General features: G+C 58.2%; 53 protein-coding genes (1 of these 53 only partly in view). 21 read left to right on the top strand and 32 right to left on the bottom strand.

The genetic code is table 11. From position 1 onward, the window contains the following. Nucleotides 1-264: 264 nt before the first annotated feature. Nucleotides 265-858 (bottom strand): nitroreductase family protein, encoded by a 594-nt coding sequence (locus QE432_RS09910; RefSeq protein WP_107677965.1) that lies wholly within the window; start codon nt 856-858, stop codon nt 265-267. Between the two features lie 430 nt (nt 859-1,288). On the opposite strand from QE432_RS09910, the gene QE432_RS09905 reads away from it, so the two are divergent. Then, on the top strand, nt 1,289-2,188 hold the full coding sequence (locus QE432_RS09905; RefSeq protein ID WP_112497094.1) for a LysR family transcriptional regulator: 900 nt from the start codon (nt 1,289-1,291) through the stop codon (nt 2,186-2,188). An 81-nt stretch (nt 2,189-2,269) separates the two neighbouring features. Here QE432_RS09905 and QE432_RS09900 read toward each other — a convergent pair whose 3' ends face one another. The 5 genes from QE432_RS09900 to QE432_RS09880 form a co-directional block, all read right to left on the bottom strand. Continuing rightward, complete coding sequence (locus QE432_RS09900; RefSeq protein ID WP_306624043.1) at nt 2,270-2,809, bottom strand: hypothetical protein; 540 nt, start codon at nt 2,807-2,809, stop codon at nt 2,270-2,272. 223 nt (nt 2,810-3,032) lie between these two features. Then, nucleotides 3,033-4,487, bottom strand: a complete 1,455-nt coding sequence (locus QE432_RS09895; protein ID WP_306624041.1) for an aldehyde dehydrogenase family protein — start codon at nt 4,485-4,487, stop codon at nt 3,033-3,035. Between the two features lie 120 nt (nt 4,488-4,607). Then, nucleotides 4,608-5,687, bottom strand: a complete 1,080-nt coding sequence (locus tag QE432_RS09890; protein WP_130738484.1) for an MBL fold metallo-hydrolase — start codon at nt 5,685-5,687, stop codon at nt 4,608-4,610. A gap of 52 nt (nt 5,688-5,739) precedes the next feature. Continuing rightward, the gene (locus QE432_RS09885) at nt 5,740-6,858 is read right to left on the bottom strand and encodes an NAD(P)-dependent alcohol dehydrogenase (RefSeq protein WP_130692426.1); all 1,119 of its coding nucleotides are present in this window, start codon (nt 6,856-6,858) and stop codon (nt 5,740-5,742) included. 262 nt (nt 6,859-7,120) lie between these two features. Beyond that, entirely contained in the window at nt 7,121-7,975 is an 855-nt protein-coding gene (locus QE432_RS09880; protein ID WP_306624039.1) for a pirin family protein, read from the bottom strand. A 197-nt stretch (nt 7,976-8,172) separates the two neighbouring features. On the opposite strand from QE432_RS09880, the gene QE432_RS09875 reads away from it, so the two are divergent. From QE432_RS09875 to QE432_RS09860, 4 genes are all read left to right on the top strand, one after another. After that, complete coding sequence (locus tag QE432_RS09875; RefSeq protein WP_306624037.1) at nt 8,173-9,852, top strand: MFS transporter; 1,680 nt, start codon at nt 8,173-8,175, stop codon at nt 9,850-9,852. Between the two features lie 122 nt (nt 9,853-9,974). Beyond that, nucleotides 9,975-11,075 carry a Gfo/Idh/MocA family protein gene (locus QE432_RS09870; RefSeq protein WP_306624035.1) on the top strand — a complete coding sequence of 367 codons (1,101 nt, stop codon included), beginning with the start codon at nt 9,975-9,977 and terminating at the stop codon, nt 11,073-11,075. 131 nt (nt 11,076-11,206) lie between these two features. After that, nucleotides 11,207-12,223 (top strand): aldo/keto reductase, encoded by a 1,017-nt coding sequence (locus QE432_RS09865; protein WP_306624033.1) that lies wholly within the window; start codon nt 11,207-11,209, stop codon nt 12,221-12,223. 30 nt (nt 12,224-12,253) lie between these two features. After that, complete coding sequence (locus QE432_RS09860) at nt 12,254-13,231, top strand: LysR family transcriptional regulator (protein ID WP_112497088.1); 978 nt, start codon at nt 12,254-12,256, stop codon at nt 13,229-13,231. A 58-nt stretch (nt 13,232-13,289) separates the two neighbouring features. Here the strand turns inward: QE432_RS09860 and QE432_RS09855 are convergent, their stop codons facing one another. The 4 genes from QE432_RS09855 to QE432_RS09840 all read right to left on the bottom strand — a co-directional run bounded on the left by QE432_RS09855 (nt 13,290) and on the right by QE432_RS09840 (nt 17,871). Further along, entirely contained in the window at nt 13,290-14,009 is a 720-nt protein-coding gene (locus tag QE432_RS09855) for a L,D-transpeptidase (protein ID WP_165418245.1), read from the bottom strand. 127 nt (nt 14,010-14,136) lie between these two features. Beyond that, complete coding sequence (locus tag QE432_RS09850) at nt 14,137-15,054, bottom strand: LysR family transcriptional regulator (RefSeq protein WP_306624030.1); 918 nt, start codon at nt 15,052-15,054, stop codon at nt 14,137-14,139. Nucleotides 15,055-15,207: 153 nt separating this feature from the next. Then, nucleotides 15,208-15,957, bottom strand: coding sequence for a MerR family transcriptional regulator (locus QE432_RS09845; protein WP_130692416.1), 750 nt, complete (start codon nt 15,955-15,957; stop codon nt 15,208-15,210). Between the two features lie 9 nt (nt 15,958-15,966). Then, complete coding sequence (locus tag QE432_RS09840) at nt 15,967-17,871, bottom strand: S9 family peptidase (RefSeq protein ID WP_130692414.1); 1,905 nt, start codon at nt 17,869-17,871, stop codon at nt 15,967-15,969. 881 nt (nt 17,872-18,752) lie between these two features. Here QE432_RS09840 and QE432_RS09835 point away from each other — a divergent pair. The 4 genes from QE432_RS09835 to QE432_RS09820 all read left to right on the top strand — a co-directional run bounded on the left by QE432_RS09835 (nt 18,753) and on the right by QE432_RS09820 (nt 22,736). Beyond that, nucleotides 18,753-19,427 carry a response regulator transcription factor gene (locus tag QE432_RS09835; RefSeq protein WP_112497083.1) on the top strand — a complete coding sequence of 225 codons (675 nt, stop codon included), beginning with the start codon at nt 18,753-18,755 and terminating at the stop codon, nt 19,425-19,427. Then, entirely contained in the window at nt 19,414-20,781 is a 1,368-nt protein-coding gene (locus tag QE432_RS09830) for a sensor histidine kinase (protein ID WP_306624027.1), read from the top strand. Before QE432_RS09835 ends, QE432_RS09830 begins: the two co-directional genes overlap by 14 nt. A gap of 229 nt (nt 20,782-21,010) precedes the next feature. Continuing rightward, nucleotides 21,011-22,168 (top strand): serine hydrolase, encoded by a 1,158-nt coding sequence (locus QE432_RS09825; RefSeq protein ID WP_130692412.1) that lies wholly within the window; start codon nt 21,011-21,013, stop codon nt 22,166-22,168. A gap of 91 nt (nt 22,169-22,259) precedes the next feature. Then, nucleotides 22,260-22,736 carry a BA14K family protein gene (locus QE432_RS09820; protein ID WP_130692410.1) on the top strand — a complete coding sequence of 159 codons (477 nt, stop codon included), beginning with the start codon at nt 22,260-22,262 and terminating at the stop codon, nt 22,734-22,736. 124 nt (nt 22,737-22,860) lie between these two features. On the opposite strand, the gene QE432_RS09815 is transcribed toward QE432_RS09820, so the two are convergent. Then, complete coding sequence (locus QE432_RS09815) at nt 22,861-23,190, bottom strand: antibiotic biosynthesis monooxygenase family protein (protein WP_115039452.1); 330 nt, start codon at nt 23,188-23,190, stop codon at nt 22,861-22,863. After that, on the bottom strand, nt 23,187-24,173 hold the full coding sequence (locus QE432_RS09810; protein ID WP_113244012.1) for a zinc-dependent alcohol dehydrogenase family protein: 987 nt from the start codon (nt 24,171-24,173) through the stop codon (nt 23,187-23,189). Before QE432_RS09810 ends, QE432_RS09815 begins: the two co-directional genes overlap by 4 nt. 153 nt (nt 24,174-24,326) lie before the next feature. Between QE432_RS09810 and QE432_RS09805 the strand changes: the two genes are divergently transcribed. Continuing rightward, nucleotides 24,327-25,253, top strand: a complete 927-nt coding sequence (locus tag QE432_RS09805; RefSeq protein ID WP_130692408.1) for a LysR family transcriptional regulator — start codon at nt 24,327-24,329, stop codon at nt 25,251-25,253. Between the two features lie 292 nt (nt 25,254-25,545). Here QE432_RS09805 and QE432_RS09800 read toward each other — a convergent pair whose 3' ends face one another. The 3 genes from QE432_RS09800 to QE432_RS09790 form a co-directional block, all read right to left on the bottom strand. Continuing rightward, nucleotides 25,546-26,733, bottom strand: coding sequence for an MFS transporter (locus QE432_RS09800; RefSeq protein WP_165422075.1), 1,188 nt, complete (start codon nt 26,731-26,733; stop codon nt 25,546-25,548). Between the two features lie 184 nt (nt 26,734-26,917). Beyond that, a complete protein-coding gene (locus QE432_RS09795) occupies nt 26,918-27,682 on the bottom strand; it encodes a 3-oxoacyl-ACP reductase family protein (RefSeq protein WP_306624024.1) in 765 nt (254 codons plus the stop codon). 165 nt (nt 27,683-27,847) lie between these two features. Further along, nucleotides 27,848-28,777 carry a LysR family transcriptional regulator gene (locus QE432_RS09790; protein WP_112497076.1) on the bottom strand — a complete coding sequence of 310 codons (930 nt, stop codon included), beginning with the start codon at nt 28,775-28,777 and terminating at the stop codon, nt 27,848-27,850. Between the two features lie 189 nt (nt 28,778-28,966). Here QE432_RS09790 and QE432_RS09785 point away from each other — a divergent pair, with 189 nt between their 5' ends. The 5 genes from QE432_RS09785 (at nt 28,967) to QE432_RS09765 (ending at nt 33,916) form a co-directional block, all read left to right on the top strand. Next, nucleotides 28,967-29,563, top strand: a complete 597-nt coding sequence (locus tag QE432_RS09785; RefSeq protein ID WP_112497115.1) for an NADPH-dependent F420 reductase — start codon at nt 28,967-28,969, stop codon at nt 29,561-29,563. A gap of 65 nt (nt 29,564-29,628) precedes the next feature. Then, nucleotides 29,629-30,582 (top strand): zinc-binding dehydrogenase, encoded by a 954-nt coding sequence (locus QE432_RS09780; RefSeq protein WP_306624022.1) that lies wholly within the window; start codon nt 29,629-29,631, stop codon nt 30,580-30,582. 96 nt (nt 30,583-30,678) lie between these two features. After that, the gene (locus QE432_RS09775) at nt 30,679-31,416 is read left to right on the top strand and encodes an SDR family NAD(P)-dependent oxidoreductase (RefSeq protein ID WP_093002189.1); all 738 of its coding nucleotides are present in this window, start codon (nt 30,679-30,681) and stop codon (nt 31,414-31,416) included. Between the two features lie 502 nt (nt 31,417-31,918). Next, nucleotides 31,919-32,641, top strand: coding sequence for an alpha/beta fold hydrolase (locus tag QE432_RS09770; protein WP_306624020.1), 723 nt, complete (start codon nt 31,919-31,921; stop codon nt 32,639-32,641). A 156-nt stretch (nt 32,642-32,797) separates the two neighbouring features. Continuing rightward, a complete protein-coding gene (locus QE432_RS09765) occupies nt 32,798-33,916 on the top strand; it encodes a Gfo/Idh/MocA family protein (protein ID WP_306624018.1) in 1,119 nt (372 codons plus the stop codon). Between the two features lie 396 nt (nt 33,917-34,312). Here the strand turns inward: QE432_RS09765 and QE432_RS09760 are convergent, their stop codons facing one another. From QE432_RS09760 to QE432_RS09680, 17 genes are all read right to left on the bottom strand, one after another. Then, a complete protein-coding gene (locus QE432_RS09760; RefSeq protein ID WP_130692402.1) occupies nt 34,313-36,259 on the bottom strand; it encodes a MacB family efflux pump subunit in 1,947 nt (648 codons plus the stop codon). Nucleotides 36,260-36,267: 8 nt separating this feature from the next. After that, a complete protein-coding gene (locus tag QE432_RS09755) occupies nt 36,268-37,461 on the bottom strand; it encodes an efflux RND transporter periplasmic adaptor subunit (RefSeq protein ID WP_130692400.1) in 1,194 nt (397 codons plus the stop codon). Between the two features lie 221 nt (nt 37,462-37,682). Further along, on the bottom strand, nt 37,683-38,810 hold the full coding sequence (locus QE432_RS09750; protein ID WP_306624016.1) for a sensor histidine kinase: 1,128 nt from the start codon (nt 38,808-38,810) through the stop codon (nt 37,683-37,685). Between the two features lie 249 nt (nt 38,811-39,059). After that, nucleotides 39,060-39,293: a winged helix-turn-helix domain-containing protein gene (locus QE432_RS09745; RefSeq protein ID WP_373465124.1), complete on the bottom strand. Its 234-nt coding sequence runs from the start codon at nt 39,291-39,293 to the stop codon at nt 39,060-39,062. Nucleotides 39,294-39,434: 141 nt separating this feature from the next. Next, nucleotides 39,435-39,560: a hypothetical protein gene (locus tag QE432_RS09740; RefSeq protein ID WP_281033672.1), complete on the bottom strand. Its 126-nt coding sequence runs from the start codon at nt 39,558-39,560 to the stop codon at nt 39,435-39,437. 117 nt (nt 39,561-39,677) lie between these two features. Continuing rightward, nucleotides 39,678-40,985 carry an IncP-type conjugal transfer protein TrbI gene (gene trbI, locus QE432_RS09735; RefSeq protein WP_112497060.1) on the bottom strand — a complete coding sequence of 436 codons (1,308 nt, stop codon included), beginning with the start codon at nt 40,983-40,985 and terminating at the stop codon, nt 39,678-39,680. Nucleotides 40,986-40,997: 12 nt separating this feature from the next. Then, nucleotides 40,998-41,477: a conjugal transfer protein TrbH gene (trbH, locus tag QE432_RS09730; protein WP_115039455.1), complete on the bottom strand. Its 480-nt coding sequence runs from the start codon at nt 41,475-41,477 to the stop codon at nt 40,998-41,000. Continuing rightward, complete coding sequence (gene trbG / locus QE432_RS09725) at nt 41,477-42,298, bottom strand: P-type conjugative transfer protein TrbG (protein ID WP_245495732.1); 822 nt, start codon at nt 42,296-42,298, stop codon at nt 41,477-41,479. Before trbG ends, trbH begins: the two co-directional genes overlap by 1 nt. Before the next feature lie 50 nt (nt 42,299-42,348). Further along, a complete protein-coding gene (locus QE432_RS09720; RefSeq protein WP_112497059.1) occupies nt 42,349-43,011 on the bottom strand; it encodes a conjugal transfer protein TrbF in 663 nt (220 codons plus the stop codon). Between the two features lie 14 nt (nt 43,012-43,025). Then, nucleotides 43,026-44,216: a P-type conjugative transfer protein TrbL gene (gene trbL, locus QE432_RS09715; protein ID WP_130692390.1), complete on the bottom strand. Its 1,191-nt coding sequence runs from the start codon at nt 44,214-44,216 to the stop codon at nt 43,026-43,028. Next, nucleotides 44,210-44,437 (bottom strand): entry exclusion protein TrbK, encoded by a 228-nt coding sequence (gene trbK / locus QE432_RS09710; RefSeq protein ID WP_306624014.1) that lies wholly within the window; start codon nt 44,435-44,437, stop codon nt 44,210-44,212. The genes trbL and trbK overlap by 7 nt, the downstream gene beginning before the upstream one ends. Beyond that, entirely contained in the window at nt 44,434-45,243 is an 810-nt protein-coding gene (trbJ, locus tag QE432_RS09705) for a P-type conjugative transfer protein TrbJ (RefSeq protein ID WP_306624012.1), read from the bottom strand. Before trbJ ends, trbK begins: the two co-directional genes overlap by 4 nt. Further along, the gene (locus QE432_RS09700; RefSeq protein WP_306624010.1) at nt 45,215-47,677 is read right to left on the bottom strand and encodes a conjugal transfer protein TrbE; all 2,463 of its coding nucleotides are present in this window, start codon (nt 47,675-47,677) and stop codon (nt 45,215-45,217) included. The genes trbJ and QE432_RS09700 overlap by 29 nt, the downstream gene beginning before the upstream one ends. 11 nt (nt 47,678-47,688) lie before the next feature. Then, entirely contained in the window at nt 47,689-47,988 is a 300-nt protein-coding gene (locus QE432_RS09695; protein ID WP_130692382.1) for a conjugal transfer protein TrbD, read from the bottom strand. Further along, on the bottom strand, nt 47,981-48,391 hold the full coding sequence (gene trbC / locus QE432_RS09690) for a conjugal transfer pilin TrbC (RefSeq protein WP_130692380.1): 411 nt from the start codon (nt 48,389-48,391) through the stop codon (nt 47,981-47,983). The genes QE432_RS09695 and trbC overlap by 8 nt, the downstream gene beginning before the upstream one ends. After that, the gene (gene trbB, locus QE432_RS09685) at nt 48,381-49,352 is read right to left on the bottom strand and encodes a P-type conjugative transfer ATPase TrbB (protein WP_112497052.1); all 972 of its coding nucleotides are present in this window, start codon (nt 49,350-49,352) and stop codon (nt 48,381-48,383) included. Before trbB ends, trbC begins: the two co-directional genes overlap by 11 nt. Next, a complete protein-coding gene (locus QE432_RS09680; RefSeq protein WP_130692376.1) occupies nt 49,349-49,984 on the bottom strand; it encodes an acyl-homoserine-lactone synthase in 636 nt (211 codons plus the stop codon). The genes trbB and QE432_RS09680 overlap by 4 nt, the downstream gene beginning before the upstream one ends. 376 nt (nt 49,985-50,360) lie before the next feature. Between QE432_RS09680 and repA the strand changes: the two genes are divergently transcribed. From repA to QE432_RS09650, 6 genes are all read left to right on the top strand, one after another. Beyond that, nucleotides 50,361-51,551 (top strand): plasmid partitioning protein RepA, encoded by a 1,191-nt coding sequence (gene repA, locus QE432_RS09675; protein WP_130692374.1) that lies wholly within the window; start codon nt 50,361-50,363, stop codon nt 51,549-51,551. A gap of 84 nt (nt 51,552-51,635) precedes the next feature. Continuing rightward, nucleotides 51,636-52,631 (top strand): plasmid partitioning protein RepB, encoded by a 996-nt coding sequence (repB, locus tag QE432_RS09670; RefSeq protein ID WP_130692372.1) that lies wholly within the window; start codon nt 51,636-51,638, stop codon nt 52,629-52,631. A 158-nt stretch (nt 52,632-52,789) separates the two neighbouring features. Beyond that, complete coding sequence (gene repC, locus QE432_RS09665; RefSeq protein ID WP_130692370.1) at nt 52,790-54,028, top strand: plasmid replication protein RepC; 1,239 nt, start codon at nt 52,790-52,792, stop codon at nt 54,026-54,028. Nucleotides 54,029-54,165: 137 nt separating this feature from the next. Beyond that, nucleotides 54,166-55,068 (top strand): hypothetical protein, encoded by a 903-nt coding sequence (locus QE432_RS09660; RefSeq protein WP_306624008.1) that lies wholly within the window; start codon nt 54,166-54,168, stop codon nt 55,066-55,068. Nucleotides 55,069-55,783: 715 nt separating this feature from the next. Then, nucleotides 55,784-56,746: a DUF4238 domain-containing protein gene (locus QE432_RS09655; protein WP_306624006.1), complete on the top strand. Its 963-nt coding sequence runs from the start codon at nt 55,784-55,786 to the stop codon at nt 56,744-56,746. 1 nt (nt 56,747) lies between these two features. Further along, a protein-coding gene (locus tag QE432_RS09650; protein ID WP_306624004.1) for a hypothetical protein crosses the window boundary here: on the top strand, nt 56,748-57,199 show its 5' portion. It continues 328 nt past the right edge of the window; only the first 452 of its 780 coding nucleotides appear in the window; the start codon lies at nt 56,748-56,750; its stop codon lies beyond the right edge, outside the window.

The raw sequence follows: 57,199 nt of genomic DNA, 5'->3' as shown, positions 1-57,199 counted from the left end.
CACTGAAGGGCATTTAATCTTAGGTGCAACCCGAGATTGCATAATCCTTTTTATGGAACTTCGCTGTGCAACGCGAAAACTCCAAAGTAAGAACCAATTCTGCCGAAGTAGCGCTAATGCATCTCAAAGAATGAAGTTGAACGGTGGTGCGCTGGCCATAGTGAACAGTTATTGGCTCTTGAGGGAATTTGAACCTTGGATCTACGCTTCAATTTACCTAACCTAATGAATACACTAAGAGGCATCCGTCCTTCTTCCGCAGGTCTAGCGAAAGAAGCTTCGAAAACGGTCATTATCGGAGATGACTGTCTTTGCGGGAAAAGGCGCCTCGTTGGAGCCGAACGGCATCTGCGCGCGTAATCTCCAGGTCTCAGGTATGTTCCAATGCCTTTTGATCTTTGCGTCAACCAGCGGGTTATAATGCTGCAGACTAGCTCCAATTCCGATGCCCGCGAGCGCGATCCAGACCGAAAGTTGAGCCATTCCAGAGGCTTGCTCTGACCAATCTGGGAAGTGATCAGCGTAAAGGGGCCACTGATCTTGTAAGATCCTGATCACATTCCGGTCCTCGAAGAAAAGAACAGCTCCTGCCCCAGCTGCGAAGCTGTCGATCTTTCTAAAGGAGTGCTTCTTAGCTTCTCCTTCGACGATATGACTTAACTCCGACTTCACAATATCCCAGAGTTTTTGATTTTCGTCGCGATGCAAGATCACAACCCGCGAACTCTGCGAATTAAACGCCGAGGGTGATAGGCGAACCGCCTCGCGAATAAGTGCATCGATCTCCTCGTCGGGAAGCGCGATGTTTTTGCCAAGTGAATACTGCGTCCGACGTTTTGCAAGAAGTTGCGCCACCATAATGCTGCTAGCGGATTTTTCGTTTGGCAGCTCCAATTTAATCTCCTAGTTTTCTGTCGAAACAAGCATGAGGCCTGGATCGCCGACGCAATAGCCCGTCTAGGTGAAACCCGTTGTTGCGGAATTACGAACGACGTCGGCACGCCCTTACTGCGTGAATAAAGTTCGGGCGGCTAATGCGGCAGAGTTCCGAGGCGGAGGGCCATCCTCCCTTCCCAAAGTCGACCATAATGCCGGATCAACCTCGTCTCCTATCGCGGCGCTTGAGGGTGATCTTCACCAGGACTGTAACTTGCGTGGTCCGTTAATTCAGCTCGGCCCTCTCATGTTGCTGAAGTTCATTAGTGCGACCGCAGAGCGAATTGGGAACTTGACAATATGTCATGCCCAGTGTTGCAGTAGCTGCAATTACTGGAGGGGGGTGTTGTTAATGGCGGAACCCGAGTCTGTTGAGATCTTGGATCTAATCTCTTTCATTCGGGTGGTTGAAACCGGTAGTATCGCGGGTGCGGCCAGCCGTTTGGGGATTGCCAAATCGATCGTCAGTCGCCGCATCAGTCGTCTAGAAAATTTTCTAGGTGCAACACTCCTCACACGTTCCCAAAAGGGAACAGCTCTCACAGATGTTGGCCGCGAGTATCATGTGCGAGCAGCTTCTGGGCTGGCCGAGTTAGAGTCCGCGCAGGAAATGGTTGTGAGGTCAACGACGGAAGCATCCGGTCAGGTCAGAGTTTCCGTTCCCGTAGCTTTCGGGGAGTTCTGTCTCGCTCCACTGCTGGCAGAGTTCGCCCTGCTCCATCCGCGGATTCACTTTGATGTACGCTTTGAAGATCGTCAGCCGGATCTTGTAGCCGAGGCGTATGACTTGGCGGTAAGGATCGGAAGCATCCCTGATTCCGTGCTAATTACGCGGAAGCTTGCAAAGGTCCGCTGGGCTGTCGTCGCCAGTCCTTCCTATCTGGAAGCAAGAGGGCGCCCCTCAAAGCCTGCTGAACTGGCGACGCATAACGCGATCCTCTACTCCTTTGATACGCTGGGCTGGCGTTTTCAAGGTCCGGATGGGTGGGAACAAGTCCGCGTGAATTCACAATTCCGCTCAGACAATGGCCAAATGATGCTTTCCGCTGCGCGCGCCGGGCTTGGTATCGTGGTGCTGCCCATCTTCATGGTTCAAGATGCGCTCGCTAACGGTGATCTCGAAGTCGTATGTCCGGGCTATAGTCACGCCGGAGCAGATTTGCACATATTGATGCCGCCAGCGCGTGCGGGCATTGCTCGAGTGCGCGCGCTGGTGAACTTTTTGTATGAAAAATTCGAACGTGAGATCTGATGCTATGGCTGCGCCCAATCAGAACCGCATCGCCAAATGTCAACCGGAGAAACGGGCCTACGCCAATGTCGCCGATGGCTTTCAAGTGGCTTTCCCGATAAGGCGGGCGAGCGAGACTTTAGCCAAATCGCCGAAATCCTGCCCGACTTGCGAAAGTGGATCGGTGACGCTGACACGCGGCTCAACGGAGGCCGCTATACGATCGCGCAGATCGGGGTCGGAAATGCTGGCATGTTCGACCAGTGCGCGGATGACAGTGTCGGTTGCGAACTTCTGAGCGCTTTGCGCAAGGGCAGATTTCTCGCGTCTCTCTATTTCGAGCTCCGCATGGCTCTCTGCCTTTCGGCGCCTCGACCGAATTCCGTGTTCTTTTTCCCAATAGCGGGCCGTGCCGCGCCCCAAATAGAGTATTTCCCAGGCGTGCTCTGGATCACCACCCTTGGCCGTGTCCGCATTCGCACCACAAAGGTGCAAAAACAGCTGACGCATGGCGGCATCCGCGAAGTAAGTTTGGGCGGTGGTTGGTGGTCCAAGTGGCTGAAATGCAGCCTCCGATTCCTTTGCCGCCTGGATGATGGCTGCATGTATCGCATCCATCATAGTTCTTTCCGCCTGCTTCAAAGCGTCGACCTTGTCTTGCAAATCATTATCCTCTCGGAAGTTGCTGTATTCAATCAGAGGAGATGCCGACCAATTTTGTCAGATGTCTGCATCGGTCAGCCAAACTGGATTGGTAACATTAAGTGGAGATTACGCCGGAAGACCGAATGCGAATTTCAATTGAAGCTCCAGCAATCGATGCGCTGGCTTAAAGGAAGCACACCTTCTGACCAACTGGCTCCTTTTATCGCAGCAAGCCCGGCTTGAGGGCGATGTGCTTGTACTCGATAAAGTCCTCGATGGCGGCAACACCGTTCAGCCGCCCGAGACCGGATTGCTTGAAGCCGCCCTCCTCGGTCCCGTCGTACACCTTGGCCCAGTCGTTGACGAATACGCTTCCCGCTTCAAGCGCCTGTGCGACCCGTAACGAGCGATCCAGGTCCCGCGTCCAGACCGAAGCGGACAGGCCATAGTCGTTATCGTTTGCTAGCACGACGGCTTCCCGCTCATCTGAGAACCGCTGGATTGTTATGACGGGACCGAACGTTTCCTGCTGCACGATCAGAAGGCTGTTGTCGAATACCTCAAGCATCGAAGGACGGAAAAAAGCACCTTTCGCCAAAGGGCCTTCTGGCACGGGACCGCCTCGAACGACCACAGTTGCACCCTTCGACAGCGCATCTTTCACTACGTTGTCGACACGGGCGACGTTCTCCTTGTCAATGAGTGGCCCCATATCGCTCGCCGGGTCCGATGCCGGCCCGACCTTGACAGCACGCAGCCTTTCGGCGAGGCGGTCGCGCACCAGTTCATAGATTGAACTCTGCACCAGTAGGCGTGAGCCGGTCATGCAGAACTGACCAGCAAAGATGGTGAGAGCCTTTTCGAGAACAGGCAGCATGGCTTCAATGTCGGCATCGTCAAACACGATCATTGGGGTCTTGCCGCCGAGTTCGAGCCCGAACCGCTTCATTCTCTTCGCACCGATAGCCCCGATGGTTCGCCCGGTCTGTGTGCTTCCAGTGAAGCTGATCGTCGGCACGTCGGGACTTTCAACCAGAAGCGCAGCGCCGTCTGAACCGCTTTCGACGAACATGTTCACGACGCCTTCCGGCAGGTCTGTCGCTTCCGCGAGGACCTCGGTTAGAACACTGGCGATCTGCGCCGTCTGACCAGGCATCTTGACGACGACCGTGCAGCCGGCGGCGAGCGCTGGAGCGAATGAACGAACCGACAATATGACGGGAGAATTCCAAGGGACGATGATCCCCGCCACTCCCATCGGCTGGCGCAGAATCACGGAGAGGCTGCCGGGCTTGGGCGATGTCGCTCGCCCTGCCTCCGTACGCACCATAGCAGCCCAGTATCGAAGCTTGCTCGGACTACCGTCGATCTCCAGCGCCGCCTCGCCGAGCAGTTTGCCATTTTCAAGGGAAAGGATGTCGATCAGGCGTTCGCGATTTCGCTCGATTGCCGATGCCATCTGATCGAGCACCCTTGCCCGAAGCTCAGCATCGTCGCGCCAAGCGGTTCCGCGGAATGCGCGTTTTGCGGCTTCGATAGCAGAGTGCGCGGCCGCTCCGCCATCGTCCGGATAATCTCCGATCGTCTCATATGTCGCCGGATCGATGGAGCGACCGCGTTTGGAAGACGAGACAAAGGTGCCGTCGATCCAGTTGCTTGCGGAGAACGTTGTCATTGGCTTGCCTTTCTGATGTTGCAAGGGCGCACGAGATCCGGCCCGCGCTCACCGGTGGCCTCCGGACACAACGGGGTAATGCCCACACGATTTCGAGGTGTGCCGGAGGACGATCCCGGTTCAGGTCAGGAACGGTGGCGGATTTTCGCCGCGCAGGCGGTAGTTCGGCCGAGGCCTTTCCAAACGGATCGACTCCAGCACGGTATAGGCGTGGTATTTCGTCTGGGTTGTCACGCCGGCGAGCCGCTCGGACCAGAGTTGGCCATTGCTGCTCTTCTTTTCCAGAACGTATTTCGTGGCAAAATTGGCCATCGAATTGATCCAGTTCTCGGTGCCTGAAAACACGTTGTCCCAGCCGGCGCCCTCCAGGATGCTGACGAGCGCATCCGAGCGACTGAAGCGATCCACGGCTGCCTGTGCTCCGTCGAGAACGTCCTGAAAATATTCGATCGAAGCCGCGACCGTTTCTGGCGTCCCGTACTTCATGTGATGGCCGGCGACGAGGAAATCGAAGTCATATTCTATCAGTTGCTTCTGGGCTTCGTACCAGCCGGTAATATTCTGCGATGCGTCGCAATGCATGAAGGTGGCGCTCCCGGGGCTGACGATATCGATGACGGTCAGTACCTTTTGCGCTGGCGCATAGATAAAGATGTTGCCGGGGCAGTGGTTCTCGCCTTTGTAGGACAGTTCGAGCGTCACCCCGCCGACGACAAGCAGATGATCCTTATCGAATGTCACGGTAGGCACTGGTCGGTTCGGATCGGGAAACCGCTCGAGCAGTTCCCTGGTGATTTCGTGTGCGACGATCTCGACATTCGGTCCGAAAACAGAGGCGGCGCCGATGTGATCGGTGTGCCAGTGGCTGTAGATCAAATGCGTTACCGGTTTGTCCGTGACGTCTTCGATCGCGGCCAGCATGTTTTCACCGATCGTCGGCGGTGCGTCGATGGCGACGACACCGTCGCTGGTCACGACGAAGGCCGCGTCATAGCCGCCGCTGGTGACCCAGTAGAAACCGCCGCGAAGCTCCTCGACATGGTAGCCGAGCCGCTGGAAGCGTTCGGAAGAGAAATACTCAGGATAGTATCCCTGCGGATCAGCGGGGTGTTCCCCGGCCTCCGGAAAGCCGTAATGGTCGATCCCGAAAAAGTTAGGCTCGTCGGTCGCTCTGATCAGCTTCTGGTGTCGGTCGCACATGTGATAAATTCTCCATGATGTTTGCGATATCGAAAGAAAAGTGGGTGGGTGGTTAAGCGGCTTGCGGGGGAAAGCGCAGGACGGCCTTGATCACGCGTCCTGCCGCGACATCGTCAAATGCCTCATTGATGTCGGCGAAGTCGTAGAAGGTGAGCAGCCTGTCGAATGGGAAACGACCGTTTCGATAGAGACCGACCAGTTCCGGAATCATCAGGCCGGAAATGGCATCGCCCTGGATAATCCCGATGAGGCTTTGCCCTAACGTGAGCCGGGATGCGTCGACAACCGCGCCCGAATGGTCGTTGAAGGCGACGAAACCGAACTGCCCCATCGGAGCAAGGGCACCTATGCCGGCGTCGAGGTTCTCCTTCCGGCCGCTCGTGTCGAGGACGTATTCGACGCCACGAGAGGTGATATCCCTGATCGCCGCGGCTACATCGGTTTGCCTACGCGGGTTGACGCAATGCGTCGCGCCGAGTTCGTAAGCGAGCTTCAGCCGTTCGGCATTGACATCGATGGCGATGATGATTGCAGCATCGGCGACCTTGGCAGCCATAATCGCAGCCAGTCCCACCGCCCCTACTCCGAAGATCGCGATCGAAGCGCCGACCGGCACTTCCAGCGCTTTCAAGACCGAGCCGGCTCCGGTCTGGAACCCGCAACCGAGCGGCCCGAGCAGTTCGAGCGGGACATCGTCCGGTACCTTGACGGCGTTGCGCTGATGAGCGAGCGCATAAGTGGAGAATGAGGACTGACCAAAGAAGTGCGCATGGAGCCTGTTCCCATCAGGCGCTCCAACGCCGATCGTTCCATCGAGCCTGGCGCCGGCGAAATTCGTTTCCCAGACGTGGTCGCAGTAGGCCGCATGGGAAGACATGCATGGCTTGCAGTGGCCGCAGGAGTGATAGGAAAGAACGACATGATCGCCGGGCTTGAGATGCGATACGGTCGATCCGACACGTTCAACGATGCCGGCGCCCTCATGACCCAAGATCGCGGGAAGCGGCGTCGGCATGAGCTGTTGCCTGACATGCGCATCGGTCGCGCAAATACCCGTAGCAACCATGCGAATGAGCACTTCGTCGGGGCGCGGTGCCTCAAGCTTCACTTCACGAAGAATGAAGGGCCCATTTTTTTCTTCCAGTACGGCTGCGGTCGCTGATTGGGTCATCTGTTCCTCCATGGGCTGATTTCGGATACTGGGACGAGTGATCCCGCTCACGGACCAGCGGCGGTCCATGTTCGGAAGGCTTGATCCGATCCGCTTGAGTTTTGGACGAGCGGTGGTGAAGCGGCTTGTTTTCTCAGCCCGTTTGCGGGCCTGCTGTTCGCGAACATATCCGTGCTGTCGAACGGCTAAAGACAGCAATGGCGGAACGTCGGGTTGCTGATAACGAAACCCTCTATGGTTTCATGGCAGCTGGACAGTCAGATCAGACATGTCGCATCGTACCGGCATTCGGGAATTTGCCTTGGCGGTATGCGGTATAGTAGCCGGCAAGCTCCTCTTTAGAGCCTGCGATAAATGGGCCTTGTGCCACGACATGGATGTTTTGCGGTTGGCCTGCATACAAAAGCACGCGCGCGCCATTCTCACCCGCCTTCAGCCTCATGGCGCTTTCACCGTCAGTTGCCAGCGGATTGGTCCAACCGACCTTATCCGTAGTGAGAGCCGTCGCTCCGGTGCCTGCCTCGATTTCGCCCGCGATGACCACGACGAAGCCATTATATGATGACAGCAGAACCTGCTCAAACTCGGCGCCTGCCTCAAGCCGAATTTCGACCAAGGTTACAGGCACGGCATTCTTTGTCGATGAGATGATCCCTGCCGAACGACCACTGTAAACGGTCGCTTCGAAGCCGTTGCCGCGATGTACCGGCATTTCGTCACGTCTCAGGATCTGCACCCTCGGCGCCATGTTGCGCTCCCGCTCGGGAAGAACCAGCCACAGCTGAAACAGACGCATCCCTGCCGAAACTTGGGCATCTTCCGAATGCACGATACCGCTTCCGGCAGTCATCCACTCCACGTCTCCTTCGACCAGGCGTCCGCCGGCATCCTCCATGGTGCCGCGAAGCATGAACGTGACGGTCTCCAGGCCGGCATGAGGGTGGGCCTCGCCGAATTGCCCCTCGCCGGTCACGTGATCGTCCGCCATCAAGAAGAATGGGTCGGTCGCGGAAAAATTTCCCGGTGCAACGACGAGGGCTGCTTTGTGCCTCTCGCCCGCAAAGCCGGGGCCGAGAGGCGGTGTGGTTGTAATCCTGTCGATGGACCTTTGAAACATCTTTGCTGTCCTCGTGAAGTTGAGAGGTGAAACCTGTCCGCTCTGTCAACGAATGTGCAGTGATTTTGAACGAGGCACCGCTCGCAACAAGTCACGATCTCCCGAACTCTATGTTGCCAAACCAGCAACGCCTCAGGCCACCGGAATTGCGCTACGCTGCTGCGGATTGATGCCGACTAACCAGCAACGAGAGCACGATGATGAGACTGACGCAGCGTGTTCGCAGCTTTTTCCGTGAGGAAGCATGGGACTTTCCCGAGCATGAAAGACCAGTGGTCCCGGGGTCGCCGGCGACACCAGAGCATGTCCTGACGCTGCGGATCGCCTACGCCCTCGTCGCAATTCTGGTCGGCCTGACCGGCGGACTGGGCAACGCACTGCTCATGGTCAACATTACGGAGCTACAAACGGGCTTGGCGTTGAGCTCCGTTCAGGCGGCCTGGCTGCCGACGGCATACGCCATGACCAATATTTCTGCCAATCTGCTGCTGATCAAGTTCCGCCAGCAATATGGTCTGCGTGTGTTCACGCAGGTTGCCCTTAGCGTGTATGCTCTCCTCTCTCTCACCTATCTCTTGACAGCAGATCACTGGCTCACACTCGCCATCAGGGCTGCAAGCGGCTTTGTTGCGGCGGCGTTAACGCCGTTGTCCTTGTTCTACGTGATGCAGGCCCTTCCGGGCCGTTGGCGCGTCAGGGGGCTGATACTTGGCCTTGGTATCTCGCAATGCGCGCACCCGCTCGCAAGCGTCATCTCGCCATGGCTGTCTGTCAGCTCGCATTGGCAGTCGATATTTCTGCTCGAAGCCGGTCTCGCATTTCTCTCTCTCGCCGCCGTCGGGATGTTCCGGCTGCCACCCGCCGAGCGAGAGCGAGTGTTCGAACCTTTGGATTTCCTCACCTTTCTGCTTTTGGGTGGTAGCCTCGCCCTGATTGCAGCAGTGTTGGGGCTCGGACGACTGGAAGGATGGTTCAAGGCGCCTTGGATCATTTGGTTTCTGTCGCTCGCGCTTCCGATGATCATCGCCGCGCTGATACTCGAGAACGGCCGGATCGCACCTCTTCTCAACCTGCGCTGGCTCGGGAGCGGTAATATCGTCCGCTTTGCTTTTGCAATTTTCATGGCCAGGATCGTCCTTGCCGAACAGAATGTTGCAACCAGGTTCTTGACGGCGCTAGGAGGCAGCGACGAACACCTTGGAGCACTTTCGATCGTCACCTTTGTCAGCGCTGTTGCCGGCGTGATCGTGAGCGCAATCACGGTGAATGTCGAAAAACTGGTGATGCCCATGATGCTGGCGGTCACCGCAATAGCTGCCGCGACACTTGCCGTCAGCTCCGCCACGAGTCTTGAGCATCTGCCTTGGTTTTATTTGTCCCAAGCGATGATCTCATTCGCGGCCATGTCCTTTCTCGGGCCGGCACTGGTGTTAGGCATCACGAGCGCGCTGCAGAAAGGTGGCCGAGAACTCTTGAGTTTTATCGTCCTGTTTGGGGTGATCAATTCGATTGGCGCCCTTACAGGCCAGGCTTTGTTCGGATCCTATATCGACGGCATCGCGACTGTTTCGCGAGATTGGGTCCTTGCCCATCAGAACGCCTTGCGCTTGGCAGCGGTGTTGGCTTTCTTAACGGCGGCCTATCTGGCTGTGCTCCTCGCAATTCGTATCCGCCATAAGCTGGCAGAAATCCGCCGGGAGAAACAGGTGTCCACTAGCGGTGCAGCCTCTTTCGATCCGGTCGGTCCGACCAAGCCGCAGTCAGGAATGCCGTGGCACCCGCCGACCCTTTCGTTTCAGGCACGGGTGGTCTTGAGCGCTATAGCTACAGCCGGGGCAATACTTCTTTTGGTCGCAGTGTCGCCGCAGGGGCGCTAGGCGATATCCATGGCGTGGATGTTCGCTCATACCACTTATCGATTTCGTCGCAGTGCCGGTCTCGATTAGATCTTGCTCAGGACGCAGGTAGCGTTCCGTAACGTGATTTTGGAGCATTGCAGATGTCGGATAAGAAATTTCGTGTGGGTATTATTGGAGCAGACACTCACGCAAGTTGGGCAGGCGCATCGCATGTGCCAGCTCTGGCGTCACAAGCTCACCTGACGCTGGCGGCAGTCGCGACCCGGCGCGAGGAAAGCGCCAAGGCGGCGGCCGAAGCATTCGGCGCAGAACTCTGGTTTGCCGATCCCTACGCGATGATTAGCGACGAAACCATTGACGTCATCACGGTCGCCGTGAAGGTGCCGGCGCACAAGAATCTTGTGATGGCCGCCTTGCAGGCGGGTAAAGCCGTCTATTGCGAAGCGCCTCTGGGCGCAACGCTGGCGGAAACAAACGAGATGGCCGCAGCAGTCGGGTCTTTGCATACCGCGATCGGCCTGCAAGGCCGGCATAATCCTTCCGTCCGACGTGCGGCGGAACTGGTCGCGTCAGGAAAGCTCGGTCGCCTGATGTCCGCCCGTGTCGGCGCAACCACATTCGGCTACGGTCCGCAATCTCCGAGCATGTACGACTATTTCAACAAGGCCGCTTCTGGCGCCAGCTTCATGACGATCACGGCAGGCCACGTGCTGGACGTCATCGAGGCTGTGCTCGGCAACATTGTGGAGGTCGATGCGCGCACGGAGTTGCTCTGGCCGGAGATCGAGATCGTCGATATAGGCGAGACTTCACAGCGAGAAATTCCGGATCATCTCGATCTAATCGCCAAGACGGCAAGCGGTGCGCCTGTATCCGTGCAGGTTCTGGCGGGCGTGCCTGCAGATGAGGCGAGTTTTGTATTCGAGATTCGTGGTTCGCAGGGCTGGCTGAAGCTGACCGGCAATCATCTGGCAGGCGTACAAGTCGGAGACATTTTACTTTCATCGAGCGTGGAATTCGCTGCGCCCGATAGGGCGGTCGCCAACGGTGTCGGTCCGACCGCGGCCGAATTCTGGTCAGGCGCCGCTATCAATGTCGGGGAGGTCTATGCGTCCCTGGCGCGCGATCTGACGAACGGTACATACACCACTCCCGGTTTCGACCATGCCCGCCATAATAGCCGTTTGATCGCGGCAGTCGAGCTTGCGGCAAGAACTGGCGAACGGCAGCACATCGTGTAAGGCGCCGCAGAAAGGCTCGGCATTCGCAACGAATGTCGAGCCGGCCGTGAACGCAATCAGTGCGGAAATACGCTCAACGAAAGCTACCGCCGCCCGCCAAACTCGAGAATATCAAAAAGAAGGACGACATCATGCAAGTGCGCAAGCTGGGTGAAAGCGGGTTGTTCGTGTCGGAATTGTGTTTCGGCGCCATGACATTCGGCGGAACTGACGGATTATGGGGAAAGGTGGGAAGACTTGGACAGGGAGATGCCGATGCACTGGTCAAGGCCGCTCTCGACGCCGGCATAAACCTGTTCGATACGGCAAACGTCTATGCGCACGGACGCAGCGAAGAAATACTGGGACGTTCGCTGAAGAGCCTTGGAGTGTCGCGCAGCGATGTCGTGATCGCCACCAAAGTCGCCTCCGCCATGGGTGACGGACCAAACCATCGCGGCGCTTCTCGGGGACACATAATCTCCGAATGCCGGGCAAGCCTCGGCCGGCTGGGTCTGGACCACATCGATCTATACCAGATCCACGCATTCGATTCCGCGACACCGATCGAGGAAACGCTGGAGGCGCTCGATACACTCGTCCGGGCCGGCGATGTTCGCTACATCGGTCTTTCGAACTGGGCCGCGTGGCAGGTCATGAAGGCGATCGGGATAACACGCGCCAGAGCCCTCGCACCTGTCACGTCGCTGCAGGCATACTATACGCTTGTCGGACGCGATCTGGAGCGGGAGATCGGCCCGCTGCTCTCATCGGAACGTGTTGGCCTCATGGTCTGGAGTCCGCTTGCCGGCGGCTATCTCACCGGAAAGTATTCTCCTGGTGGCAATGCTGCAGGCGGCCGACAGACAGAATTGGATTTTCCACCCATCAATCGCATCCGGGGAGAGCCCCTGATCGCGGTCCTGAAAGCTGTCGCGGAGAAACACGGCTCCAGCCCGGCGCAAATCGCGATCGCCTGGCTGCTGAAGCAAAGGGTCGTCTCGACCGTCATCATCGGTGCGAAGCGCGTCGAGCAATTGCAGGAAAACATTCGGTCCGTATCGATTGACCTGGACGATGACGATATGGCGAAGCTCGACGCGGTCAGTCGTCTGCCCGTCGAATATCCGGGCTGGTTGCTGAATGACGGAAACGGACACTCGCGGTGACACGGAAAAGATGCTTGAGATTGATGAAGGATGGGCTTAATGATCCATTCCATGAATTTACATGGGATCGATCTCAATCTTCTCGTTGCCTTTGACGCCCTCAATTCCGAGCGCAATGTCACACGCGCCGGAAGCCGTATTGGCCGTACCCAGCCTGCCATGAGCGCGGCTTTGTCGAGGTTGCGGTTTCTGCTGCGTGACGAATTGTTCGTTCGCGGGCCGACCGGCCTTCAACCCACACCGCGAGCGGTAGAACTCGCCGAACCTATTTCGCTTGCTCTGCGGGAAATTCAGCGGACCTTGCAATTCACGCAGGGTTTTGATCCCGGCAAATCGACCATGTCTTTTTCCATTGCCGTTTCGGCGCATGCAGGTTCAGTCATATTGCCGCGCCTCCTGTCATTGCTTGAGGAAAAAGCCCCCGGCATTGATATCAAGGTCAGGGATTATAGCAGCCGCGATGACGCGATTTCCCTGCTCGACAGCGGCGGCGTCGATCTGACGGTCGGAATTCCTCCGACGCCTACGAGCCGGATCCTGACCGCGCGTCTTTTCCAGGAACGGTTCGTCTGTATCTTGCGGAAGGATCATCCGATACTGGATCGCCGGTTCGATGCCGAGACATTCCTGTCTTTGACACATATCCTGGTCGCGCCCGACAATGACGGCCTCGATGTTGCCGATGCCGCACTGGCCTCGAAAAATTTCAAGAGGCGGTCCGCCGTGACCATTCCCCATATGCATGCGGCGCCGGCATTGATCGCATCGTCGGATATGGTTGCGACCGTGATAGAAAGCGTCGTGGCCCATTCAGGTTTTGCCGAACGCCTAGCTGTGTTCGACTTTCCTCTGCCCCTGAACCCGATCCCGTTCGTGTTGTCCTGGCATCGTCGCAATGACGGGCATCCGGCGCAGCAGTGGCTGAGAAACGGCATCCTGGCCGCGTTCCCCCATGTATGGCTTCCTTCGGAGAACATCTGCGCCGATCTTGCCCGACCGTATTACTAGTAGCGGGCAATCCATAGCGCGGCAAAGTAGCACCGGAAGCTGAAGCCGAGATTCGATATCATACGGCCATTGGCGCCTGATGCACGACGATCGGCGCATGGAAGGGAACGCGCTCATAAAGGTCCACGATGTCCTGGTTCATGAGGCGCACACAGCCCGATGACACAGCCTTGCCGATGGATTGCCATTCGGGATTGCCGTGGAGACGATAGAGCGTATCTTGCCTGTTCTGGAAAATGTAAAGAGCGCGAGCGCCGAGCGGGTTGAGTAGGCCGGGATCCATTCCTCCGTTGGCAACGGAGTATTTTTCCAGTTCGGGTTGCCGCGCGATCATCTCGCTTGGCGGCTTCCATCGCGGCCAATGCTGGCGCCAGTGGATATATCCCTTGCCCTCCCAGGAAAATCCATCTCGCCCGATACCGACCCCGTATCGTAACGCACTTCCATCGTTTTCCACCAGATAGAGAAATCGCTTTGGCGTGTCGACGACAACAGTCCCCGGCGCCTCGCCGGTAGGGTTGACAACGCGCTGCCTGAGATATTCCGGGTTCATTCGCTCAATAGGAACTGCGGGAACGAGATGTCCGCCATCTTCAAACGCCGCGTAACTTGAAGCGAGTTCCGGGCCGATCGGTGAAGGCATTGGATCGGTAATTGGCTGGGGCGAGTTCGACGCCGAACTTTCTTGCACTGTTGTGCATCCGCCGAGTATGGCCGGCGCCGCCAGAGAGCCGAGTACAAACTTACGGCGAGATATGAAACTGTTTCTATTCTGCATTATGGAAAGTGACCTTGGGGTTGCGCCTGGCAAACATTGCTTGAATCGCACAGTATTCTCCCTTCGACCGAATATTCCATATCTGCATGAGTGATAGCCCTCATAACCGTTGGCTATGCCCTGACGGCTACCGCTGCTCCGGGGAGATCCCTTCAATGGTTCTGAGGCGCGGCATGACGAAGTCTGTAAATGCTCTAACGACTGGTCGCATAAACTTCGTGGACGGGTAAGCAAGGAAAGCTTCGGTAGGTCGGAGCCAATAGTCGGGCAGCACCCTTACAAGTTCGCCGCTGGCCAACAAATCCGATACGAGGTTCTTCTGCACCAGTCCGACGCCCCGACCACGTAAAAGTGCTGCAATCATCACATGCGCATTGTTCGTTGTGAGTATCGGCCTGACAACAACGTCCTCAGCGCGCGCGCCAGGTCCAAGCAGGGAAATGGTATTACGCTGAGCGAGCATCTTTGGGGTACCAATGACCTCAAGTTCCGAAAGCCGTTGGGTGTCTTCAATCTTCCCCACCTGTTTCAGGTAACGAGGGGAGGCGACAAGAAATCGCTCCACCCACCCGATGCGGCGTGCGATAACCTCCTGGTCTTCGATTTTTCCGTAATGAAGCGACAAATCGAAGTTATCGTAGACCAAGTCGATGGTGCGCTCGTCGAGAGCCAGTTCGACGGAAATCCCGCAATACTCATCCTGAAACTCACCGACAATCCGTTCGAGATGGCCAACACCAATGCAAGATGGGGCGTGAATTCTCAGATTGCCTTCAATCTCACCTGTGTTGATGCGAACGCCCTCCAGCGCGGCGTCGATCGATGCGATCGCAACGCGGCTGGCCTCGTACAATTCGAGCCCATGCGCCGTCGGGCGAACGATTTTCGACGAGCGCTCCAGAAGCCTGGCTTGGACGTGCCGTTCCAGGTTCGAGATATGCTTTGTAACGGCCGGCTGCGTTACCCCGAGGTCCCGTGCCGCAGCCGTAATCGAACCCTTCTCGACGGTGCGGATAAAAGCTTTCAAAGCAACGTTGATATCCATGATATTGCTCTTGGTTATAATCTTCTCCGGCCATAACCAAGAGTTTAGAATATGGCGTGATGATGTTTGGGAACGGCAAACCGCCGAAATTTAGTGCGCCTGCCCACCGCAATCGGTCAATCATCTTGCGAGTTGACCAGCCCAAAACGGCGATCAGCGGCTGGATGCCAGCCCGGTTCTTATTTCCGTCAGTAATCGTTTCTGCTGATTGTTCGTACTATCGAGGGCATGAAGCCAGAGCAGCGCTGCTGCTTGCTGTTTCCCACTTCTGCTTAGAGCGTTTTCGAAGTCTCTCATCCATGACCCGAGATGTGCGATGTAATCGTCGGCAAGCGCTGAAATCTCGTTGTCGCTGCTACTTGGCCCCAAGGCATCGAAACGATGCCCCAGCTCTCTTACGGTAGCACCATGTTCGAGATCTGCCAGTTGGTCGTAGAGCCGGGCCAGTTCTGAGCGCTGCTCTTTATCCAAAAGGTGTGACAGGAGTACAAATTGCTCTCGACCGGCTCGTACGGCTATAGGCTCTCGTCCCGCGTCTAGGGCCACCAACGACGCGGCGAATTCCGGCGCCATGTCGGGCGGTCCTTTGCCGTCGCGCAACGCTGCCACAATTCGGCGTTGATGCTCGAGAAGTTCGATCTGCCGCGTCAGCCCGTCATGAAGAGCCTCTAAACTGCCTATGCTCATCCCGGTATGATCGTCGAGAAGCGTTGGGATTTGCGAGAGCGAAATACCGAGCGCGGTCAATCGAACGATACGCAGCAGCCGGATCAGATGCGGCAGGCCGTAAATGCGATATCCATTATTCGTCCTTGGCGGCTCCGGCAAAAGTCCGATCTGGTGGTAGTGCCGCAGCGTGCGGATACTCACGCCCGCCAGTCCTGCGATCTCCTTGCTGTGCATGAGCCCCCCTCAGTGCTCGCCCCTCAAATGCCTTGCCAGAAAGCGCTCGATCCTTTGGTAAAGCTCAATATTGCTATCCTCATTGATGAACCAGTGCCCTTCGCGCTCGTTCAGAAGATAATCAACCTCCACTCCATTGGCGCGTACCGTTTCCACCACCAGATCCGCCTGTGCCTGTGCGACACGTACGTCGTTCGCGCCGTGGACCACCAAAAGCGGTTTAGAGATGCAACTAAGCCGGCTTGCCGGTGAGCGCGCAAGCATGTCGCGGTTCTGCATCTCGATGTCTGGATCGCCCATGTAAGTAAGGTAGGTGTTGATCAGCGCAGGCCGCACGAATGGGACGGCCCCATCCACAAGCACGCGGAGATCGGACATGCCGGAATAGTCGATAGCGGCAGCGAAGCGCTCGGGCGTAAAGCTGGCGCCCACCAGCGCGGCATAACCGCCATAGGAACAACCGTAGATCGCCACCCGCGCCGGGTCAGCGATACCCTGCCCAATTAGCCAGTCGAGCCCGTCGATCAGGTCGTCATGCATACGGCCGGAGAACTCCCCGATCGCGGCTTGCATGAACGCTTTGCCGTAGCCGGTCGAGCCGCGAAAATTCACCTGCAGCACGGCATAGCCGCGGTTGGCGAGGAACTGCACTTCCGGATCATAAATGCAGGCATCGCGATACCACGGCCCGCCATGTACCAGAAGCACGGTCGGCAGCGCACACGGCTCATTCCTGGCATCGAACCCGACGGGCAGAGTGACATGGCACGGCAACGTCAATCCGTCGCGCGACGTCACATCGATGGGTCGTACGCTCGCCAGCCGCTCGGCTGAGAGCTCTGAAAATCGCTCGCCAAGCACATACGCTTCGCCGCTCTCATGTTCGTAAAACCATGTCGTGCCGGGATGTCGGTCATCCCAAAATTCGATCACCCATTTTCCCCCACCGACATCGCAGGAAATGTGTCCTATTTCCCCGGTTGACAGCCGCTGTAAACTATCTAGCACGGCGGCAAAATGCGGGTTCAGCGGCCGTATCTTCTGTCTTTTGCCAAGGTACCGTAGTCCCAGCAGCTCGCCTGTCACAGGATTGGTGATCAGGCTGGACGGAAAGCGCGGATCGGCCTCAGGTCGCGGCGTATCGAGGCTGCAATCGGGTTGGCTGTCGATTACCCTTTGCCTGCCCGTCGCAAGGTCGATGGCGGCAAGATAGGTGTGGTCGCTCCCCGTATTGCAGCCGACGAAGATGCTCTTTCCATCCGCCGCAACCATCAGCGGCATCGGCCCGATTGGCTGGTCACGCCCCTTAAGTCTGGCCAACGTGATGAAACCCCCATTCTCGTAGCGAGCCAGTTCGTGGTCACCGGCGTCGTCGATGATGAAGGCATGCATCGGACTGTTCGGTGTAACGGTCCAGCGTACGAAGCGATTAGGACTTTCTGCAGCGATCCTGATTTCACCGTTTTCGATATCGACCTCGTACAGGTCGATCAGGCCGGAACTTCTGAGGTTCATCTGCACGAAAGCCTTGCCCGGAAGCGCGGCGGAAAAGTCCAGGCCCATCACCCGCACGCCGGCAAAGGGCGTCAAGTCGACAGTTAGCGCCTTCCCGCAAACCGTTTCTGCCCCGTCCACCTCTACGCGATGAAGGTGCCAGTTCTCGTCGCCGCGGCTGTCCTGCACGAAGAGAATGTGGCGAGCATCGTGCGTCCAACTAAAGCCGTCGATATTGCGCGTGTCATCACCCGTCAGTCGCCGCGCCGCGCCTTGTCCGACAGGCCGCACCCAGATGTTCAACCGCCCACGCCAAGGCGCAAGATAGGCCACCAGCCGGCCATCGGGAGAAATCTGCGCCCGCGAAAATTCCGGCGTGCCGAAAAACGTTTCAATCGGGATGAGATCAGGTGCAGTCATGTCGAACCTCGCAACGTCGACGGACCGCGATGTCTCGCGGGCCGCCCACACTAAAACAATATCGACACGTGACCTAAACTATGACGTCACGTCGGAGTCAACGGTAAGAGCAAGCTTGGTCCGGCACTTACGTAATTTCTGCGTAACTGTGAAATCCCATAAACTGCCGGCGGGATCGCGCTTCGCTCTCGCAATCGAATGAATTTACCGAGAAAGAAGGTACATCAAATGAGCAAAGCCTCCCCGGGTCACGTTTTCATGCGACGCTTATCTGTCGGAACGGTGTTCGCAGGCCTCCTTATCCTGACCGGCTGCCAGACACCGGAACAGGAACGCTACGCCGACCTCGACACTTGCTCTGGAATGGGCGCACGATACGGATCATCATCTCATACCGGATGCATGCTACAGCAGCAGCAGCGCCGTGACGACGCGCAATTGCGGACCCTCGAGGCTGCCAGGCTAAGCCAGATCATGGCAGAAGATGCGCGCCGGCAGCATGAGCGCATGAAAAGAGAGAGGCGGCGGGATTAGTTTCGAGTTCGGTGGGAGGCTGAGCTGATCGAAACCAATCTCTGGAGCGGCTTTCGGCTGATGAAGACCAATTTCGAGACGTTTGGCCTCAAGCCTCTTACCAATGATGCGACCCCTCTATGGAAACCGCATTTAATCGAAGTATCGTCACGGCTCTCGGCGCCTATCTAACCGGTAGCACCATTTTCCACCTGTGGCGGGGAAAAAAGCGGTCTATCGGGCAAAGGTACGGGGCTGCAGCCGAGCACGTCCTGACACTTCACGCGCCTATCGTCCCACTCCTTTCTTGGGCGCGGTCTACCAAGCCTTTGAAATCATCTATCTCCTAAGGTACTTCATTTAGCGACATGAAAATCTTGCTGGTCGAAGACGATCCCGAAATGGCCGAAGCGCTTCGGACAGCGCTTTCGAGGCATGACTTCGTACTGGCAGCTGTGGCGGATCTCGCCATGGCGCGAGAAGCGATCGCCGTCGAACGATACGATGTTGTTCTCATCGACCGCCAGCTTCCTGACGGCGACGGCAGCACTTTGCTCGCCGAGATCCGGCAAACAAGCAATCCACCGCGCTCGATAATCATCTCTGCCATGGGATCCACGAAAGACAGGATAGCCGGGCTCAACGGAGGGGCCGACGACTATCTCCCCAAACCGTTCGAGGTCGATGAACTGATCGCCCGCCTTAACGCAGTGGCACGCCGAACGCCTGAAGCCAAGCCAGACATCATCACGGCCGGCAATATCCGTTATGATCGGGTGACACGAGACCTGTACGTCAACGGAATCCGGCAGGAGCTCGCTCGACGAGAGCTTTTGATCATCGAGTCGCTTCTCAAGAATCTCGGACGAACGGTGCTGCGGTCTTCATTGGAGGAAAGCGTTTACTCCTTCGACGACGAGATCCAGTCGAATTCGCTGGAAGCAAACATGTCGCGCCTGCGGCGGAAACTAGCGGATGCTGGTGCGGATATCGTCATCCGCAACATTCGCGGCGTCGGATATTTCCTCCATGAGCAAAAATAACATGTCGCACCATTCTCTCCGCTGGCGCTTCACTCTCGGCTTCATCACGCTTCAGCTCCTCACCATTATCGCCTCGTTCGGGCTCGTTCTATACATCGCGACGTTGAGTGCTCCCCGTGGCGCGGTCCCATCAACGTGGTACCCGCAAGAAATCGCAAAATCCGTCACAATTGACCAAAATGGCGTCGTGGCGGTCAGCCCCACGCAGGCGCTCCGAACTGTGATGGATGAGCGGCCTAAATCCTGGTTTGCGGTTCGTCTCGCAGATGGCACAACACTCACTCATGGGGTGATACCGAAGGACATCGGTGAGAATGCTGCTTTTCTTGACAATTTTCGCAGCGTCGAACTGCGCGGCTACGTCGATGCCCCCGATCGACAGGCCACGATTGATAAAGTTCAGACAGCAGCGGGTGAAGCGACGATTATGGCTGGGGGCGTTTCGATGTCCCTTTACCAGCTCGTTTTTGTCGTAGGTCAGATAACGATCGGCGTGCCCGCCCTCATACTTCTTTTAGTCACCCTCGTCGGTGCCCCTTGGGTGACAAAATGGTCGCTTCGCTCCCTCGGGACGCTCACCGACCGATTGAACAAAATCGATTTTGAAGCCCGAGGCGGTGTAGTAAACGAAACCGGACTGCCCAAAGAGCTGTTGCGGGTCGTCAGGGAGATCAATCTCGCCCTCAATCGGCTCGACGCCGGGTTCGAGAAAACAGAACGCTTTTTCGTCAACGCAGCTCACGAACTGCGCACGCCCCTTGCCATAGTTCAGGTCCGCTCAGACACCTTGCCGCAAAGCGAAGAGAAGCTTCACATTCAAAAGAGCATCAAACGGCTGACCGCCATCACAAACCAGCTCCTGGATATCGAACGATATCGACAGAACCCGCCGATTTCGAAGAAAATCGAATTAACACATCTCCTGTCAAAGGTCGTTGCCGACCTCGCGCCATTCGCGATTTCCAAAGGCTACGAAATCTCTTTCGAAACCGATGTTTCCAAAGTGTCCCTTGAAGGTGACGACGAAGCGTTGGACCGCGCCTTTTCAAATCTCGTGCGTAATGCCATTCAATATGGAGGCGGGCGCGGCGAGATCGTGGTCAAGGTGAAGGCCGATGGTTCCGTCCTTATCTCCGATCAAGGCATCGGCATAGCGGGGGACCTTCATTCACGCATTTTCGAGCCATTTTATCGCGTCAATCCTCATGGATCCGGAGCGGGTCTCGGCTTGAGTATGGTCAACGAGATCGTCGAAAAGCATGGCGGGTTTATCGAGCTCAAATCCTCGCCGGACCATGGGAGCGTATTTGCTATCCGCTGGCGAAACGCATTGCAGATTGCCGGGCGTGGTTAGGAATACTGGAACTGCGCAACACCATCGGACCGCGTGTAGGTCGCTTCGCTCGCCGCAAAGTAATTGCAGTCGCCGATGCGCCGTTACCGGTCTGCTCGCCACCTCAAGCCGTTTAGCGGGTGTAACGTTCCCGTAATTTTGAAAGTTCATGACTGCAGGAAAGGCGCTTTATCGAGTGGTAGAAGTATCTGTCTAAAGCGCTCCTTACAGTCTCGCGGGTGGAGTTTGAATGCGCATTTTTCTAAGTACAGTGGCTGTCCTGTTTGGGATCGTGCTGCCGGTTGTGCCAGCGGCATCCGAGGATGATATCCGCTCGACTGTCGACAGAATCGTGAAACCTGTGATGGCTGAACATCAGATTCCAGGCTTTTCAGTCGGTATCCTGCTCGCTGGCCAGCACCATGTTTTTCACTACGGGGTCTCGTCCCGAGAAACGGGTTCACCCGTGGACGGCGCGACACTGTTCGAGATTGGCTCTTTGTCCAAACCTTTCACCGGAACATTGCTTGCACGCCTCCAAGCTGAAAATTCAATTTCTCTCTCGACCCAGGTCAAAGAGCTTCTCCCGGAACTATCGCAAAGCCCACTCGGAGCGGCCTCGCTTCTCGATCTCCATACGTACGTGGCGGGAGGGCTTCCACTGCAGTTCCCTGCCGGGGTCAATGAGCAAAATTTTTTAAGCTTCTATAAGGCTTTCGAACCCACTGGCGAAATCGGCACCAGTCGCCTTTATTCGAATACGTCCATCGGACTGTCTGGCTATCTCGCGGCAAAAAGAGCCGGCGCTCCCTTTCCTTCACTTCTTGGTAAAAAGGTGATCCAGCCGCTGAACTTGTCGGATACCTTCCTTTCGGTTCCCAAAGATCGCTTGAGTTCATATGCACAGGGCTATACGAGCGCCGATGCACCGGTACGGGTCAATCCCGGCGTATTCGACGACGAGGCTTACGGCATCAAGACAACCGCGGCTGACCTTCTTAGCTTTGTTGAGGCGTCGGTAAATCCCGACCGATTCAAAGGCCCGTTGAAGACGGCATTGATCGCGGCCCGCTCGCCGGTTTACCAAGTTCATCGAATGTATCAGGGCTTGGGTTGGGAACTCTATCGCGCTCCGGCCAGGCGCGCTGATCTACTTCAGGGTGTCGATCCCGACTTCGTCCTGAAGGCCAACAAAATTGATCCTCCCAGTTTGCATGTGCCGGCGGAGATGGTTGCCACCGCATCAAAAACAGGCTCGACGGGCGGCTTCGGAGCTTATGCCCTCTTTCAGCCTGAGCGCGGTACCGGAATTGTAATCCTTGCGAATCGGTTCTGGCCAAACCCCGCTCGCATCGAAACTGCTCATTCCATACTCGAAAAACTCGACCCCGGGTTCTTTGACGATTGACCGCGCGGAGTTCGCGCATCGGGTGACCGCATCCTCGCCCGAGTATGCCTCCGTTTCGGACAAACACTCCTTCTCACTAAAGGATTAGAAGATGAAGAAGATAGCGATATTTGTGATCGCATTGATAATTGCATTCTCCGCTGCAATCCCCGGTCAGGCGGCCCCGGTTTTTGTCCCCTCGAACCCGGACACTCGGTACACCGTCCAGAACGTTCAGTGGAATGGCGACCGAAGGTGGCGGCCTAACAGACATAATTGGCATGGCCATTATGGTCATCACCGCCCAAGCTATCATCGCCCTTGGCGCCAGCACAACCGCCCTTGGCATCATCACCGGCGTCACAATAGTTCCAATGCCGCAGCGGTTCTCGGAGGTCTTGCAGCTGGCGCCATAATTGGTGGCGCTATCGCGCAGTCCCAGCAACCCCGCTACGAACTGCCTCAGCGCGACTTATACGGAGACAGGCATGTCAGCTGGTGTTTCGCGCGATACCGTTCTTACCGCGCGTTCGACAACACCTTCCAACCATTCAACGGGCCTCGCCAGCAATGCTTTTCACCCCACTGAAACGCGAAAAGTCAAAGGTGGGCTGGATCCCGGCAACGATATTCGCGCACAGCGATATCAAGCCAGAGATGTATAGGTTATCTGGCACACGCTCTGTATTTTGACATGGCAGAGGTCGCTAGTGTCAGGCAGCGACCTCGCCTTTGTCGTGCTCGTTTGCGGCTAGGGAGCCGCCCTCGAGATGATAGACCGTCGGTTCCTCCGAGAAATATGCCCGTATGCCTCTCATGAACTCCTCATGGTCTTCGCTCGCTTCGAAACCTGGAGTGTGATCCTCAAGCGAGCGCCATAGCACGATTAGGTTGAAGACCTTCGGCGTTTCGATCCCCTGAGCCAGAACGTGACCGCGGTAACCCTGCGCACGTGTGAGCAGAGGAACAACGCTCTCGAATGCCTGCCTGAACTCTCTGATCTTGTCCTCATAGACGGGCAGCACGGCGATCTCATAAATCATGGTTGCACCTTTGTGTCGGCCGACGGGCCAATGGCGATGGCGATCTTACCCCGCAAACCGTTATTGGGTTTCTCGAGCCGCGAATGGGCAAGCGGAAGGTCGGCGAGCGAATAGACGGCGCCTACGTGCGGCCGCAGCTGACCGCGTTCAACCAGTGTGCTCAGCTCGTCAAGCTTGCCTTGGTTCTGCCTCGTAAAGACGAAGTGGTAGCTCGCGTTCTTACCCCATGCCTCAATGAGGTTCTGCGGCTGTGCAATGTCCACGATCGAGACAACGCGACCAAGTTGCGCGAGCACCTTCGGGCTGCGGGACAATGTGTCGCCGCCGAGGGTGTCAAACACGACGTCTACCCCGAGGCCTTCGGTTTCCCGCATGATGGCGTCGACATAATCTTCTTTCCTGTAGTCAATAACGACATCTGCCCCGACACTTCGCGCAAACTCGAAGTTTTCTTCGCGCACGGTCGTGAAGACCTTCGCGCCGATGGCTTTCGCGACCTGGATGGCCACATGCCCTACCCCTCCCGCGCCACCATGGATCAGGATGCTTTCTCCCACCCTAAGGGCAGCACGCGAGACAAGAGCTTCCCAAGCTGTTCCGCCGACCAGGCTGAGGCTGGCGGCTTCCAGATGGCTGAGCGCGCTGGGCTTCCTTCCAATGATATTCTCGTTTGCAACGTGGTATTCGGCGTAACTTCCCGGACCATCGAATATTTGCGGCGTGTACCAAACTTCATCTCCAACCGAGAACATCGTCACGCCCGTTCCCACCGCTTCGATAACGCCGGACACGTCATGCCCCGTAATGGCCGGCAATGGCACGTAGTCACAATAGTCGCCGCGCCGAACCTGATAGTCCAAGGGGTTGACGGACGTGGCATGGACGCGAACCAGGACTTGTCCCGCCTGGGGACCTGGCTTCGGCACGTCGGAAAGTTCGAACGATTCCGGGCCACCGAAGCGAGTGAGGATGGCTGCTTTCATGGTCTTGGTCATGGTGATATCCCTTTGATGGTGGCTTTGACTGGCTCGCCATACATGGCGCCGTCTTGGTGGCTCCTATTTGATCTCTCACGATTGCTTTCGGTAGCACCTCCGTTTTAGGATCAGTTTCAACAAACATTTGAAAGTCATCTCATGGACGTGGACGATTTGAGTCTCTTCGTGCGTATCGCCCAACTGCACAGCATCAGTGCCGCAGCCCGCGACTTGGGTCTGACGCCTGCTGGCGCGAGCGCCAAACTCGCCGCTCTTGAGCGGAAACTCAGCGCCAGGCTTCTCCATCGCACCACGCGGCAAGCGACATTGACGGAGGACGGCCTCGCCTTCCTGCCACATGCGGAACATGTTGTGCTCGCGGCGGAAGCTGCCCGAGCGGCGCTTGGTAGAGGGCAGGCTGCGCCTCGCGGCACCTTGCGAGTAGCCGCCCCCTCCTCGTTCGCGCGAATGCATATTGTGCCGGGTCTGGCTGAATTCTGCAGGCAATATCCCGAACTGGCACTTGATTTGCGCATTTCGGACAGCATCGTTGATCTGGTCGAGGGTGCCTTCGATGTGGCGGTTCGTTATACCGAGCTCAGCGACTCATCCTTTGTCGCGCGGCGGCTTGCTCCGGACAATCGGGTGCTGGTCGCGTCGCCCAAATATCTCGAAAAACACGGCCGACCTAGTACGCCCGACGACCTAGCGGAACATACCTGCCTCGTCGTCGGCACGCTCGATCTCTGGACGTTTCGAGGGAAAGGTTCGGAGGTGATCGAGCGGCGTGTCACGCCGAGCCTTCGCATCAATGACGGCACTGCAGTGCGCGACGCGGCTTCTGCCGGGCTTGGCATCGCTCTTATGGCGACGTGGTGCGCGTCGAACGAGCTGCGATCTGGCGCACTCGTTCCAGTCGTTCCAGAATATCCGCTAATCTCAACACAGACACTTTGGGCGTTGTATCCCAGTTCTCGCGAACTGGCACCGAAAGTGAGAGTGTTCATCGACTGGCTTATCAATCGGTTCGGCAATCGCCCCTACTGGGATAAAGGGCTAGAAGACATCCTCGATCACCGGCGATGATACGTGATTACTGTCCGGTTCCGATGCGTGCGCGAACACGAGTTCTTAGCGGAGCAACGCCGTTGTTGCTTGAACGACATGATGTCACGATCTGATGGATCATTGACGAGTTAGAAAGACACCTTGGGACGTAAACAGTTCGATCTAACGGAAGCGAGGGACTGAGATCGGAGCAGGATGGCAACGAATTGCTGCAGGTGACTGAAGGTAACCGGCTTCTCCATGCACTCTCGCTTCAAGAGCCTTGTATATTTATCTGCCAATTGTTGACCCTTAGATCGACCCTCGTCACTCACTGCCTCTTGAACCCGAGGATGACCATCGCTCCAATAAGAGCCGCCGAGGCCGCGTAAAGTGTTACACCAGTAGAGCCGAAGCCGTCGATGATGAGGCCGCCAAGACCCGATCCTGTCGCAATCGCGACCTGGAAAATCGACGCCAGAAGTGCACCGGCACTTTCGGCGTGATCAGGTGCCGCGCGGGCATTCCAGATCGAGATCGCAACGGGGAAACTGCCGAAAGCAAATCCCCACAGAGCGGTCGCCGCGAACGCAACACCCGCAATGGCGCCGAGAAGGGTGAGCGCAAATGCGGCACTCGATATCAGGAATGCGGACAAGGCGACGGCCCAACCAGGATTACGCTCGGCGATGACGCCCCCTGCGAAATTTCCCAGGAAGCCGGCAAGGCCGAAAACCAGGAGAGCAAGTGAGACGGTTGAAATGTCGAGGCGCGTAACCTCTTCCAAAAATGGGCGGACGAAAGTGAAACCGGCGAAGTGGCCTGATACGACGAGGAATGCCGTTCCAAAACCGAGGGCTACCGAGCGACGGGACAGCGCCGCTTTGAAGGAGCTCAGGCCAGGCGCGGCGGTGGGGGGTAGCTTGGGAAGGGTTAGTATCTGGATCACCAGCGCAACCAAGCCAATGCCGGACCCGGCAAGGAAGGCGGCGCGCCATCCCCACAGTTCTCCAAGGAAAGTGCCAAGCGGTGCAGCAAAGACTGTGGCGAGGGAGATACCCATGATGATGATCGAAATAGCCCGCGGCACCTTGTCGGCAGGGACCAAACGCAAAGCAAGCGCGGCCATCATGGCCCAAAAACTACCGAGAGCGAAGCCCAGAATCGCGCGAGAGGCCAGGAGTATTGTGATGCTGGGGGCATAGGCCGAAAGGACGTTGGAGATGATGAGCATCGCCGTCAGGCCAAAAACAATCTTCTGGCGGTCCAGCTCGCCTGACACTAGAATGAGAAATGGCCCGGCGATCGCAGCCACCGCGGCTGTAGCCGTGATAGCCTGGCCAACCACACCCATTGAAACGCCCAGTTCGGTCGCTATCGGCGTCAGCAGACTGATTGGCAAAAATTCCGCGGTGACGAGACCAAATGCCCCAAAGGCAAGCGATACTACGGCTAGCCACGAAGCAGGTGACGCTGTAGGCAGATCATCGCGCTCATTTGAATATGCTGTCTCAGACAAAGGAATTTCTCCGGATTAAGGCGAGGGTTAGCCCAAGGTGGTTGTTTTCGGGGCGCGCCGGACTGCGATCCCTGCAGCGTCGCCTCGCGCGCTCCGTCATTGCCCATACTGAGTATTGGTAAATTGGTGAGGTGTTAAAACTGAAGGTCGTTGGAGCGCGGTTTGCCCGTTGCTCCGGGATATTTCAGGATGTGAAACCGCCATCAGCCCGGATGTCAGCACCCGTAACAAAGGAGGCGTCTGGACTTGCAAGGAATGCGACAACGCTCGCAATTTCCTGAGGCTTCCCATAGCGGCCGGCCGCGATACGCGAGATTTGCATAGCCGCAAACTCGCCATCGACAGGATTCATATCGGTGTCGGTTGGGCCCGGATGTACTGTGTTGACTGTGATGCCGCGTGGCCCGAGGTCATGTGCCAGGCTTCTGTTGAAGCCGGCAACTGCCCCCTTGGTGAGGCCGTATGCTGAGAGCCCAGGAACCCCGGCATATTTCGTAATTGAACTGCCGATCTGTATGATCCGGCCGCCATCCTTCATATGACGTACGGCTTCCTGCGTAGCAACGAAAACGCCTGTTACGTTGACGGCGAGCATTGCCTGATAGTCATCGAATGCGATTTGGTCGATCGGACCGGCGAAGGCGATCCCTGCATTATTTACAAGAATGTCGAGGCCGCCGAACCTATCGACCGTCTCGGCGACGGCGGCTCGTATTGCATCCGGATTAGCGGCATCAGCTGCGATAGCCAGGGCGCGACCCCCCGCTTTCTCTATGGCGACGGAGACTTCCTCAGCCTTCGCAGGTGATCCGCGATAGGTAAAGGCAACCTGAGCGCCGTCGGCTGCTAAACGCTGGACGATTGATGCGCCTATAGATCGTGATCCACCGGTAACAAGTGCGGTCTTGCCGCTCAGTGGAAGATATCGAGACGAGGTTAATTCAGTCATTTTTCACTCCTTTACGTGTCTGTGGAGTGATATATTTGCCCATTCCTATCCTAGTTTATTAGCGTAATATCGGTTGGATCATATTCAAGCATGTGTTGAATATGGGATATTTTATGCAGCCCAACTACCACTCTTTTCAAAGAAGCTAAGAAGGACGTGTGGACGTTAGCCGAGACTGCCTGCAAACCGGGCACTGAGGCGCTCGCGACGAAAATATTCAGTATAGAAATCGATGAAAGCGCGTGTTTTTAGCGGTTGGAGCACGCGGCCTGAGTAGTAGAGCGAGATAGATCCGGCATCGGCATACCACTTCGGAAGGATACGTTCGAGCGCGCCACTTTCCAGATGCGGCAGCACATCGGGTACGGCCAACAATGCAATGCCCAACCCCGCAATTGCCGCCTGCACCATGGGCGCGGCGTCGCTCATTACAATTGTCTCGTTGAGGAGCGCGCGCTCTTCGCGTCCTTGAGCGTCCCGCATCATCCATTGCCTGATCCGACCCGAATTCGAGGACCGCATCAAGATTCCGGCATGATCGGCCAGATCGGCGGGGCTAGCCGGCCGGCGACGTGCAGCAAAATAGCTGGGCGATGCGACCGCGATAACGTGTACGGGTGCGAGCGTCGTGGAAACGATGCCAGGATTGAGTTCGAAACCACCGCCGATCGCGGCGTCGAAACCCTCGGCGATAAGATCGACCTTGCGGCTGTCGAAATGCCAGTCAGGTCTGACGCCCGGATAACGGGCCAGAAAGTCGGGCAGTGCGGGGAGAACGTATCCCATCGCGAACGACAAACTCATGCTGAGCTTCAAAACGCCAACGGGCTCGCCCTTCGTTTGTGATGCCCCGTCGATTGCCCCCTGAAGGTGGTTCAGGCTGTCGCCGATGCTTACCAGAAACGACTCCCCCGCCTCGGTCAGGGTCAGCTTCCGCGTTGAGCGGTGAAACAGCCGTATACCGAGGTTCCGTTCCAGCATTGCAACATTCCGGCTGACTGCGGCCGGTGTGATTGAGAGACGCCGTGCAGCCCCAGAAAAGCTGCTCGCTTCTGCGCTTCGGACGAAGGCTTCGAGGTTTGCCAGTGTCTCCATAAACGTAACCTTCAAACGTTGATTGAAACTAAAACAAATCATTTATGACTTATGCTGCGTGTATTTGCCATCCATATTCCAGCCAACAGCAGAACCGGTTTTCTGCAAAGCCAACCGCATCAGGCCCAGCATGCAGCGGGAAAACCGACCGTCGCAGACAGAATTCTCACGAACCGTAAGGAGTGGGTCATGACCGTAGGAATTATCGGAGCCGGCAATATAGGGGGTGCATTTGCCACCGCGCTCGGAAAGGCGGGAATCGAAGCCGTGATCGCAAACAGCCGAGGACCGGAAAGCCTCACGATGCTTGTTTCGAAGCTAGGCAGCACGATCCGGGCTGGAAGCCTGCAAGAGGCCACGGCGCAAGACATCGTTCTCGTGGCGGTCCCGTGGTCAAAGATACCTGGAGCGCTCGCCGGTTTGAACTTCGACGGCAAGATCGTAATCGATGCCAACAACTCTATCGAAGCGCCGCTTTACAGACCAGCGGACCTCGGCGGCCGGACCTCTACGGATATTTTCACCGCCCTTGTACCAGGCGCGCGAGTCGTCAAGGCGTTCAACCACCTGACGCCAAGCCAACTTTCGGGCGACCCCCGCTCTGAAGGAGGCAGGCGCGTCCTGTTTTACTCGGGCAACGATATGAGGGCGAAGGCTGAGGTCGCCGCCATCATTGATCGCCTCGGCTTCTTCGGGATCGATCTCGGTGGGCTCGCGGCCGGCAGCCAGCTGGTTCAGTTCCCCGGCGGCCCGCTGCCCGCTCTCAACCTCGTCAAGTTCGATTGAACATCGCTGCGCTCCTTTCTTCTGCAATCGGAACGCCGCGACATCTGGAACACGGAGACAAGATCATGACAAGATTCGTTCAAATGCAGTCGTCCGGCGGACCGTCGGTCTTGCAAGTCATCGAGAAAGACCTGCGCGCGCCTCGTGCCGGCGAGGTCAAGCTCATTCAAGATGCGATCGGCCTTAACTTCGTCGATACGATGGTACGGAAAGGTCAGTATCCTATGGCGTTGCCGGCGGTCCCAGGTTTTGAAGCGGCCGGGACGATCACCGAGGTCGGATCCGGCGTCGAGGGGCTGTCGGTCGGCGATCGGGTCGCCTACTTCTTTTCGGAAGGCGCGTATGCCACCGAGAGGATCATTCCGAACGGGCCGCTCATCCGGCTGCCCGCCGATATCTCGAACGAGATCGCGGCGACCTTTTTGGCAAAGGGTGGGACGGCTTGGATGGGGATGCGTGGTCTCCACGATCTGAAATCCACCGACAGAGTGCTGGTACTTGGGGCATCGGGAAGCGTGGGCGCTATCCTGTCTCGCTGGGCGAAGTCGCTGGGTGCTACAGTGATTGGCGTCGCCGGATCGCCGGATAAGCTCGACAAGGTCGCGGCCGGTACTACTCATGCCTTCCACGCTGGCGAGCCAGATATCGCCGCTAAGATCCGTGCGATCGCACCTGACGGTGTCGACGTCGTTTATGATTTCGTCGGCCGGGCGACCTTCTCGTTGGGCGTGTCAAGTGTCCGAGATGGTGGTGTAATTGCCGCGATCGGAGCCGCGACGGGTCAGCCAGCACCGGCCGCCGATCTTGTGCGACGAGGCGTTGATGTCCGCAGCGGCGGCACCCCGCAATACGTCCGGGGACCGACAGTCGAGATCGCGACCTCTCAGCTCTGGGATGCGTTGCGCTCAGGCATCTTCAGTGATCTCGAAACCGTCCGCTATCCGTTCGACGAAATAGCCCGCGCGCATGACGACATGGACAACCGCCGCCTGAGCGGTCTGCCGGTCCTGATCGCGTAATCCGAAAATAATCGTACGGCGGCAGGCCGCACGGACGCCCGCCGCAAGGCGGCCGGGCGCAACAATTCCCCTGTCGATAACAAAAGGAATAAATCGATGAGTGAACTAGCAGGTAAACGTGCGCTTGTGACTGGTGCTTCCCGCGGCATTGGAGCCGCGATCGCAATCGCACTGGCCGAAAAAGGTGCCGACGTAGCGATCACGTATGAACGCGCCGCTGATCGGGCAGCGCAAGTTGTCGCAACGATCGAAGGCAAAGGGCGCAAAGCGTTGGCTATCCAAGCTGACAGCATGGACCCCAATGCGGTCAAGAGGTCGGTTGATGAGGCGGCGCAGGCGTTGGGCGGCCTCGACATCTTGGTGAACAATGCGGCTATCGCGATCTACAAGGATGTGGCGGATTTCACCGTCGCCGAGATCGACGCCCTCTTCGCCGTCAACGCTCGCTCCCCGATCCTGGCATCGCAGGCCGCGATGCCGTATCTCGGCCAAGGCGGCCGGATCGTCACAATCGGTTCCGCAGGCGCAGAACGCATTGTGGGACCATCGACGGTTTATTCAATGACTAAATCGGCACTCCAATCATTTACCCGCGGTCTGGCGCGAGAACTTGGCCCCCGTGACATTACTGTCAACCTCATTCAGCCGGGATCAACCAACACGGAAATGAACCCGGCCGAGGGCGAGTTCGGAGATTTCCAGCGTGCTCTGATTCCGCTCGGCCGGTACGGCGAGCCGGAGGATGTCGCGGCTGCAGTGGCATTCCTCGCATCTGGTGCGGCCCGGCAAATCACCGGAACCATCCTGACAGTTGACGGCGGCACGCTAACCTAAGACATGCCGACGGATCCATGGCTTGTAACGTAGGAGGTCTCAGAGTGGAGGCTAGCCCGGTATCATCAACTACTAGCTTTCCACTCTCACTCCACGAGGTGGCTTTGGAGCATTGGATCGAATGGTGTGGTCGTACCGCGTCTAAGTCGCGCGTCTTTCAGGAACGGACTGGCCATCGGCTGGGGTACACCCTGCTCGGAATCGTGTTCGGTGAAACACTCCGATTGCAGTTCTCAACGTGGCCAGCCGTCTGTGACCGCACTCACAGGCCGGACATTTTGACTACACCCTCTGAAAGCGATTTGCGCTGAAACCCTTGCCTACCGGCCGCCCCACATATGGGTCAGAACCAATTTGCCATGGTGGAACATGAACTTGCACGGGGAGTGAAACGCATGTTGGGTGGGTTGCGGAGATAGCAACGTAGGGTTCCTCAAATGGCGGCTTCTGCGACACCCGGGTATCGATATCATCCTAACATCGATAATTTGGAGATCCCGACATGCCCGCAGTACTCGTCCACGGCGTACCAGATACCCACCGACTCTGGGACACCGTCCGCTCTTATCTTCAACGCAAGGATATCGTTACGATCGATCTCCCCGGCTTTGGCAATCGGTTGCCGCCAGACTTCAGGTCAACAAAGGAAGAGTATCTCGACTGGCTTATCCACCGGATCGCTGAGATCGGCGAACCCGTAGATCTGGTCGGTCATGACTGGGGCTGCCTGTTGACAGCCCGTCTCACCTCGATCCGACCGGATCTGGTGCGGACCTGGACCGGCATCAGCGGGCCAATTGATCCGGAATATCCCTGGCACAATCTCGCCAAGATCTGGCAGACCCCAGGTGAGGGCGAGCAATGGATGGAGGAGCTCGACCTCGGTGAATTTGCGGCGAAACTCGTCGAGGCCCAGATGCCGAAAGATGCGGCGGATGAATCGGTTCGGCATCTCGATGCCACCATGCGGGCGAGCATTCTCGCACTTTACCGTTCCGCAATCGAGGTCGGGGCGGAGTGGAAACCGGGTCTGAGTAGCATAACTGCGCCAGCGCTGGTGATCTGGGGCCTGGACGATCCGTTCCTGCCGCACCGCTTCGCTGACGAGCTCGGCAATGCCACACACGCACGCGCTGTCGTGAAGCTACGCGCCTCGCATTGGCCGATGATAGAGCGTCCGGCCGATGTCGCGCGCGAACTCGAGGCCCATTGGGCTCACGTTTAACTCCCTGCGCTTGCATCACGTGCGCTCAAACCCACGCAGCCGCAACGCACGGCAATGCTTGGTCACTAAGCACCCGAGCATTTGTCCGAAAACGAAACCATGGTGAAGCAGCACGGCGAGCATTGCCCGGGCTGCACCAGACAGGAGCACGCCTACATGACAAACTCAGCAAACACCCGGATTGGCGTCGGCATCATCGGCGCCAGTGCCGATCGAGGCTGGGGCGGAATTGCCCACGTCCCCGCGCTGCGGGCGCTCGATGCATTCCAGATCCGCGCCGTCAGCACGACCCGTATGGAGAGTGCGAACGCGACCGCCAGCCTCCTGGGCGCCGATCTTGCCTTTGACACACATCAGGCGTTAGTCCTGCGGCCGGAGGTCGACTTGGTGGTGGTTGCGGTCAAGGTGCCTGATCACAAGCAGATCGTTACCGACGCGCTCGCCGCGGGCAAGATGGTCTACTGCGAATGGCCGCTCGCGCGAAACCTATCGGAAGCCGAAGCGCTGGAGGGGGTTGCCCGTGAACGGCGGCTGCGCACGGTCATTGGGTTGCAGGGCGGCCTGCACCCGCCGATCCGCTATCTCCGCGACCTCGTCCGGCAGGGCGTGATCGGCATGCCGCTCAGCACGAGCGTTCGGGCGCATCTGAACGACGAAATGTGGGTTGGCCGATATGACCCGCCATTCGAATACATGGCCCGCGCAGAGAATGGCGCCACGCTTCAAAGCATCATGCTCGGCCACGCACTCCAACCGCTCGCGCACGTACTCGGCTCGTTCGAGAGCCTGTCCGCCGTCGCGGCAAATCAGCGCGGCGACGGCGTCCGCCTCTCGGATGGCACGTCCCTCCTGAAGGACGCGCCGGACGAGATCATCGTCGCCGGCGTTCTCGAAGGCGGGATCGTCACCTCGCTGCACTACAGTGCCGGGCAGTCCGCCGGCTTGGTGTGGGAGATCCAGGGCACGGAAGGCAGTCTGCTCGTGGAGACGGCGTCGGGCTACATCCACTTCGGCGATGTGACCATCACGTTGCGCCGCGGCAGCGAGCCAGTCCAGCAGCTACGGGTCCCAACCGCATATGCGGCTCCGGACCTGCAACTCGAGGCGCCCGCGGCGGGTGTCGCCCGCCTCTACGCCCAGCTCGCCACCGACCTCCGCGACGGAACCGCAGATGCGCCGGACTTCGCGGTCGCACTCGATCGTCACCGGGTGCTCGAGGCGATCACAAAGGCCAGTGAAACGGGTCATCGCCAACGTCTGTCCTATCCCGCCTAGTCAACACCAATCTCTGAAACCCTGTAGGGGCCTGACCATGGTCCTCAACCGCCAGCAGAGGGTTCTCGCTGAAGGCGCGACCGCATGCCGGTTTGTCCGGCCTGCAAAAGGGGCGTGACCGGAGGCGGAGGCCGCTTGCGGGCTCCTTGAGCGTCAGCGAACAGCAACCGGCCGGCATCAGACGGTTCGCCCGAACACTTCGCAATCTCCAACGGACATCCACAACGGAAACGAATCGGAGGCAGCGGTTCGAGTGAGAAGTGTCGCTGGACGAGACTGTGAACACCGCCGATAATCAGGCCATGAACTCAGAAGCAGCCAGTTCTCCAGCTACTTGCGAGGCTGATTTCCAGTCGGAACTCCCTTCACTAGGCCATCACGCATGCTTTCCAGCCATTAATCACGCGCCAGGGCCTCGATCGGATCTAGCTTTGCAGCGTTGCGGGCGGGAAGGAAGCCGAATACGATTCCGATCAGGGTGGAGCAGGCGAAGGCCACAATGATGGAGCCAGAAGAGAAGATCATTTTAAAGTCGGGGCTCAGCCAATTGAAAAGAGCGCTGATCCCGAGGGCGAGCATCACTCCCATAACGCCACCGACAAGGCAGACCAGAATGGCCTCGATCAGGAACTGGGAGAGGATATCGCTGCGGCGAGCGCCAACGGCCACACGAACCCCGATCTCCTTGGTGCGCTCTGTCACGGACACCAGCATGATATTCATTACGCCGATACCGCCGACAATCAGCGAGATCACGGCGACGGACGAAATCAGCAAGGTCAGGGTCTGCGTGGTGGCCTCGATCGTCTCGCGAATGGTCGCCGAGTTGGTGAGGAAGAAGTCCTTCGCGCCATGCCGACGCTCGATGAGGCGCGAAACTGCGGCCTCGACATTGCCTGGATCGACATCGTCGCTGATACGGACGGTTATGCCGTCGACGTTCGGACGACCCAGCATGCGGCCCATGACGGTCGTGTAAGGCGCATAAACGGTCAACGTATCGACCGCCGGGCCGAAGGAGTTTTCCCGTTTCGTCACCCCCACCACCCTTGCCGGCATCGTGCCCAGAAGGATGACCTGTCCCACCGGATCAACGCGGTCTGGAAACAGGTCCCGCGCGGCGTTGGCATCGATCACCACATTCTGGCTGTAAGCGGTGACGTCCTGGGCGTCGAACAGTTGTCCATTCGCCAACTCAAGGCCCCGCACACGAAAGAAGTCCGCGCCAACTCCGGTGACTGACGCATTGACGGCCACGGCGGCGCGCTTGACGGTTACGCTAGTTGAGACGGTTGGCGTCACGCTGTCGACATAAGGCTGGTTCATCAGTGCTTCGGCGTCGGCGGGAACCAGGGTCCGGATTTTGCCCGCTTCCAGATCGCCAATGCCTTTCCCGGCCCGCACCTCGATCGTGTTGGTGCCGAGCGAACTGATACTGCTCAGGATTTGCTGCTGCGAGCCGGCTCCCAGTGCCGAGATAGCCGCCACCGAGGCGATACCGATTATGATGCCGAGCATGGTCAGAAGGGAGCGGATTTTGTGCGCCCATATTGCTGCACCCGCCATACGAAAGGCCTCAGTCATCCGGTCAATTGCACCACGCCAGCCAGCGCCCGGTGCGTGTTCGCGGACGGGACGGGCCGTCGTGGACTTGGATACATTTCGCTCGTCGGAAATGATAACGCCGTCGCTGATCTCTACAACCCGATCCGCGTGTTCGGCGATCTTCTTGTCGTGAGTGACGAGGATGATGGTGTGTCCTTCGGCGTGAAGCTCGCGCAGGATCTTCATGACTTCGGCGCCACTATGCGTATCCAGCGCTCCGGTCGGTTCGTCGGCCAGAATTATCTCGCCGCCATTCATCAGGGCGCGGGCGATCGACACCCGCTGCTGCTGGCCGCCCGAAAGCTTGCCCGGAATATTGCCCGTCCGCTCGGCGAGGCCCAGCCGGGTCAACAAGGAGAGCGCTCGCTTGTGCCGGTCGGATCGGCTGCGTCCGGCATAGATGGCCGGTACCTCGACGTTGCTGGCCGCGCTGAGATCGCCAAGCAGATGATAACGCTGGAAGATGAAACCAAAACGCTCACGGCGTAGCGCGGCCAGTTCGTCCACGGACATCTTCGAGGTCTCGCGTCCTTCGATCCAGTAGCTGCCGTCCGTCGGACGATCGAGGCAGCCAAGGATGTTCATCAGCGTCGACTTGCCGGAGCCAGAAGCACCGATGATGGCCATCATCTCGCCGGCCTCGATGTCGAGGTCGACGTCTTTCAGTACCCGCACCATCTCGTCGCCTGCGGGGAAAGCGCGGGATACCCCACGTACGCGGATCAGTGGTTCCGTCATAGCGCGCCCTACCGCTTCGCTGCGGCCAGTTGAGCCTGACCATCCGTGCGTTTATCCGTGGATGCTCCCAGGACGATGGTCTCGCCCGCCTGAAGACCACTAAGGATCTGGATGTCCGCGCCGTTGTCGATACCGACCTGTACCTGCCGGATCTGGACCTCGCCCACCGCGTCCAATATGCGGACACGCGCCGTATCGCCTGCCCGGGGCGCCCCTTCCACTGCGCTAAGCGGAACCAGCACGGCGCCGCTGACGCGGCTCAAGACGATGGACACCTGCGCCGTCATCGAAGGCCTCAGGACCCCGTCCGTGTTCGGCACGTCGATCAGCCCGGTGTAATAGACAGCCCCGTTGGTTGAGCCAACTCCGCTCGCGGCCGCGTTGCCCTCGTTGGCGATGGAGGCTGGGGCCGGTTCGACTTGCCGCAACTCTCCATCGAAACGGCGCTTCGGATCGCCAAGAATGCTGAACCAGACTGGCAAGCCACGGCTTACACGCACGACGTCAGCCTCGGAGATGTCTGCGCGCACCGTCATTGTGTCCAATCGCGCGATCATGACGATGGTCGGCGCGGTCTGCAGCGCATTCACGGTTTGACCCTCGTCAGTGACGATCGCCACCACGGTGCCGGCAATCGGGGCGGTGATACGGGTATAGCCCAGCTCTACACCCGCGGATTCGAGCGCGACCTGCGCTTGGGTGATCTGAGCCTCGAGTGCTTGGACCTCCGCCCGCGCATTGTCTCGCGTGGCGACCGCGGCGTCATACTGGGCACGCGGCGTCGAGCCAACTGCCAGCAGGTCACGCTCGCGTTCGAAATCCTTCTCGGCTTTCACCAGACCGGCCCTACGCGCGGCGTGAACGGCGCGGATGTTGGCCAAAGCCGCCTCGCGGTCCCTCAAGGTGTTGCGCCGTGTCTGGGAATCGATCTCGGCCACCAATTGGCCAGCCTCGACGATGTCACCGATCTTGACAGCCAGATGCTCAATACGACCCGAGGCCTGGGCGCCGACACGCACCAGCTCGAGCGGTTCGAGGACCCCTGTCGCCAACACGACCTCTTCAATGTCACCCGTTCTCGCCTGTGTGGTCACCAGTTCAGGCTTCGCTGGTGGACGCATAAACACGAGCCAGACAACCAGTAGTCCGACAAGGGTCACTGCCGCCACGATCAGACGCTTGCGGGTAATGTGTCGTGTCATCAGGTCTTGGTCCACGCTATTCAAATCTGCCGGCTTTCTCTGTCACGAGAGTTACCGCAAAATTACGTGTAGCTGTCGTCGCGCCTGGCCCAGTAGGCACGCGCTGGAAAATCAACCGATCGACAAGAGTGCTTGCAATGTGGATGACGTGCCAGAGATTGCCCGTCAGACGTCGGGCAATCGCGGCCGTGCCCAGCCAACATCGACGGATGAAGACGGCCCTATCGCTGCTGAAGAACGCGCCTCTCGCGCCAGCGCACGATAAAGGTGCTGCCCTTGCCTGGCGCGGAAGAAAGCTCGACGTAACCGCCATGGCGGGTCACGATCTCGTTGACCATACTGAGCCCCAGTCCCGCACCTGAGCCGTGAGGGTTGACCCGGAAGAAAGGCTCGAATATGCGCGAATGCTTATCGCTGGCAATTCCAAAACCCTGATCGGCGACGGTCACGCTGCCGTCAGCCTCAATACCGACCGATATCTGTCCTCTTCCACCTCCGTACTGGACTGCGTTCCGGACCAGATTGACGAACGCCCGCTCCAAAGCTTCGGCATCACCAGGGACGAACACGTCGTCCGCGTCGCTGTCGAACGAAATCTCGTAGCCTTCGGCGATCGCCAAGGGAGCAAGGTCGGCGACGACCTTCGACACAACGCTGTTGAGATCGACAGGTGCATTCTGCTGGGGCTTCTGCCGGTACTTCTCGGTGTCGAGAAGCTGGTTTGCGATCGCTGTCAGTCGCTTGATGGCCGTCTGCAGGTGGGTCTTGTCAGAACTTGGTGAAAGAGTATCTATCCTCACCTGCAGGACAGCGATCGGCGTTCGAAGTTCATGCGCCGCGTTGACGAAGAAGCGCTCCGTCGCCTCAAAGCCACTATCAAGACGGCGCAACGCCCTGTTGATATCGCGCACCAGGCGAAGCACCTCATTGGGCAAGCCACGCTCTTCCACCAAGGCGCCCCGTGTGTCGAGATCAATCCTGTCAAGACGCGTCGTCAGATCGCTGAAAGACCGCAAAGCCCAGCGTGTGACAAACGGGACGCCAATCAGGGAAATGGCGACGAGGATCAGCGCCGGCACGCCGACTGCAAGGTTCCCCAACAGCACAGTCACACCATATTGGGACATCGAAACGCCGCCAGCAAAAATTGTTGCCTCCCCGGCAGGGGTGTCGAAGCGCTGCATGCGGGCGACACTCAACGGATCATTCAGATCGCCATGGAGCTCGAGACTCTTGAACGTCCGCAAGAATGGCATGTTGTCGGCAATTTTCCGGGGAGGCGCGCCGTGTGCGAAAACAATATCTTTGCCCAGATCTGCTACGAACCACAGGTCAGGAGCGTCCTCCATAATCTCCTGAAGCTTGGCCGTCGGCGCCAGATGGGTCCGGCCATTCGGCTCAAGACGGACCGAGTTTGCGATTTCCTGAGACAGCCAGATGGATGTGATAGCGACATCAGGCTTGAGGCCGGAAAGGAGATAAAAAACCAGGCCCAGCGAGGTGATAACCGCGCAGAGCTGCAGGACAATAAAACCAAAAGTGAAACGCCAGCGAAGGGATGATCCGGCCGCCTTATTTGTGCTCATGATGATAGTAGCCTATTCCACGAATGTCTTTGATAGCAATCTCGGCCTCCGCTTCGCCAACTTTCGGCGCAGGCGGGACATTTTGAGTTCCAGTAAGTTCGACTGGATCTCGTCGTCAACGGAATAGACCTGACCCTCAAGGGACGAGCGCAACACGGTACGACCACAGTTTCGCAAAAAGTTTCGATGGAGAGCAGCTCCCCATAGTTGAGCGCACGCCAAACAAAATTGACATGGATAGAGCATGAGACGCGATCATTTCTGACGTTTCCCGCCGAAATTAAGGATGGCCCGGCCGCCCTTCCGATTCAAAGCTGCAAGGGCGTCCGTCAATCGTTGCTACGCACTAACGCGGAAAACGTATGGCCGCCGAAAATTACGTGAAAGTTACGCGGAATTGTCGGCCGTGACGCCGACCCATGAAGCTAGCGAGCCGGCCGAGTTGGCCGCGCGGTTGTCCATCAGCAACGGTGTTTCGAGAAGGAGGGAAGCGCCGTGCAGATCCATGTGCATGTCGGCCTCACACTTGACGAGCCGGTCTAGTTTGCATCGTCATCCAGTATCATTATGGTTGATATGCAATGGGGGCGGATGTAAAGGCGGGACATTGCCGATCTGATTGTCAGCGCTTCATCGATATTGGCTTGGAAAGACAATGTCCTGATCTATCAAGACATTGAATTTGTAGCCGGGCCGGATCTGTAACGTCGGTTGCACGTCCATATTCCGCTGGATTGTCCGGTCGGCCACTCGCCCAAAGGTCTCAGCGAAATTCCGCCTCGCAGCGTCGGAGGCCGTATCCTGGGTGGCAAGCGTCGAGCTCTGGGGCACCGCCATGTCGATGCCCGTCCCGATCAACGCGATCATGACGGCCGAGCCGAAGGTTTTGAGATAGTGGTTGTTCACCTTGTCATTGAAGCCACCGTACCCTTCAGCATCCGTGCCGGCCATGCCGCCGATTTGCAATGTCGACCCGTTTGGGAAGATGATGTCTGACCAGACGACGAGCACGCGGCTCTGGCCGAACGACACCTTGCTATCGTAACGGCCGAACAGTTTCGTGCCCTGGGGGATCAGCAGGCGATGGCCTGTTGCGCTGTCATAGACATTCTGGCTGACTTGGGCAGTGATACGCCCTGGCAGGTCGGAGTTGATGCCGGTGATCAATGTCGCCGGAATAACGGAGCCGCGTTTCAGTTCGTATAGGGACTGCTGGGGTACGACACGATTCGGCAGGTATCCGAGATCCTTGAGATCGGCATTGAAGAAGTCTTCCTTGGAGCTCTGTCCGTTGGGATCGACGTTCTGTCCGCCCAGACCGGCGCGCAAGGCCGCGGCGTAAAGATCGGACGCGTTTCCGTTCGTGGCAGCTGGGGTCGTCATCCGGGCCGCGGCGGTATCATCTTTTTCCGACCGTGTATCCAGCTTGCCGCGATCGATGGCAAGCGGCGCGTCATAGGCGGAGTCCCGCGCCTGTATCCGGGCCATCCGCTGGCGTTGCTGCTCGCGCAGAACCTGCTCCTGTTGCTCACGGGCGAGCCGCGCCCGCCAAATCTCTTCGGGCTCTAGTTCCGATCCGCGCCGTTGCTCCTCTATTTGTTCGGGCTGCGTGAACGGATTGGCCACCTTCTCTTCGGCCTGCTTCGTATCGACTGGCGTCGGCTGGAACGTCGTCTGCTGCTGCGGCTCGCCAATGATACCGTCGGTGACGCCCCGCTTGATCTGGTCGGCATAGGTTGACGCCGGATTGCCCGAACTGGTGTCCGGACCGTTATCCTTGCCGAAGTAAAGCCCGCGCGAGGCGAGCCCAAAGAAGATTATGCCAAGAAAGGCGACGAGCAGCACGATCACGACGATGACCGGCAGACGGTTCACCCGCTTGATGCCGGACGTGGCCTGACTGTTCGCGGCACCACCAAGCTTGAGAGACTGCACCATGATGTCTCCCCCTCACCCGCGCCGCATGAGCGAAAGGGCGCTTGCCGGTGTCGCACCCGATGTCGTCACTGTGTAGGCCCGGCCGAGTTCGATGCTGCTCGTCGAAAGGCGCGCGAGCACCTGGCCTTCGTAAGGCACGATGACGTAGGCGAGCGGAACGATCGCCGCACCGCCATCCGTCTTCTGATCGGTGACAACGGCATAGCCCCATCCCTTCAGGGCTGCTTGAAGCGCCTGTCCGAATGGAGAACCATCCTGTTTGAGCGCAACGGTTGCCTTCCCCTGTCCGATCTGTTCGGCAAGACGGCTGACCATATCTCCCGCAATGGCACCCGCCGCGGGTCCGGAGATTTCTGGAGGTGCCGCGCTGGAGGCGAGGACGTCGGCGTCCATCGACTGGCATCCGGAAACGAGGATGGCGAGGGCAGTCGTTGCGGCGAAGCACCGGATCGGGCCCAGACGGTTTCCTGTGCGACGGAGGAGCTTCAACATCACCGCCCTCCCCTGCTGATCTTCACCTTCTGCTGTTTCCAGCCGACGCCTGAGACAAGGACAGCACGATCAATATTGTAATCGACCACCATTATGTTGTTCTTCATGCGATAGTTGACGATGCGGTTCTGTCCGCCGGAGACGACGAATAGAACCGGGGCATCCTGACCGGAGATTGATCGCGGAAACTGGATGTAGGTTTTTTGCCCATCCGAATAGACCCGCGTCGGCCGCCAGCCAGCGCTGCCCGAGACGGAATAGGCAAAGCTCAATTGCTCGGCCGGAACGCCGGCGCCGGGAACCATGCTGGCTTCCAGCCGCGCGTTGACGTCTGCAAGCTTTGCCGAGACGTCCTCCGGATATTCGAAACCGACGCGCGCCATATACTGCGTGGCATGTGATTTCAGCTGGATGTGATAGGTCCGGCGGGAAGTGGTCACGACCATCGACGTGACCAGACCCGGTTCCGACGGCTTGACGATCAGGTGGATCGCCTGCCCACCGGCCGCACCAGATGTCGCAGGCTCCACCTTCCAGCGCACAGTGTCGCCGACGAGCACATCGCGAACGACCTCGCCACCCTGAAGCTCGATGTCGCAGACCTGCAGTGGCGAGCAGACGACTGAGGGCTGCACTTCGCCATAGAGGAAAATGACCTTTCCATCCGCTCCTTTCGTCACGAGGCCGAGGCTTCCGCGCCATTGTGTCGAAATCCCCATGCCTTTCGCCTCATTGGCGGTGACACCATCGGCGGCGAGCGAAGCAGACGGGAGAAGGGTTAAAGAGACAGCAACGGCGATAGCAATGATGCTGGCGCTCATCGTGACCCGCGATAGTTCGTGCGTTCTGTTCATGTTCGGGGCCATGCCTTTCAAAGCTGTGCAGTCCAGTCGAAGTCCCGGAGATAGAGACCGATGGGATTGAGGCGGATGACGCCCTCGTCCTGGGGCGGCGTCAAAGTCACGGTGGCGATCCCGCGGAAGCGGCGGGTGGCGGTCTCCTTGCCGCGGCGATCCCGCTCAAACTCGGTCCAGTCGATCTGGTAGCTCTGGTTTGATAGAGCGACGATGTTGTTGACCTCGATCGCCACCGTTGCGGTCTTCGCCTTCTCGAAGGGCGAATTCGAGCGAAACCAGGTGTTGACCTTTTCTGTGGCGGGATCAGAAGTGCGCAGCAGTCCGTAGGTGCGGTCGATATATTGCTTCTGCACAACCGCGTCGGGCGTCACTGAGCGGAAGTTCGACACGAAACTGCCGAGTGTCGCGCGCACCACACGCGGATCGGCATACTCGATCTGCTGCGGGAACCCGGCATTGACTGATGTGCCGAGCTTGTCGACTTCGACGATGTAAGGGATCAGCTTGACCTGCGTGCTCTGGTAGAGCGCGTAACCAAATCCGATAACGGCCATGGTCATTCCGGCTATACCGACGACGCGCCAAGCGGCGGCCGCTTTTACGTACGAGCCATAACGCTCGTTCCATTCGTTGCGAGCAGCAACATAGGGATTATCGGGAATATTCTGTCCGGCCATTCTGTAGCGTTCCGTCACTTACTGTCGTTGATCGGCGGTGGTGGAGGCGGTGTGCCTGGCCGGCCGGATGGTTGATCGAGTTTGGCGTTGGCAAGGCCGAGCATCGATCCGGCATAGGCGCCGGGCGAACCAATCGCCTTTTCCTTTGCTGCCGAGCCGACGGCACCAGCGGCTCCGCCAATCCCGGCCTGCATGCCGCGCAGGGCCGCACTGGCAAGAGACGCGCCCCCTGCCCTTGCGGCACTGGCGGCCCCGAATCCTCTGTTGGCAGCACCGATCGTCAGGAAGCCGGCGCCGAGTGCCGCGGATGCCGCTTGCCCGCCGTGACGAATGGCCTCCATGCCGCCGCCGACCGATGCGCCCTGGACCACGCCCTGCAGGATCGGCGGCACATACATGGCGATGACGAAGACAACGACCGAGATTCCGGCGATCGCTAGCGTGGTGATGAACTGTTCCGATGTCGCGGTTGGTACCTCTGCCAGACCGAGAAGGATGTCCGAGCCGATCTTGGCGATCATCACCAGCGCCATTAGCTTCATGCCGACGGAGAAGGCGTAGACTAGGTACTTGATCGCGAAATCCTTGGTATGGGAAGAGCCGCCGAGCCCAAGCATGATCATGCCGGCGAGCAAGCCGACATACATCTCGACCATGACGGCCACGAAGATCGCAGCGACGAGGCTGAACGACACCACGACCACGACCATGGCGAAGACGGCAGCGATCGCCAACGCGTTATCCTCCCAGAGACCGAACTTCGCCTGTTCTGACATCTTCGTCGCGACACGAATGCCGGCATCGAAGATGTTGGCGGGAGATGCCGAGCCGCCACCGGCGCCGATCTGATAGAGACTGTCGACCACGGCCTTGGCGAACTCCGGCCCCCTGTCGAGGATAAAGGCGAACAGGCCGATAAACATGATGCGCTTGACGAGTTCAGCAAACCAACTGTCGAGCGAGGCGGCGTTGATTGCCAGCCAGACCGCAGCGATCCCGACCTCGATGCCGGCTAGGATCCAAAATAACGAGCGGGCGGCATTCATCACCGTGGTCTCCCAGCCCTTGGCGGCGGTGACGACGGAATTTTCGAGTGTGGTCAGGACCTGGCCCTGTTGTGCCAACGCCGGCGTGGTCGCCAACAAGACGACTGCGGTCGCGATGAACATCCGTTCAAGCGTGCGGGAAGACGGGGCAACTACCATCGCGGCTTCATCTCCTGGCCTCCGCGAATGTCGCGGTTGGCGTCTCCACCGAAGAACTCTTCACGATGTCGGCGCCGGTCTTCATCGGAAGGAGAGCCTGTCGCGATGGCGCCAGATCCCAAAACTGACTCCGGTCGAAACAAGCTCGAGGTTATGGCGCTTGCACCCGCCGCGGAGACGACCGCTACAAGGGCGATAATGACGATTAGACGGGGACTCACCAGCGTGGCTCCATCGTTTGGCCGCCCCTGATATCGCGCTCGGTCCCACTGAAAAATTGTTCGCGCCGCGCTTGCGCCAGATCCTTTTGCGCCTGTTCGGACTGGTACCAGGTCCCCATCATCGTCATTTGCTGGGAGACCAGACCCCGCAGTTTCTGCATCTGCGCGACCTGCTGCGCGGCGATCTCGTGCCCGACCTGCAGCGCCTTCATCTGGCCGTCGGACGATTCCGACATTGACCTGAGCTGCGACATGGTGCTCTCCTCGCTGGAGAACTGATCGGCCGTGAGGTTGGCGGCCTTCAGGGTGCCGGCAATCGTGTCGCGATTGGTGTCGGACCAGTTTTGGTACGTGGTCGAGAAGCTCGCTCCATCCGGCAGGTTGCTCTTCATATCGGCAAAGCTTTGGAAGCGCTGCTTGAGCAAATCATCGACATTGCCCATGGAGAAGGCGACGCCCTGGCCCTGGTTGACGACATTCTGGAGATTCTTCAGGTCGTCTTCGACCTGGCCCCAGATATGGTTCGGAAGCTGCGCCGTGTTCTGCAGCATGTTGTTGTAGATGTTGAGCTGGTTCTGGATCTGTTCAGCGAGCTGCGAGATCTGAGTGATCTGGTTGTTCACCTGCTCGGCGGACTTGCCGACAAGGCTGATCAGTTCGGCATTATTGGCAAGCTGCGTCCATTCGGTTGCTTGCCCCGTGACACCCCCGGCTTGCGCAGGAAGAGAAAGAGCAGACGAGAGCACGAGAGCCGCACCAACCGCGGCGCGCGATGTCCTAGTGGATGGGAATGAGCGTGTCGGCATGGGCGATCCCCCTTTGCTGGAGCCAATGGAGAGGCCAGCTGGCCCCATGTTCAAGATGCAGAGCGCGGATGCGCTTGAGGTCTTCCTTTCCGGACGCTCCGACAAAAGAGAGCGCCACCGGCCCAAGCGCCATGTCGAACAGTCGGCGCCCCTCGGGCGAGACGACGTAGTAGTCACGCTTCGGGATCGCGGTCGCGACGATCTCGATCTGCCGCTCGTTGAAGCCGATGCGCTCGTAGAATTCGCGCGTGCCCGGCTCCCGCGCGGCGCCATTCGGCAGGCAGATCTTGGTCGGGCAGGATTCCTTCAGCACATCGATGATGCCGGACCGCTCGGCATCAGAGATCGACTGTGTGGCCAGCACCACAGCGCAATTGGCCTTGCGCAGTACCTTCAGCCATTCCCTGATCTTGTCGCGGAACACCGGGTGGCCGAGCATCAGCCAGGCCTCGTCAAGAATAATCAGGCTGGGCGCACCGGTCAGGCGCTTTTCGATGCGTCGGAAGAGATAGGTCAGAACGGGCACAAGGTTGCGCTCGCCCATATTCATCAGCTCCTCGATCTCGAAGCACTGGAAGGCGCCGAGCGCCAGCCCGTCTGCTTCAGCGTCGAGCAGCTGACCCATAGGCCCATCGACGGTGTAGTGATGCAGAGCGTCCTTGATCTCCCGCATCTGGACACCCGAGACGAAGTCCGAGAGCGAGCGGCCGCGGGACTCGGCCATCAGGCCGACCTGCCGTGAAATGGCATTGCGGTAGTCCGGAGTGATCGTCACGCCCTGCAGTGCCACCAGCATCTCGATCCACTCGGAGGCGAAAGCACGATCGCCATCGGTCGAGAGCTCGGCTAGCGGGCAGAACGAAAGTGCCCTCCCCTCCCCTGCTTCCTGAGCATCGCCACCGATCTGATAATGATCGCCGCCTAGCCCCAGCGTCAGCGGAAGCATCGAGCCACCCTTGTCGAAGGCGAAGATCTGCGCACCCGCGTAGCGTCGGAACTGGGCTGCGATCAGTGAGAGCAGCGTTGATTTGCCGGAGCCGGTCGGGCCGAAGATCAGCGTGTGGCCGACATCGTCGACATGCAGGTTCAGCCTGAACGGCGTCGATCCGCTGGCAACCTGCATCAGCGGGGGCGCTCCGACCGGATAGAATGGGCAGGGTGCTATCGGGCTTCCGGACCAGATCGAATTGAGCGGGATGAGGTCGGCGAGATTGCGCGTGTTGATCAGCGGTTCGCGGATATTGGCATAGGACACGCCCGGCAGGCTGCCGAGAAAGGCATCGGTCGCGTTTATTGTCTCGATCCGTGCGCCAAAACCTTCCGCCTGGATCAGCCGGCGGACCGCCTCACACTTTTCTTGAAGACGGATTTGATCCTCATCGAAGAGGATGATGACCGGCGTATAGTAGCCATACGCCACGAGCTGCGACGACGCCTCTGCGATCGCGTCCTCGGTCTCGGCCACCATGAGCATGGCATCCTGGTCGAGCGACCGCGACTGCGTCTGAAACAGTTGGTCGAAGAAGGGCCGCACCTTTTGTTGCCATTTCTTGCGTGTGCGCTCGAGCCTTGCGCGGGCTTCCTCGGCGTCAAGGAATAGGAAGCGGGACGACCAGCGATACGTCAGCGGCATTAGGTCGAGACTGTTGAGGATTCCCGGCCAGCTTTCCGCGGGCAGGCCATCGATCGCTACCACACCGAGAAACCGGTTCTCGACCAGTGGCGTCAGACCGTGCTGCAACTCCGCCGTGACCAGCCAGTCGAGGTACATGGGGATCTCTGGGAGACGCACCGGGTGGTTCTCGCCGGTGATGCAGAAGCGGATGAACTGGAAGAGCTCGTCGTAGCGGGCGACGCGATGACCGCCGCGCTCTGGCGTTTCGCGAGTCATCATCCGTCTGATCGATACGACGTTGGCGAGATATTGCTCGACCTCGCGGATCGACGTCAGAAAACTTGTCCGCGCCTTGTCGGCATAGGTGGCGGATCGGCTGCCGACGTCGGAATAGACATAGCGCGTCAGTCCGGACCGCCGCGGTTCCGGTGGGCGCCAGGTCAGTATCAGGGCATGACGGCTTTCGTAATGCCCCCTCTCCTTCTGGAAATGCGCCCGCCGTTCCGCATCGATGGCGCGGGTGACCGGATCGGGGAAATGGCTGGCTTCCTCCGTTGGATAATCCCCCGTCGGCACCCTGACAGCCTCAACCTGGATCATCCAGCCCGAGCCGAGGCGCGACAGGATGGCATTGATCTGGCGTGAAACCTCGTTGCGCTCGACGTCGGTCGAACTTTCGCTGTCCGGTCCGGCAAAATACCAGCCGGCCATCAGCGAGCCGTCCTTCAGGAGAATGACGCCATTGTCGACCAGCCCGGCATAGGGAACGAGATCGGCAAAGGACGGTCCGGAATGGCGGAAGGATTTGAGAGCAACCATGCCGTAGGCCCTCAATACCTGCGCCACGGCGACGACGTCGCGCGGTAGAAGGTCTTGTAGGAGATATGCCGGATATAGACCCTTCGCATCAGCGGATCAGCCTTGGCCATCGCTCGAAGGGCTGCGACCGTTACCACCCAGATTGCGATGCCGAACAGCGCCGCATACCAGGTCAGGACGACGAAGATCAGGATGACGGCGGCGAGCGCCGTCACAAGCACAAGCTCGCGATCGGCGCCCATCAACAGGCTTGGGCGCGACAGCGCCCGATGCACGCGCGACCGTATGAGGTTGGAGCCGGCTTCAGCCACGAGTCCCCTCCCCTGCCACAGACATCATCGGCACTTGGAGAGAGATGACAGGAGCAACACCGGCCTCGGCATGATGCTCGCCGATCGACGCGCCGGTTGCGCCAAACAGGGCGACGATCTGGGTGGCGCCGAGCAGAACGCCGCCGACCAGGGCCACGTAGCAAAGGCGCCGGGCAAAATCATTGAGTTCGCCGCCGAAGATCAGCATGGCGCCGGCGATCGCAACCGCAGCCAGCGCAATGAAGCCAGCAACGGGACCGGTGATCGACTGCTGGATCTGCTGCAGTGGCGATTCCCACGGAAGGCCACCGCCACCTGAGCCCGCGAATGCGGGCTCCGAAAGGCTGAAGGAGACGGCAGCAAACACGCTCCATGCGAGAATGGAATAGGTCTTACGCGACATGGCTGTCCTCGTCGATCTGAGCATAGTGTTCTGTCTGGTAGTGGCTGTTGCGGTATCCCTCGATGTGGATCACCTCGCGGACCCGCCTCCCCTTTCCCGTCCGCTCTATGGAGACGACGAGATCGACCGCCTCACCGATCACCTCCTGCATGGGCTGCTGGCTGGCTTCCGCCGTCAGTTGCTCGAGCCGACGAAGCGCCGACATGGCGGTGTTGGAATGGATGGTGGTGACCCCGCCGGGATGGCCAGTGTTCCAGGCCTTCAGAAGGGTGAGCGCTGCTCCGTCGCGGACCTCACCGACGATGATACGATCAGGCCTGAGGCGCATCGTGCTCTTCAGGAGGCGGGCCATATCGATCGTATCGCTGGTATGCAGGCCCACTGCGTTTTCGGCTGCGCACTGGATTTCGGCGGTATCCTCGAGGATGACCATGCGATCGTCGGGTGCGCTCAAGACGATCTCGGCGATGATTGCGTTAGCGAGCGTGGTTTTTCCGGAGCCAGTGCCCCCGGAAATGACGATGTTCATGCGAGCGTCAATCGCGCTACGAATGGCAGACGCTTGCGCCTCCGTCATCACCTTCGAGGACACGTAATCACTGAGCGGTATGAGACGCGAGGCGCGGCGTCGGATCGTGAAGGCGGGTCCGGATACGATTGGCGGAAGCAGACCCTCGAAGCGATGGCCACCGATCGGCAGTTCGCCGGAGATGATCGGGCGCTCGTCATCTGCCTCCGACTGCAGTGCGTGGGCCACACTGCCGATCACGACTTCCGCAGCCGCTGGCGCCATGACCCCGGCTTCGGCTACACCGTGACCGAGGCGTTCAATGAACAGTCGGCCGTCAGGGTTGAGCATGATCTCGACGACTGTCGCATCGTCGAGCGCTACGCAGAGCTGGTCGCCAAGTGCGTCCTGGAGTTTGCGGACAAGTCTTGTGTGGGAGCGAAGCTGGGTCACGCTGCGCTCCTCTCCGAATGATCTTCAGTACGAGAGAGAGCGGACCGATAGCTCGATGGACGAACCTGTTCGAAGCTCTCCTGATCCGCTGGAAGTGTGCCGGCAATGGCGACAGTGTTGCCAATTGCCACCGGTTCACCCAACCGCGCCATTGGCCAGCCTGCCCGGTTCAGGATGCGCTCGAAGCGAAGATCGGTGGCGGTAACGATCCTGTCGTAGCCATTCGCCATCGACCATTCGATGATCCCAGCGAACAGGGCGAGGGTTGCCAGGTGGAGCTGACCCCCTCCCCTACCTGCGGGCAAAGTCGTATCAACGCAGAAGCGCGAACTCTCGATCATCGCGGCGTTTGCATTGAGCGAACCATCCCTCAAGAGTTGCGGAAATGTCAGCTCCAGCATGGTCGGGCCCACTGCGGGAAGGAGGCGCGCGCATCCGACCACCTTGTTGCTGGAGGTGGCGAGGATGTAGGTTGGATTAAGTTCGTCGTACTGATCCCGCTCGCCACCATCCATGACGGTGACGTCCCATTCGAGCCGCCCGCCAAATACGTCGGCGCGCAGCCTGTACATCTGCTTGAGAAGAGTCTGATGCTCGACATATCGGTCGGGCGAGATGGTGAGAACCTGCATCCTTATCTCCGCGTGAACTTCGTCAGCGGGAAGAAGATCATCTCAATCAAAGGTTGGCGATCTGCAGATCTGCAGGCGGCGGTTCTGGTGAGTCGGGGGTAGCCGAGTTGTGAATCAAACTACGGCGGGGTGTGCGAAATGCGCTGGTTCCTGCAGATCTGCAGTTTCCACCGACTATACGCCACCACTGGAATCTGACTAACTAGCGGAAAGATATCGCAGATTCAGCGAGCGGACTGGATTCCCGCAAAATCCGTTAACTTGTTGTTAACCTTAAATGTCTTGCGGCGCGATGGGAATCGGGAGATAGTTTCGCAAATGATGGCCTTCAAGCCATTTTTTCGAAAGTGACGACCTCCGGGAAATAGATCGCAAAATGAGCAATTCGCTGCCGAACAGATTTGATATCGAGATCGCCCAGCAGGGGTCGAAGATCTCAAGCGCGTTGCATATGTTGCGCAGCCAGCAGTACCCGCCTGATGCTCGCAAGGGCCTCCGCAAGTTTCAACTTGCGGAAGTTGCGGACTTTATCGGCGTGACCCAGACTCACCTCAGACAACTCCATTCTGACGGAAAAGGGCCAGAGATCGAGTCGGCCGGTGGACGCCGTTACTACACGGCGGACCAGATGCTTGAGCTTCGCGATTATTTAGAGGCGAACAAGAAGTCCGACAAGAGGTACTATGTCCCAAGGAGGCGCGAAGGCGAACCGATGCAAATAGTCTCGGTCGTAAACTTCAAGGGCGGAAGCGGGAAGACTACCACCGCCGCGCACCTTGCGCAGTATCTCGCTCTCACCGGCCATCGCGTTTTGGCGGTCGACCTTGACCCGCAGGCATCCCTGACGTCCCTTTTCGGGATCCAGCCGGAGCTTGATGAGACAGCCTCTCTCTATGAGGCTCTTCGATTTGACGACGAGCGCAAGCCGATCGCCGATGTCATCCAGGCGACTAACATTCCGGGACTCGACGTCGTGCCAGCGAACCTGGTTCTTCAGGAATACGAATACGATGTGCCGCTCGCAATCTCTTCCAAGAAGGGTGAGGACGGCCGACTGTTCTACATGCGGATCGCCAGTGCTTTGAAGCAGGTTGATGACAAATATGACATGGTCGTCATCGATTGCCCTCCTCAGCTCGGTTACCTGACGATTACCGCACTCATGGCATCAACCGGGATCCTCATTACCATTCACCCTCAGATGCTGGACATCATGTCGATGAGCCAGTTTTTGATGATGCTCGGAGGGATTATGGGACCGGTCGCCGAGGCAGGCGCCGAAATGCGTGTTCAATGGTTCCGCTACCTCATCACACGATTTGAACCCACGGACATCCCGCAGGCTCAGATGGTCGGGTTCATGCAGTCAATGTTTGCACAGCAAATGCTGAGAAACCACGTGCTTAAGTCGACCGCGATTTCCGATGCGTCGATCAAGAAGCAGACTTTGTATGAAGTCGAGCGGGGTGAATTTGTCCGGGCGACCTACGACCGGGCCATGGAGAGCCTGAATTCGGCCAATGCGGAGATCGTTGAGCTCATCCACGGTGCCTGGGGGCGAAAATGAGACACTTGTCAGCCGTTTTTTTCGGTTTTTTACCACGTAAGTTCAACGGCTTATTGGCGGTGACACTAGATCCGGAGGGCATTCATGTCTCGTGAAAATCCTTTCGCCAAGCTGGATATGGCGTCGATCGCGGCAAACCAGACGCCGACCAAGCCCGGCTACGGCATGACGGGGGCCGCCAAGACGGTGGTCCGCTCCATCGAGGACATGGCCGAGAACACCAAGAAGCTTATGGAAGGCGAGGTTATCGTCGATCTTGATCCGCGACTGATCGATGTCTCCTTCGTGGCCGACCGCCTTTCGGACGACGGCCAGGAATTCCAGGAGTTGCTCCAGGCGATCAAGGAAGCAGGACAGACGACGCCTATCCTTGTTCGCCCGAGTTCGACAGACGCCAAGCGATACATGGTCGTGTTCGGGCATCGTCGCCTCAGGGTAGCTCGTGAGCTTGGAGTTCCGGTCAAGGCAATCGTCAAGAATCTCGATGACGCGACTTCAGCGATTGTGCAGGGGCAGGAAAACGCGGCCCGTTCGAACCTGTCGTTCATAGAGCGTGCCTACTTCGCACAAAATTTGATTGCGTCCGGAATGACGAAGGACGTCGTCCGGTCGTCGCTTGCCATAGATGAAGCGATGCTCTCCAAGATGTTGTCAGTTGTCGAGACAGTGCCGGCACCAGTTATCACGGCATTGGGCGCATCCAAGAAAATCGGGCGCGACCGGTGGCTCAGCCTTCGTCAGCTCGTCCTTGCCCCTGCCCTGTCAAAGGTGGGCGTGGAGTATTCGGAATCCGCCGAACTCCAGAGGCTTCCTGAAAACGAACGATTCGATGCGCTCCACGACTACCTGAAGCGATACAAGGCCAGATCAGCCGCGAAGAAGCCGAAGGCTGACGTCCCGGTCCGGGACTGGATCTCGACCGATCGCGCACTGAACGTGGTGATGAATTCGAAGGCAAAGAAGGTTGCCATCGAGCTTACGAATGTTGAAGCAAGGCCTTTCAGCGAATGGCTGTCTTCACACTTGGGTCGTTTGTACGAGGAGTACAAAGGATCGAAAACTGAAACAAACGGAGACTGAACCGCAAAAGAAAAAGGCCCCCGAACGGCGAACCGTGGAAGCCTCTCTCGTCATCTCTAGCAGGATCGAGAATCGCATTTCCCGGAATCACAGTCAAGAGTCTTGGCGCCGATTTGGTGAGCGGATTTCTTTTGCCTGAAGAAAGGTGAGAGAAAAAGATGCAAACGGGACATGTGACGACGCCCTTCGGGCGGCGGCCGATGTCGCTTGCCCTGGTCAAAGGCCAGATGGCGATCGAGGATCCGCGGCCAGGCACGCAGATTGAAAAGTGGAGGGTGTTTCGCGACGTCTGCGAGACGCGCGAGCGCCTTGGGCTCCAGGATCGAGCGTTGGCCGTTCTCGACGCTCTCTTAACGTTCTACCCGCATGGGGAGCTCGACGCGAGCCGTGGGCTTGTCGTTTTCCCATCCAACGCGCAGCTATCCGTGCGCGCTCATGGGATCACGGAGAGCACACTCCGGCGCCAGCTTGCGGCGCTCGTCGAAGCAGGGCTGATCCTGCGCCGCGATAGCCCGAATGGAAAGCGATACGCGCATCGCAATCGCGACGGTGAGGTAGAGCAGGCATACGGCTTCGATCTGACACCTCTTTTGGCTCGCGCCAAGGAACTCGCGCAGATAGCGCAGGACGTGGCTGCGGAACGCCTGCGGTTCCGTCGGGCAAAGGAAGCCCTTACGATCTGCCGGCGCGACGTGCGCAAACTCATCTCGGCTGCAGTGGAGGAGGGTGCCTCTGGCAACTGGGTGCAGGTGGAAGCGGCTTATGTCAGTATCATCGGAACCCTTCCCCGCCACCCGGACAGGGTGCAGCTTGAACTGGCTCTCGACGAAATGCAGTTGTTGCGGGAAGAGGTCCTCAACATCCTGGAAGTACAGTTGAAATCAGTGAACATGCATGGCAATGCCGACCAGGATGACCGGCACATACAGAATTCAAATACTGAATCCATCAATGAACTTGAACCTCGCTCTGAAAGGGAGCAGGGCGAAAGCTTGGCGGATGAACCTCAACCCACGAGTAAGCCGGAAAGACCGAAGGCGGTTGCTGAGCCGAAGAAGGCCTTCCCGATCGGAATGGTTCGTCGTGCCTGCCCGCAGATTGACGACTATGGTCCGGGCGGGCGTGTTGAGAATTGGCGCGAGCTGATGAAGGCGGCTGTTGTTGTGCGTTCCATGCTGGGTGTAAGTCCGTCAGCCTATGAAGAGGCCTGCAGCGCGATGGGTCCAGAAAATGCTGCGGTGGCGATGGCGTGTATTCTCGAACGGTCGAGCTTCATCACGTCTGCCGGCGGTTACCTGCGGAATCTGACCAGGCGAGCCGAGCGCGGCGAGTTTTCGCTCGGCCCGATGTTGATGGCTCTTATGAAAGCGAATGGTGGCGAACGAAGGATCGCTTGATGCCCGAGTTCCCTTGTCAGCCGTTTTTTTTCGTGGTTTTCTCAAATGATACAGTGAGTTAACAGTTTTGAACGCAGGATTTCCGTGGGAATTATAATAATAAACGTGAAAGGCCTGTTACTTTGGAAAGGTTACCAGTGGAACGTTCTTCACCTGCTCCGGTGACAATGGAGGATGAGAAGTGGGCCCGAGCTGCGGGTGCGATTGAGGCCGCAATGGGTAAGGCCGTGGCGCAGGGCCGCCGCAGGCGCGCGAAGGTGGAGCGAGACAAGGCCAAAGCGCGCGCTGGTGCTGCCGATTATGAGCCTGGTATCGTGACCTTTATAGACGTTCTCGGCTTCCGTGCGATGCTGACCGATCGATCTGCCGGTGAAATTCACGATATCATCCTTTCGCTGCGAGAATTCACCACGCCCGACGTCAAGCAATTTCGTCGCATGAAGGAAGTGCGTCTCTCTAGTAGAGCATTCGCTGAGTCGGTTTCAGATGCTGTCGTGCGCGTTCGAGTATTCAACACGCAGTATTCTGACGGAGCGTTTTTTCAAGAACTGCTCGATCTGCTTCATATCCAGATCCAATGCATAAATCACGGAGTACTCGTCAGAGCTGGGCTGGCAATCGGGAGTGTTCATGTCGGCCTGAACGGTAGTGGCCCTGTTTTCGGCCCTGCAATGGTCCGCGCATACGACATTGAGAGTGGAGAAGCGATCTATCCTCGCATCGTCGTAGACGAGGCGGCTTACGAACAATTTCTCTCCGACGCTCGTCTTCACAACGAGAACCACGATCTGGAGGAGGAAACCGAGTATGTGAACCGCCTTTTGCGTATAGGGGAGGACGGGACACGCTTTATCGATTATCTCGGTGCGAGCGAGGACGAGTATGATGCGTTTGAGGACTACATTGCGTTCTTGGACCGACATGCTGCGTTAATTCGGCTAAACCTTGCAGAGGTCCGCAAGCCTACGATCAGAAGGAAGTATCTATGGCTGGCGAGCTACCACCAACGATATCGTCTCACAAATCCGTTTGCGATTTGAAGCTGGCGAGCTGTCCGCAGTGAACTTCCTTGCTTTGGTAGGGAGAGAGGCGGCTGATGTCCTCGGCGAACTCATTGTGAATTCCTAGCGGGTCAATCGCAGGCACGCTAAGCCGTGCCGTGCATCTGGCTGAGGTTGAAAGCTAGCCTAGCAGAGTATCGCTCTGGGCAATGCTACCGCGTAAGCTATCGAAGACCGCGTTGAACCCTGTGCCAATGGCGGTGACCTTTGGATCGCGATGTAATTTCAGAAAGTGTCGTTTGGCATTTAACCGTAAGAATGCGCCCGTTCCGGCAGGTGATGGCACTTAATGTGAGATTCTGGCTTCGATTTTAGACACTTAACGCTGTCCGGCCCGGACAAGCCAGAATCTCAAATTAAATGCCCAGTCTCAATTTGAGTGCCGCGCTATCTTGTTGAAATTATTGTATGCGGTGTCTCGCGATTAAATGCAAAACGACAGCCTACGCGGTATCGCGTGGATTTCGTAGGGCATTGCGGCAGCCGGTTGGACGTATGAGGCGAGCCGAGAGTTGCTGGATAGGGGTTCTAAAGAGTCAAGCGAGGAAGGGATTTCACAGGAAACACGTAAACGGGTAAAGGCTCGCTAGAGCCGTTCGGATATATGTAATCCTCATAATGGAACCCGCTGAGCGCGATCAGCAATTATAGACCAGGTCGGGCCACCGAAGGTCTGCCAGCATTGTGGGAAATAATGTCAGACACTGTAAATCACCACTTCATTCCGCAGTTCTACCTCAGAGGTTTTAGCGACGCTGTCGATAAGCGGAAGGCGCAAGTGTTCGTGTTCGACCAGTCGACAAAGAAGTCATTCCGCACGCTGGTCCGAAACATCGGAGCTCGCCGAAATTTCTTCCGCATCGAGGCAGAGGGATTTGATCCGAACCATGTGGAAGACGGCATGGCAGAAATCGAGGGTGAGATCGCCCCGCGCCTGGCTGAAGTGATAGAAACGAAAAGCTTCCCATCCCATGACCATTTCACCTCTCTCATGCTGTTGATGGGGAACGTGGCTGTCCGTAATCCGCGCTTCCGTTCGATGCTGGAAGACCTCCACATCCAAGTTGCCTCAGGCACGATAAGGATGTCACTTCAGGACAAGGATAGATACCATGACTCGATCCGGCAGGCTCGCGAGGGCGGTGCCCCGATACGCGACGACATCAGCTACGAGGACATGAAGGCGTTTATAGATCGCGGTGAATACAGGATCGCAATCGATCAGACCTATCTGATCGGGTTGGAGCTCGACGCTGTTCCAACGATTGTTGAACAGTTGGCTCGAAGAAGCTGGGCGTTTGCATCGGCTCCTGCGGGATCGACCTTCACAACCTGTGACGATCCTGTTGTGCTGGCATGGGCCGATGGTAAGGATCGGGGGCCGTATTCACCCGGGTTCGGTCTTGAGGGAACCATTGTCATGTTTCCCATTTCGCCCGAGCTCGCCCTTATCGGTCTGTTCGTGAAGCAACCTCCGAACCGCGCATTTCGACGTGATCAAGTTGCCGACATGAATACAAGCATGGCGAAGAATGCAACAAAGCAGCTCTATGCCAGAAACGGCGAATTTGAGCTCCATACTCGAACAGAGTCCTACACACGCGGCAAAGATCTGGCGGCCGCGCTGTGGCGGCAAGCTGCGGCGAAGGGTCAGTAGAATGGAACAGAAGAGAGAGCTGAAATTCGGCGACGATATGGTCGGTGCGCTCAACAATTGGGGCGAGAAGGCTTTGATCCCTGTGTCGATCGTTGGCGGAAAGCACATGGAACGACGCGAGGCAAACAGGGCTAAGTTCAAGGAAAGCGACATCACGCTGACGGAAGCACACGCTTTGGCCTGCAGTGCGCTGATGAACCTCTTTTCGAGAAATGCCGGCAGGAAGATCAATGAAGATCCTAAAGCGAGCAAGCAGATCAATTTGCTGTCACATTTCATGCAGGGCATCCATCTATGCGAAGAGGCGATCGTCGAGGGGCTCTACGTGCAGGCGGCGACCCTTCTGCGACAGGAGCACGAGATCGTCTCAGCTGTTCAGGAGCTCGGGATCGATAAGCGCAGAGACGGGAAGACGCCGCACGCCACGATCGGCGTTTTGAAGAATATGGGAAA

It is taken from the genome of Agrobacterium sp. SORGH_AS_0745 (genome assembly GCF_030818995.1).
GTDB classification, from domain to species: Bacteria; Pseudomonadota; Alphaproteobacteria; order Rhizobiales; family Rhizobiaceae; genus Agrobacterium; species Agrobacterium tumefaciens.
This window is presented reverse-complemented; position numbering and strand designations above follow the sequence as displayed.

Excerpts from the sequence above, each read along its gene's own strand:
- QE432_RS09805 (WP_130692408.1), top strand. The coding sequence starts at position 24,327 with ATGGACGTGGACGATTTGAGTCTCTTCGTGCGTATCGCCCAACTGCAC.
- repB (WP_130692372.1), top strand. The coding sequence starts at position 51,636 with ATGTCTCGTGAAAATCCTTTCGCCAAGCTGGATATGGCGTCGATCGCG.
- trbC (WP_130692380.1), bottom strand. The coding sequence starts at position 48,391 with ATGTCGCGTAAGACCTATTCCATTCTCGCATGGAGCGTGTTTGCTGCC.
- QE432_RS09885 (WP_130692426.1), bottom strand. The coding sequence starts at position 6,858 with ATGACCCAATCAGCGACCGCAGCCGTACTGGAAGAAAAAAATGGGCCC.
- QE432_RS09825 (WP_130692412.1), top strand. The coding sequence starts at position 21,011 with ATGCGCATTTTTCTAAGTACAGTGGCTGTCCTGTTTGGGATCGTGCTG.
- QE432_RS09845 (WP_130692416.1), bottom strand. The coding sequence starts at position 15,957 with ATGCACAGCAAGGAGATCGCAGGACTGGCGGGCGTGAGTATCCGCACG.
- trbJ (WP_306624012.1), bottom strand. The coding sequence starts at position 45,243 with ATGCCGACACGCTCATTCCCATCCACTAGGACATCGCGCGCCGCGGTT.
- QE432_RS09655 (WP_306624006.1), top strand. The coding sequence starts at position 55,784 with ATGTCAGACACTGTAAATCACCACTTCATTCCGCAGTTCTACCTCAGA.
- QE432_RS09850 (WP_306624030.1), bottom strand. The coding sequence starts at position 15,054 with ATGGATATCAACGTTGCTTTGAAAGCTTTTATCCGCACCGTCGAGAAG.
- QE432_RS09870 (WP_306624035.1), top strand. The coding sequence starts at position 9,975 with ATGTCGGATAAGAAATTTCGTGTGGGTATTATTGGAGCAGACACTCAC.
- QE432_RS09835 (WP_112497083.1), top strand. The coding sequence starts at position 18,753 with ATGAAAATCTTGCTGGTCGAAGACGATCCCGAAATGGCCGAAGCGCTT.
- QE432_RS09890 (WP_130738484.1), bottom strand. The coding sequence starts at position 5,687 with ATGTGCGACCGACACCAGAAGCTGATCAGAGCGACCGACGAGCCTAAC.
- QE432_RS09755 (WP_130692400.1), bottom strand. The coding sequence starts at position 37,461 with ATGACACGACACATTACCCGCAAGCGTCTGATCGTGGCGGCAGTGACC.
- trbI (WP_112497060.1), bottom strand. The coding sequence starts at position 40,985 with ATGGTGCAGTCTCTCAAGCTTGGTGGTGCCGCGAACAGTCAGGCCACG.
- QE432_RS09855 (WP_165418245.1), bottom strand. The coding sequence starts at position 14,009 with ATGCAGAATAGAAACAGTTTCATATCTCGCCGTAAGTTTGTACTCGGC.
- QE432_RS09785 (WP_112497115.1), top strand. The coding sequence starts at position 28,967 with ATGACCGTAGGAATTATCGGAGCCGGCAATATAGGGGGTGCATTTGCC.
- QE432_RS09770 (WP_306624020.1), top strand. The coding sequence starts at position 31,919 with ATGCCCGCAGTACTCGTCCACGGCGTACCAGATACCCACCGACTCTGG.
- QE432_RS09875 (WP_306624037.1), top strand. The coding sequence starts at position 8,173 with ATGATGAGACTGACGCAGCGTGTTCGCAGCTTTTTCCGTGAGGAAGCA.
- QE432_RS09750 (WP_306624016.1), bottom strand. The coding sequence starts at position 38,810 with ATGGAGGACGCTCCTGACCTGTGGTTCGTAGCAGATCTGGGCAAAGAT.
- QE432_RS09865 (WP_306624033.1), top strand. The coding sequence starts at position 11,207 with ATGCAAGTGCGCAAGCTGGGTGAAAGCGGGTTGTTCGTGTCGGAATTG.
- QE432_RS09700 (WP_306624010.1), bottom strand. The coding sequence starts at position 47,677 with ATGGTTGCTCTCAAATCCTTCCGCCATTCCGGACCGTCCTTTGCCGAT.
- QE432_RS09895 (WP_306624041.1), bottom strand. The coding sequence starts at position 4,487 with ATGACAACGTTCTCCGCAAGCAACTGGATCGACGGCACCTTTGTCTCG.
- QE432_RS09745 (WP_373465124.1), bottom strand. The coding sequence starts at position 39,293 with ATGCTCTATCCATGTCAATTTTGTTTGGCGTGCGCTCAACTATGGGGA.
- QE432_RS09815 (WP_115039452.1), bottom strand. The coding sequence starts at position 23,190 with ATGATTTATGAGATCGCCGTGCTGCCCGTCTATGAGGACAAGATCAGA.
- repA (WP_130692374.1), top strand. The coding sequence starts at position 50,361 with ATGAGCAATTCGCTGCCGAACAGATTTGATATCGAGATCGCCCAGCAG.
- QE432_RS09840 (WP_130692414.1), bottom strand. The coding sequence starts at position 17,871 with ATGACTGCACCTGATCTCATCCCGATTGAAACGTTTTTCGGCACGCCG.
- QE432_RS09830 (WP_306624027.1), top strand. The coding sequence starts at position 19,414 with ATGAGCAAAAATAACATGTCGCACCATTCTCTCCGCTGGCGCTTCACT.
- QE432_RS09810 (WP_113244012.1), bottom strand. The coding sequence starts at position 24,173 with ATGAAAGCAGCCATCCTCACTCGCTTCGGTGGCCCGGAATCGTTCGAA.
- QE432_RS09795 (WP_306624024.1), bottom strand. The coding sequence starts at position 27,682 with ATGACTGAATTAACCTCGTCTCGATATCTTCCACTGAGCGGCAAGACC.
- QE432_RS09860 (WP_112497088.1), top strand. The coding sequence starts at position 12,254 with ATGGGCTTAATGATCCATTCCATGAATTTACATGGGATCGATCTCAAT.
- QE432_RS09775 (WP_093002189.1), top strand. The coding sequence starts at position 30,679 with ATGAGTGAACTAGCAGGTAAACGTGCGCTTGTGACTGGTGCTTCCCGC.
- trbG (WP_245495732.1), bottom strand. The coding sequence starts at position 42,298 with ATGAGCGCCAGCATCATTGCTATCGCCGTTGCTGTCTCTTTAACCCTT.
- QE432_RS09760 (WP_130692402.1), bottom strand. The coding sequence starts at position 36,259 with ATGACGGAACCACTGATCCGCGTACGTGGGGTATCCCGCGCTTTCCCC.
- QE432_RS09780 (WP_306624022.1), top strand. The coding sequence starts at position 29,629 with ATGACAAGATTCGTTCAAATGCAGTCGTCCGGCGGACCGTCGGTCTTG.
- QE432_RS09680 (WP_130692376.1), bottom strand. The coding sequence starts at position 49,984 with ATGCAGGTTCTCACCATCTCGCCCGACCGATATGTCGAGCATCAGACT.
- QE432_RS09765 (WP_306624018.1), top strand. The coding sequence starts at position 32,798 with ATGACAAACTCAGCAAACACCCGGATTGGCGTCGGCATCATCGGCGCC.
- QE432_RS09720 (WP_112497059.1), bottom strand. The coding sequence starts at position 43,011 with ATGGCCGGACAGAATATTCCCGATAATCCCTATGTTGCTGCTCGCAAC.
- QE432_RS09790 (WP_112497076.1), bottom strand. The coding sequence starts at position 28,777 with ATGGAGACACTGGCAAACCTCGAAGCCTTCGTCCGAAGCGCAGAAGCG.
- QE432_RS09820 (WP_130692410.1), top strand. The coding sequence starts at position 22,260 with ATGAAGAAGATAGCGATATTTGTGATCGCATTGATAATTGCATTCTCC.
- trbL (WP_130692390.1), bottom strand. The coding sequence starts at position 44,216 with ATGGTAGTTGCCCCGTCTTCCCGCACGCTTGAACGGATGTTCATCGCG.
- QE432_RS09880 (WP_306624039.1), bottom strand. The coding sequence starts at position 7,975 with ATGTTTCAAAGGTCCATCGACAGGATTACAACCACACCGCCTCTCGGC.
- repC (WP_130692370.1), top strand. The coding sequence starts at position 52,790 with ATGCAAACGGGACATGTGACGACGCCCTTCGGGCGGCGGCCGATGTCG.
- QE432_RS09740 (WP_281033672.1), bottom strand. The coding sequence starts at position 39,560 with ATGCACATGGATCTGCACGGCGCTTCCCTCCTTCTCGAAACACCGTTG.
- QE432_RS09910 (WP_107677965.1), bottom strand. The coding sequence starts at position 858 with ATGGTGGCGCAACTTCTTGCAAAACGTCGGACGCAGTATTCACTTGGC.
- QE432_RS09905 (WP_112497094.1), top strand. The coding sequence starts at position 1,289 with ATGGCGGAACCCGAGTCTGTTGAGATCTTGGATCTAATCTCTTTCATT.
- trbH (WP_115039455.1), bottom strand. The coding sequence starts at position 41,477 with ATGTTGAAGCTCCTCCGTCGCACAGGAAACCGTCTGGGCCCGATCCGG.